The 57,671-nt window shown below is 37.9% G+C and carries 53 protein-coding genes, 1 other RNA gene, 1 pseudogene and 1 other annotated feature (1 of these 56 running past the window's edge); of the genes and pseudogenes, 41 read left to right on the forward strand and 14 right to left on the reverse strand.

The annotated features are described in order from the left end of the window. Window positions 1-281: 281 nt before the first annotated feature. The 3 genes from I2F89_RS10425 to I2F89_RS10435 are packed head-to-tail and all read left to right on the forward strand — an operon-like array spanning window position 282 to window position 5,144. Window positions 282-1,496 carry a metallophosphoesterase family protein gene (locus tag I2F89_RS10425; protein WP_195514305.1) on the forward strand — a complete coding sequence of 405 codons (1,215 nt, stop codon included), beginning with the start codon at window positions 282-284 and terminating at the stop codon, window positions 1,494-1,496. Next, window positions 1,493-4,216: an ATP-binding protein gene (locus tag I2F89_RS10430; protein WP_071867703.1), complete on the forward strand. Its 2,724-nt coding sequence runs from the start codon at window positions 1,493-1,495 to the stop codon at window positions 4,214-4,216. The genes I2F89_RS10425 and I2F89_RS10430 overlap by 4 nt, the downstream gene beginning before the upstream one ends. Beyond that, the gene (locus I2F89_RS10435; protein ID WP_071867704.1) at window positions 4,200-5,144 is read left to right on the forward strand and encodes a 3'-5' exoribonuclease YhaM family protein; all 945 of its coding nucleotides are present in this window, start codon (window positions 4,200-4,202) and stop codon (window positions 5,142-5,144) included. The genes I2F89_RS10430 and I2F89_RS10435 overlap by 17 nt, the downstream gene beginning before the upstream one ends. A gap of 388 nt (window positions 5,145-5,532) precedes the next feature. Here the strand turns inward: I2F89_RS10435 and I2F89_RS10440 are convergent, their stop codons facing one another. The 3 genes from I2F89_RS10440 to I2F89_RS10450 all read right to left on the reverse strand — a co-directional run bounded on the left by I2F89_RS10440 (window position 5,533) and on the right by I2F89_RS10450 (window position 7,517). Further along, entirely contained in the window at window positions 5,533-6,561 is a 1,029-nt protein-coding gene (locus I2F89_RS10440; RefSeq protein WP_195514306.1) for a peptidylprolyl isomerase, read from the reverse strand. Between the two features lie 181 nt (window positions 6,562-6,742). Next, window positions 6,743-7,090: a YtxH domain-containing protein gene (locus tag I2F89_RS10445; RefSeq protein ID WP_010734189.1), complete on the reverse strand. Its 348-nt coding sequence runs from the start codon at window positions 7,088-7,090 to the stop codon at window positions 6,743-6,745. Further along, a complete protein-coding gene (locus tag I2F89_RS10450; RefSeq protein WP_010734190.1) occupies window positions 7,083-7,517 on the reverse strand; it encodes an HIT family protein in 435 nt (144 codons plus the stop codon). The genes I2F89_RS10445 and I2F89_RS10450 overlap by 8 nt, the downstream gene beginning before the upstream one ends. Window positions 7,518-7,652: 135 nt before the next feature. Here I2F89_RS10450 and I2F89_RS10455 point away from each other — a divergent pair, with 135 nt between their 5' ends. The 4 genes from I2F89_RS10455 (at window position 7,653) to trmB (ending at window position 11,502) form a co-directional block, all read left to right on the forward strand. Continuing rightward, window positions 7,653-8,390 (forward strand): ABC transporter ATP-binding protein, encoded by a 738-nt coding sequence (locus I2F89_RS10455; protein ID WP_010734191.1) that lies wholly within the window; start codon window positions 7,653-7,655, stop codon window positions 8,388-8,390. Beyond that, window positions 8,383-9,594, forward strand: a complete 1,212-nt coding sequence (locus I2F89_RS10460) for an ABC transporter permease (RefSeq protein ID WP_071867708.1) — start codon at window positions 8,383-8,385, stop codon at window positions 9,592-9,594. The genes I2F89_RS10455 and I2F89_RS10460 overlap by 8 nt, the downstream gene beginning before the upstream one ends. 363 nt (window positions 9,595-9,957) lie before the next feature. Beyond that, window positions 9,958-10,737 carry a phosphotransferase family protein gene (locus tag I2F89_RS10465; RefSeq protein ID WP_071867709.1) on the forward strand — a complete coding sequence of 260 codons (780 nt, stop codon included), beginning with the start codon at window positions 9,958-9,960 and terminating at the stop codon, window positions 10,735-10,737. A gap of 114 nt (window positions 10,738-10,851) precedes the next feature. Further along, on the forward strand, window positions 10,852-11,502 hold the full coding sequence (gene trmB, locus I2F89_RS10470) for a tRNA (guanosine(46)-N7)-methyltransferase TrmB (RefSeq protein ID WP_071867710.1): 651 nt from the start codon (window positions 10,852-10,854) through the stop codon (window positions 11,500-11,502). Between the two features lie 51 nt (window positions 11,503-11,553). Here trmB and ade read toward each other — a convergent pair whose 3' ends face one another. After that, a complete protein-coding gene (ade, locus tag I2F89_RS10475; protein ID WP_074801245.1) occupies window positions 11,554-13,293 on the reverse strand; it encodes an adenine deaminase in 1,740 nt (579 codons plus the stop codon). Window positions 13,294-13,423: 130 nt separating this feature from the next. Between ade and comGA the strand changes: the two genes are divergently transcribed. The 9 genes from comGA (at window position 13,424) to I2F89_RS10520 (ending at window position 19,493) form a co-directional block, all read left to right on the forward strand. Next, window positions 13,424-14,350: a competence type IV pilus ATPase ComGA gene (gene comGA / locus I2F89_RS10480; RefSeq protein WP_071867712.1), complete on the forward strand. Its 927-nt coding sequence runs from the start codon at window positions 13,424-13,426 to the stop codon at window positions 14,348-14,350. Continuing rightward, a complete protein-coding gene (gene comGB / locus I2F89_RS10485) occupies window positions 14,307-15,356 on the forward strand; it encodes a competence type IV pilus assembly protein ComGB (protein WP_195514307.1) in 1,050 nt (349 codons plus the stop codon). The genes comGA and comGB overlap by 44 nt, the downstream gene beginning before the upstream one ends. Further along, window positions 15,353-15,634 carry a competence type IV pilus major pilin ComGC gene (gene comGC, locus I2F89_RS10490; protein ID WP_010734198.1) on the forward strand — a complete coding sequence of 94 codons (282 nt, stop codon included), beginning with the start codon at window positions 15,353-15,355 and terminating at the stop codon, window positions 15,632-15,634. Before comGB ends, comGC begins: the two co-directional genes overlap by 4 nt. Then, a complete protein-coding gene (gene comGD, locus I2F89_RS10495; RefSeq protein WP_074801253.1) occupies window positions 15,615-16,082 on the forward strand; it encodes a competence type IV pilus minor pilin ComGD in 468 nt (155 codons plus the stop codon). The genes comGC and comGD overlap by 20 nt, the downstream gene beginning before the upstream one ends. A 58-nt stretch (window positions 16,083-16,140) precedes the next feature. Continuing rightward, a complete protein-coding gene (locus I2F89_RS10500; RefSeq protein WP_071867715.1) occupies window positions 16,141-16,374 on the forward strand; it encodes a hypothetical protein in 234 nt (77 codons plus the stop codon). Continuing rightward, window positions 16,358-16,783 (forward strand): competence type IV pilus minor pilin ComGF, encoded by a 426-nt coding sequence (comGF, locus tag I2F89_RS10505; protein ID WP_254905439.1) that lies wholly within the window; start codon window positions 16,358-16,360, stop codon window positions 16,781-16,783. Before I2F89_RS10500 ends, comGF begins: the two co-directional genes overlap by 17 nt. Continuing rightward, on the forward strand, window positions 16,755-17,108 hold the full coding sequence (gene comGG / locus I2F89_RS10510; RefSeq protein WP_019722632.1) for a competence type IV pilus minor pilin ComGG: 354 nt from the start codon (window positions 16,755-16,757) through the stop codon (window positions 17,106-17,108). Before comGF ends, comGG begins: the two co-directional genes overlap by 29 nt. 171 nt (window positions 17,109-17,279) lie before the next feature. Beyond that, a complete protein-coding gene (locus I2F89_RS10515; protein WP_086335199.1) occupies window positions 17,280-18,287 on the forward strand; it encodes a class I SAM-dependent methyltransferase in 1,008 nt (335 codons plus the stop codon). A gap of 24 nt (window positions 18,288-18,311) precedes the next feature. After that, window positions 18,312-19,493, forward strand: a complete 1,182-nt coding sequence (locus tag I2F89_RS10520; protein WP_062806107.1) for an acetate/propionate family kinase — start codon at window positions 18,312-18,314, stop codon at window positions 19,491-19,493. A 237-nt stretch (window positions 19,494-19,730) separates the two neighbouring features. Here I2F89_RS10520 and I2F89_RS10525 read toward each other — a convergent pair whose 3' ends face one another. Together I2F89_RS10525 and I2F89_RS10530 are read right to left on the reverse strand one after the other, a co-directional pair. After that, a complete protein-coding gene (locus I2F89_RS10525; protein WP_071867717.1) occupies window positions 19,731-20,714 on the reverse strand; it encodes a LacI family DNA-binding transcriptional regulator in 984 nt (327 codons plus the stop codon). A 12-nt stretch (window positions 20,715-20,726) separates the two neighbouring features. Then, on the reverse strand, window positions 20,727-22,205 hold the full coding sequence (locus tag I2F89_RS10530) for a sucrose-6-phosphate hydrolase (RefSeq protein ID WP_074801258.1): 1,479 nt from the start codon (window positions 22,203-22,205) through the stop codon (window positions 20,727-20,729). 228 nt (window positions 22,206-22,433) lie between these two features. Here I2F89_RS10530 and I2F89_RS10535 point away from each other — a divergent pair, with 228 nt between their 5' ends. Further along, on the forward strand, window positions 22,434-24,383 hold the full coding sequence (locus tag I2F89_RS10535) for a sucrose-specific PTS transporter subunit IIBC (protein ID WP_071867719.1): 1,950 nt from the start codon (window positions 22,434-22,436) through the stop codon (window positions 24,381-24,383). Window positions 24,384-24,431: 48 nt separating this feature from the next. Here the strand turns inward: I2F89_RS10535 and I2F89_RS10540 are convergent, their stop codons facing one another. The 4 genes from I2F89_RS10540 to I2F89_RS10555 all read right to left on the reverse strand — a co-directional run bounded on the left by I2F89_RS10540 (window position 24,432) and on the right by I2F89_RS10555 (window position 26,908). Continuing rightward, complete coding sequence (locus tag I2F89_RS10540) at window positions 24,432-24,905, reverse strand: universal stress protein (RefSeq protein WP_010734215.1); 474 nt, start codon at window positions 24,903-24,905, stop codon at window positions 24,432-24,434. 71 nt (window positions 24,906-24,976) lie between these two features. Then, window positions 24,977-25,264 (reverse strand): hypothetical protein, encoded by a 288-nt coding sequence (locus tag I2F89_RS10545; protein WP_071867720.1) that lies wholly within the window; start codon window positions 25,262-25,264, stop codon window positions 24,977-24,979. A 91-nt stretch (window positions 25,265-25,355) separates the two neighbouring features. Next, window positions 25,356-25,550, reverse strand: a non-coding RNA gene (gene ssrS, locus I2F89_RS10550) — 6S RNA. A gap of 77 nt (window positions 25,551-25,627) precedes the next feature. Further along, window positions 25,628-26,908: a replication-associated recombination protein A gene (locus I2F89_RS10555; protein ID WP_086335198.1), complete on the reverse strand. Its 1,281-nt coding sequence runs from the start codon at window positions 26,906-26,908 to the stop codon at window positions 25,628-25,630. A gap of 206 nt (window positions 26,909-27,114) precedes the next feature. On the opposite strand from I2F89_RS10555, the gene I2F89_RS10560 reads away from it, so the two are divergent. The 9 genes from I2F89_RS10560 to I2F89_RS15520 all read left to right on the forward strand — a co-directional run bounded on the left by I2F89_RS10560 (window position 27,115) and on the right by I2F89_RS15520 (window position 35,641). Beyond that, on the forward strand, window positions 27,115-27,783 hold the full coding sequence (locus tag I2F89_RS10560) for a DNA-3-methyladenine glycosylase (protein ID WP_071867721.1): 669 nt from the start codon (window positions 27,115-27,117) through the stop codon (window positions 27,781-27,783). Then, entirely contained in the window at window positions 27,752-28,240 is a 489-nt protein-coding gene (locus I2F89_RS10565; RefSeq protein ID WP_195514308.1) for a DUF3013 family protein, read from the forward strand. Before I2F89_RS10560 ends, I2F89_RS10565 begins: the two co-directional genes overlap by 32 nt. Window positions 28,241-28,252: 12 nt before the next feature. Then, a complete protein-coding gene (prmA, locus tag I2F89_RS10570; RefSeq protein ID WP_071867722.1) occupies window positions 28,253-29,200 on the forward strand; it encodes a 50S ribosomal protein L11 methyltransferase in 948 nt (315 codons plus the stop codon). Further along, the gene (locus tag I2F89_RS10575) at window positions 29,201-29,962 is read left to right on the forward strand and encodes a 16S rRNA (uracil(1498)-N(3))-methyltransferase (protein ID WP_071867723.1); all 762 of its coding nucleotides are present in this window, start codon (window positions 29,201-29,203) and stop codon (window positions 29,960-29,962) included. A 231-nt stretch (window positions 29,963-30,193) separates the two neighbouring features. Then, window positions 30,194-32,407 carry a RelA/SpoT family protein gene (locus I2F89_RS10580; RefSeq protein WP_071867724.1) on the forward strand — a complete coding sequence of 738 codons (2,214 nt, stop codon included), beginning with the start codon at window positions 30,194-30,196 and terminating at the stop codon, window positions 32,405-32,407. 11 nt (window positions 32,408-32,418) lie between these two features. Further along, the gene (gene dtd, locus I2F89_RS10585) at window positions 32,419-32,865 is read left to right on the forward strand and encodes a D-aminoacyl-tRNA deacylase (protein WP_071867725.1); all 447 of its coding nucleotides are present in this window, start codon (window positions 32,419-32,421) and stop codon (window positions 32,863-32,865) included. A gap of 154 nt (window positions 32,866-33,019) precedes the next feature. Then, on the forward strand, window positions 33,020-33,850 hold the full coding sequence (locus I2F89_RS10590; RefSeq protein WP_074801273.1) for a prenyltransferase: 831 nt from the start codon (window positions 33,020-33,022) through the stop codon (window positions 33,848-33,850). Between the two features lie 139 nt (window positions 33,851-33,989). Next, complete coding sequence (locus I2F89_RS10595) at window positions 33,990-35,249, forward strand: cytochrome P450 (protein WP_074801278.1); 1,260 nt, start codon at window positions 33,990-33,992, stop codon at window positions 35,247-35,249. 287 nt (window positions 35,250-35,536) lie between these two features. After that, window positions 35,537-35,641, forward strand: coding sequence for a hypothetical protein (locus I2F89_RS15520; protein ID WP_229078108.1), 105 nt, complete (start codon window positions 35,537-35,539; stop codon window positions 35,639-35,641). Window positions 35,642-35,703: 62 nt separating this feature from the next. Here the strand turns inward: I2F89_RS15520 and I2F89_RS10605 are convergent, their stop codons facing one another. Next, complete coding sequence (locus I2F89_RS10605) at window positions 35,704-36,654, reverse strand: aldo/keto reductase (RefSeq protein WP_195514309.1); 951 nt, start codon at window positions 36,652-36,654, stop codon at window positions 35,704-35,706. A gap of 130 nt (window positions 36,655-36,784) precedes the next feature. Then, window positions 36,785-36,996, forward strand: a binding site (T-box leader). 65 nt (window positions 36,997-37,061) lie between these two features. On the opposite strand from I2F89_RS10605, the gene hisS reads away from it, so the two are divergent. From hisS to tnpA, 8 genes and pseudogenes are all read left to right on the forward strand, one after another. Continuing rightward, window positions 37,062-38,369: a histidine--tRNA ligase gene (gene hisS, locus I2F89_RS10610; RefSeq protein WP_034687180.1), complete on the forward strand. Its 1,308-nt coding sequence runs from the start codon at window positions 37,062-37,064 to the stop codon at window positions 38,367-38,369. Further along, window positions 38,369-40,135 carry an aspartate--tRNA ligase gene (aspS, locus tag I2F89_RS10615; protein ID WP_071867730.1) on the forward strand — a complete coding sequence of 589 codons (1,767 nt, stop codon included), beginning with the start codon at window positions 38,369-38,371 and terminating at the stop codon, window positions 40,133-40,135. The genes hisS and aspS overlap by 1 nt, the downstream gene beginning before the upstream one ends. A 206-nt stretch (window positions 40,136-40,341) precedes the next feature. Next, window positions 40,342-41,217: a YitT family protein gene (locus I2F89_RS10620; RefSeq protein ID WP_010734230.1), complete on the forward strand. Its 876-nt coding sequence runs from the start codon at window positions 40,342-40,344 to the stop codon at window positions 41,215-41,217. A gap of 982 nt (window positions 41,218-42,199) precedes the next feature. Then, window positions 42,200-43,039: a LysM peptidoglycan-binding domain-containing protein gene (locus I2F89_RS10625; protein WP_071867731.1), complete on the forward strand. Its 840-nt coding sequence runs from the start codon at window positions 42,200-42,202 to the stop codon at window positions 43,037-43,039. Between the two features lie 28 nt (window positions 43,040-43,067). After that, complete coding sequence (locus I2F89_RS10630; RefSeq protein WP_071867732.1) at window positions 43,068-43,439, forward strand: phage holin family protein; 372 nt, start codon at window positions 43,068-43,070, stop codon at window positions 43,437-43,439. 104 nt (window positions 43,440-43,543) lie between these two features. After that, window positions 43,544-44,206 (forward strand): BacL2 family protein, encoded by a 663-nt coding sequence (gene bacL2, locus I2F89_RS10635; RefSeq protein WP_074801292.1) that lies wholly within the window; start codon window positions 43,544-43,546, stop codon window positions 44,204-44,206. 40 nt (window positions 44,207-44,246) lie between these two features. Next, entirely contained in the window at window positions 44,247-46,430 is a 2,184-nt protein-coding gene (locus tag I2F89_RS10640) for a glycoside hydrolase domain-containing protein (protein ID WP_071867733.1), read from the forward strand. 212 nt (window positions 46,431-46,642) lie between these two features. Continuing rightward, window positions 46,643-47,094 (forward strand): annotated as a pseudogene (gene tnpA, locus I2F89_RS10645) (IS200/IS605 family transposase). Window positions 47,095-47,235: 141 nt separating this feature from the next. Here the strand turns inward: tnpA and I2F89_RS10650 are convergent. Then, entirely contained in the window at window positions 47,236-47,703 is a 468-nt protein-coding gene (locus I2F89_RS10650) for a hypothetical protein (RefSeq protein ID WP_229078109.1), read from the reverse strand. 558 nt (window positions 47,704-48,261) lie between these two features. Here I2F89_RS10650 and I2F89_RS10655 point away from each other — a divergent pair. The 4 genes from I2F89_RS10655 (at window position 48,262) to I2F89_RS10670 (ending at window position 52,481) form a co-directional block, all read left to right on the forward strand. Continuing rightward, the gene (locus tag I2F89_RS10655) at window positions 48,262-48,744 is read left to right on the forward strand and encodes a hypothetical protein (protein WP_071866490.1); all 483 of its coding nucleotides are present in this window, start codon (window positions 48,262-48,264) and stop codon (window positions 48,742-48,744) included. 73 nt (window positions 48,745-48,817) lie between these two features. Then, window positions 48,818-48,997: a hypothetical protein gene (locus tag I2F89_RS10660; protein WP_071866489.1), complete on the forward strand. Its 180-nt coding sequence runs from the start codon at window positions 48,818-48,820 to the stop codon at window positions 48,995-48,997. A 740-nt stretch (window positions 48,998-49,737) separates the two neighbouring features. Next, a complete protein-coding gene (locus I2F89_RS15780; RefSeq protein WP_081355946.1) occupies window positions 49,738-49,908 on the forward strand; it encodes a helix-turn-helix domain-containing protein in 171 nt (56 codons plus the stop codon). Between the two features lie 641 nt (window positions 49,909-50,549). After that, complete coding sequence (locus tag I2F89_RS10670) at window positions 50,550-52,481, forward strand: acyltransferase family protein (RefSeq protein WP_086335187.1); 1,932 nt, start codon at window positions 50,550-50,552, stop codon at window positions 52,479-52,481. A gap of 122 nt (window positions 52,482-52,603) precedes the next feature. Here the strand turns inward: I2F89_RS10670 and I2F89_RS10675 are convergent, their stop codons facing one another. Both I2F89_RS10675 and I2F89_RS10680 read right to left on the reverse strand, forming a co-directional pair. Then, window positions 52,604-52,891 (reverse strand): GIY-YIG nuclease family protein, encoded by a 288-nt coding sequence (locus tag I2F89_RS10675; protein WP_065096641.1) that lies wholly within the window; start codon window positions 52,889-52,891, stop codon window positions 52,604-52,606. Next, window positions 52,881-53,615 (reverse strand): tRNA1(Val) (adenine(37)-N6)-methyltransferase, encoded by a 735-nt coding sequence (locus I2F89_RS10680; RefSeq protein ID WP_071866487.1) that lies wholly within the window; start codon window positions 53,613-53,615, stop codon window positions 52,881-52,883. Before I2F89_RS10680 ends, I2F89_RS10675 begins: the two co-directional genes overlap by 11 nt. A gap of 131 nt (window positions 53,616-53,746) precedes the next feature. On the opposite strand from I2F89_RS10680, the gene I2F89_RS10685 reads away from it, so the two are divergent. From I2F89_RS10685 to I2F89_RS10695, 3 genes are all read left to right on the forward strand, one after another. Continuing rightward, on the forward strand, window positions 53,747-54,382 hold the full coding sequence (locus tag I2F89_RS10685) for a lysophospholipid acyltransferase family protein (RefSeq protein WP_010734236.1): 636 nt from the start codon (window positions 53,747-53,749) through the stop codon (window positions 54,380-54,382). Between the two features lie 163 nt (window positions 54,383-54,545). Next, entirely contained in the window at window positions 54,546-55,664 is a 1,119-nt protein-coding gene (locus tag I2F89_RS10690; RefSeq protein ID WP_074801302.1) for an exonuclease SbcCD subunit D, read from the forward strand. A gap of 6 nt (window positions 55,665-55,670) precedes the next feature. Further along, a protein-coding gene (locus I2F89_RS10695) for an AAA family ATPase (protein ID WP_195514310.1) crosses the window boundary here: on the forward strand, window positions 55,671-57,671 show its 5' portion. Its footprint extends 1,131 nt past the window's final position; only the first 2,001 of its 3,132 coding nucleotides appear in the window; the start codon lies at window positions 55,671-55,673; its stop codon lies off the right edge, out of view.

The raw sequence follows: 57,671 nt of genomic DNA on the forward strand, positions 1-57,671 counted from the left end.
CCGAACACAGAAGTTAAGCTTCTTAGCGCCGATTGTAGTGAGGGGTTGCCCCTTGTGAGAGTAGGACGCCGCCACGCAAATGAAAACAGTTGAACGAAAGTTCAGCTGTTTTTTTTGTCTGGATGCGAACAAATTTTCGGTTTTTGCTGAAAAAAAGCAATGGAAATGTTATGATAAATCATGTATAAACAAAAAATGTCAACAGATATCGATCTGTTTTAGTAAAGCGATACAGACAAACTTATATTTTATTATCTTGTATATAGGGAGGTAGTAGCTTAATGGTCAAATTTATTCATGCGGCAGATTTGCATATGGATCGTTCATTTGAAGGATTAGTGGAAATTGATGGAAAAGTTCAAAAGAAATTATTACGGGCTAATTTGACCGTACTTGAAAATATTGTGGAACAAGCAATCAAACATCAGGTTGATTTTGTTTTACTGGTAGGGGATAGCTTCCACCAGAATCGTCCTTCGCTAAAGATCCAAAAGCATTTTTCGGAACAAATCAAGCGCTTAGGAGAACACAATATCTCAGTTTTTTTAACATTTGGTAATCATGATTTTTATCAAAAAGAGAGATATTGGTTTGAATTCCCCGAGAATCTTTCTTTGTTTACTTCGGACACTGTAGAGACACTGCAAATGACGACGGATGTTGGTGAAACGATCGCACTCAGTGGTTTTAGTTACACAAAACAATGGATCACTGAGGAAAAGGTACCTGAATTTCCCCAACGTTTTGCTGTCGACTATCATATTGGACTCTATCATGGTGAAATTGGGTCAACTCATGGGAATTATGCACCATTTCAAGCAAAGCAAATGGAAGCAAAAGGCTATGACTACTGGGCGTTAGGCCATATCCATGTGCCAACTAAATTAAATGAAAAAGGAACAATTCTTTATCCTGGTGCACCACAAGGACATACAAAAAAAGAAGAGTCAGCGACTTCAATAGTTCTAGTTGAACTTCAAGGAGCGTCTTGTCGAACAACACCTATAAAAGTAGCAGAGGTTTATTGGAAACGCCAGCAAATTTCTCTCAGAGAAGTGAAACAAACGACGGATGTATTGAAGAAAATCCAACAAGAATTAGTGGAACCCAATAAGATGACACTCGTTGAATTTGAGATCATTGATTATGAACACTTAGATCAGGAAGTGTTGGATCGTATTCATTCTGGAGAATTATTAGATTATTTGATGGAAGAAACAAACAGGAAATTTTCGAATTTAGTTATTTGGCGTATATCTACTTTAGAAAGAGATAACAAGGTGAAAATTTCTTTGTCTGCTTCAACATTGATGTTTGAACAACTATTCGAAAATTACCAAACAAAAGAAGATTTTCAGCATATATTACAAGAAGCCTACACAAATCAAGAGGCAATCAAAGTGTTGGATCTGCTACCGGATTTTCAAGAATCTACGATACAAAAGGCCCAAGAAATCATTCGGCAAGACTTTTTGTTTGAGGGGGGTACTGAATGAATATTTTAAAAATCGAAATAGCAGCTTTTGGAAAGTGGCGTCAACAAACCTTTGATTTTACCTCTGGCAATCAGTTAATTTACGGTGAAAATGAAGCGGGAAAGTCAACGATCTATCAATTCATCCAAGCCATCCTTTTTGGTTTTCCTTCTAAAGGAAAGAAAAAGAAAGACTACACACCGCGAGACGGTTCTGCATATGGTGGGAAATTATGGCTGAATCATCCCATACATGGAGAAATTTATGTGGAAAGATATAAACAACAGAATCGAGGCAAGTCGAAGGTCACATTCAATGGTCAAAGTGGAAGTGACGAACTCTTAGAAAAACTACTTTCACCTTTGACGAAAGAGTTATTCCAGCAGGTTTTTACATTTCAACAAGAACAACTGAGTGAACTTGCTCATTTAACAGAAAAAGAATTGCATGATGCGTTGATCTCATTAGGGATCACTGGAAGTTCTCATGTCTTTCAAAAAAGACAAGAATATTATCAATCAGCTGATAAGTTATTTAAAAGAAAAGGTCAAAAATTAGTGATTAATCAGCGACTAAATGAATGGAAACAACTACAAGAAAAGATTCATCAAAAGCAAGAGCAAGAGGCAATCTATAGTGAATGGATCATGGAGGAACAACGACTAGCGGAACAACAACAGCTCTTAGTGCATGATATCGAACAAATCAATCAAAAACTTACGTTGTATCATCAACAAGAATTGAATTTCTCTTTATATGAAGAGTGGCAATCACTGAAAAAAAATATGCTAGCTGAAGTACCGGATGAATCATTAATACAAGATTTAGAAGTATTTACCAAACGTTATCAACAAATGAACGAACGCCTGGAAGAACTTGAGGCTTCGTTAGAGCGACATAGTGGGATGGATCAGCAGTCTGCACGTTATTATTTTTATTTAGAACAAGAACAAGAATTGAAAGCACTACAGCAAAAGCAATTTTCAACTGAACAATTAATGGATGAGTGGCAGAGACTGCAAGTAGAGACAAGGGAAACAGCGTCAGAATTGAAAATATTGGAGCAACGTTGGCGCTGGGATCGATTGCAACGGCCACAGGAATTTATTGATGATCCAGAGTGGCGTTCTTTGTATACGCTGGTGCAACAATTAAATGATGAACACAGTCAGTTAGCGATTCGTTTTGATATTGTGAAGGAACAGCAACAAACACTAGAAGCAGAGATCAATGAATTAGAACTAGCCCACCCAACGCTGATCCAAACAAGGCCGATCCAAGATGTTCCAGAAAAACAATCTTTTTTCAAATTTTACATTGGTGCGTTAGTGTTAGCTGTAATTGGTTTGTTCTTACCTATGCCTGGAAAAATATTGGGACCATTGCTTGCTTTGGGAGTGGTTGGCTATACGTTTACTCGTAGAACATCTAAGAACACTACAGACCAAAATTTGCCAGAAATCAAAGGGAAGTGGCAAGAGAAACTAGGGCAACTGGATATTGTATTGGCACAATTAGAAGAGATTACTCAAACAATCAATGAGAATAAACGAAAGCAACAAAAAATGGAACAATCAGTGGCTGATTTTGCCTATCATCACTCATTAGGAATAATGAACACGATTGAAACGATGAAAAATGAGGGCCAAGAAGTAACAGATTACCAAAAGCTTTATGCTGTTTTTCAAAAGAAACAACAACGGGAACGAGAGATACAGGAACAACTCTTACAGATAGAAGGGGAACTTGACCTAGCAAAAGAATGGTTACCGCTCCAGCATAAATCTCTCTCGGAAAAAATGGCTCTATTAACCACGTTCATCCAAGAAATGGAACAAATGAAATATGCTAGAAGTTATCAACAAAATACTTTGTTGAAGCAAGAAATCAACGCATTGAAAAAGAAACAAAAAATGTGGTTAGAAGAATACAAGGAACAATTTACTGAAGCAAAACTTTCTTACCCATCAGAAGTACCGATTTTTTTACAAAAGGCGGAGCAAACGAAGCAACAACAAGCACGTTTTGAAGAATTGGAGCATATTCTTTCCCCTATTTTTAAAACTGTCATTACTTATAGTCAGTTGCAGACTCAGATTGCTCGTGAATCCGAACGATTGCAAGAACTAAAGAGGGAAGAAAGTAGGAAAAGTGAGCAACGTCAACGCTTACAGTTGCAAATTGAGGGATTACAACAAGATGGGACATTAGATGAATTATATCAACAGGAAAGTCTACAAAAAGCTCAACTACAAACTTTATTTGAAGAGTGGGGCGGCTTAGTGATTGCTGGGACATTTTTAGGTGATCTTTCGACAGAATTAAGTGAACGGCAATTACCACAGTTACTCAAATTAGCTGGAGACTATCTAAGTATCCTAACTGATCGACAGTACCAAGAAATACAATTGAAAAACGATACATTGACATTAACAAATGGTACAGATGAGTTTCCAATTTATGAACTATCGACAGGGACAAAGGATCAGATGATCATGGCGATGCGTTTTGCATATCTTGCTTTGGAAGCGAAACGTTCGATCTGTCCAGTGATCATTGATGATGGCTGGCTACACTACGACCATAAGAGAAAATACCGTTTAGCTAAACTACTAGCTGAATTTAGCAAAACCTATCAAGTAATCTGCTTGTCTTCTGACCAAGAAATGGTAAGCTATTATCATGAGCTAGAACAATCTGTGAGAAAGTTAGAAGGTGCAAATAGTGAAAAAAATACGTGAATTAGTCGTTGATGAACAATTCGAACAATTCGTTTTGATCAAAAATGCAGATGTAAGAATCGCTAAGAACGGTAAGAAATTTATCGCTTTTACATTTCAAGATACATCAGGAACAATTGATGGCAAATATTGGGATGCATCAGAGGACGAGATCAAAAAATTTACACCGGGAACAGTTGTTTTTTTAAATGGTAAACGCGAGGTCTATCAAGGAAATCCTCAAGTTAAAATCTTGCATATGCGTTTAACAAAAGTTGATGAACCGAGTGATCCCAGTTTGTACATGGAAAGAGCACCATTGAGAAAAGAAGAAATGGAAGAAGAAATCAACCAATTGCTATTTGAGATCACAAATGCACATTGGAATCGAATCGTGCGTTATTTACTCAATAAATACCAAAAACAATTTTTTGAATATCCAGCAGCAAAACGAAATCATCACGCATTTGCTAGTGGATTGGCTTATCATACAGTATCGATGTTACACTTAGGTAAAGCGATTGCTGATGAATACCCTGAATTGAATCGCCCACTACTTTATGCAGGGATTATCTTACATGATTTAGGAAAAGTGATCGAGTTGTCCGGCTCAATGGCAACAGAATACACATTAGCGGGTAATTTAGTAGGGCATTTAGTTTTAATTGACGAAGAAATCACAAAAGCTTGTTTAGCGTTGAAAATCAGTGAGGAAGAAGAAGATGTGCTGATCTTACGTCATATGGTTCTATCACATCATGGATTGTTAGAATATGGTTCGCCTGTTCGACCTCGAATCATGGAAGCTGAAGTCTTACACCAGATCGACACGATCGATGCTTCGATGCAAATGATGTCTACTGCAATTCGTCAAACAGAGCCAGGGAAATATACAGATCGAATATTTGGTCTTGATAATCGTAGTTTTTATGTACCAAAACAGAAATGATGGTAATTGTTCGATAGATAATGAAAGATACGTAACAATTTATTGATATCATCTCATTAGTTTTAAAGAGGTCGAGACAGAAGTATTTAGCCTCGATAAATAAGACGACATCCACGAAAGTTGTTTTTCACCTTTTGTGGATGTCGCTTTATTTCCGAAGAGAGGATTTTTGTTCCCGCCGTTTATTCGCTTTTAGGTGGTTCTAAAGGACTTTTTCCCCAAACATTTTTTTATGAACCCAAAGAATTTTTTACTTTCCGTTAGCAGAGATGGATAATGAGAACTGATCGTATTCAAAAAAGTGGTTTAGGAAGACTTCTCTCTTCCTAAACCACTTTTTTTATATTTTCTCTAGCGTGTATTTTTAATGTCTAGAAGCGTATAGTGCTTATTCGTTTGTTGATTCAGTCGTGCTTTGCTCTGTTTCAGATGCTTCAGTAGAATCAGTTGATTTTGTTTCAGAACTCTTTGTTTCTGAGCTTTCTGTTGCTGAGTCTTCAGTTGAAGATGTACTTGTCGTAGCTGAAGTAAATGGTGTCAAGATGTTTTGGAATGCGTCATCTTTGATTTTTACATTCGCTTCTTTTAGTTCTTCACCGATTACTTTTGTTGTAAATTCGCTGTCATTTACTTTTGCTTGAGTCGCAATTTCTTCTAATTGATCTTTGAATTTATCCATGTCGTTTCCTTTATCTTGGTTTTTCACCATTTTAACGACATAGTATTCTGTTGCGTAAGTAGAAGGATTTGTTGCAGTGATCACATCTGAGATCTCACCATCTTTAAGTTTGAAGGCAGCTTCTTTTACTTCAGATGGAACAGTTTGTGTTTCTGAGTCAAACTTGATATTACCACCATCGTCTTTAGTTGTATCTGTTGATTTTTCTTTCGCTAGTTCTTCGAAATCTTTGCCGTCATCAGCTGATTTCTTAACTTCTTTTGCTTCGTCTTCACTAGCAACTTTGATGATTTGTGCTTCTACTTCTGGATGGAATGTTTCCCACGTTTTCTTCAAGTCTTCATCTGTCAATTTCACATGAGATTCGATCCCAGCTTTAAAGACAAGATTATTACGAAGGAATTCTTTATAGCTTTCTTCTGTAAATCCTGCAGATTCTAATTGTGTCTCGAAGCTGTCACCATAAGTTTCTTTTGTTTTATTATATTCAGCATCTACTTCTTTATCTGAAACTTTGTCATTGTATTTGCTATTGAATACATCATAGATCACCATTTGTTGAAGTAATTGTTGGTTAGCGGATTCAGATTTTGCTTTTTCATAAAAATCAGAGACGGTGATTGTGCCGCCTTTCATGGTTACGATATCCTTGTTTGTATCCCCGCCACCAGAACAAGCTGCTAGTGTTAGAATAGCTAACGCACTTGTCGCAGCTAAAATTATTTTTTTCTTTTTCATTTAAGTTTTGCACTCCTGTAATTTATTATTGGTTTTCACAAATATTACTATACCATATCTATTAGCGAATAAAAACGTTCTGACTGATAGTTTCAAACAAAATTCAAATTTTTGTCACATTCCATACATCTAGGTACATGAAAAAGACATATAGTTATCAAAAGTGCTTGATTTTTGATCATTATTGCACGTCTGTCAAGCTTTCAGGTAAATGTGCCGAAAGTTTTTCTACTTGTTCTTGGATTTGTGTAACTCGTGGTTCTGCTTGGAATTTGAAATTTTCAAGGTCTTTTTCGATTGATTCTTGAAAAGGTGGAATAACAGTTTCAGCTGTTTTTTTTGTTTCAGATAACGCGTGTTTAAAATGATTTAAACTGTTATTTAATTCGTTGGTTAATTCAGTTGCTTCATCTAATTCTGCAATCAATTTCTCTCTGGTCTCATTTCCACTACGTGGTGCAAATAATAATCCTGCTGCTGCACCGGTAACAGCACCGAATACTAATCCTTTTAGAAAATTTTTAACCATGAATCGTCACCTGCTCTTTGATTTTTTCTTGGATAGCAGTCATTTCTTCGGTTGTATAATCTGCTTGATGGTTTCCAAAGTGAATGGAGAAGTCATCTTGTTTACTATAACGCGGAATTAAATGGATATGGGAATGAAAAACGGTTTGATAGGCTAGTTCTCGATTATTATTGATAATATTTAAACCTTCCATTTCCGGGAATGCTTTTTCGATGGAACGAGCAATTTTTGGGATACGGGCAAAGACATCACTGGCTAATTCCTCGTTGTAATCAAAGATATCAGTTACGTGTTCTTTAGGAATGATCAATGTGTGTCCTTTAGTTGATTGAGAGATATCTAAGAACGCATAGATTTTCTCGTCTTCATAGATTTTATAGCTAGGGATTTCTTGATTGATGATTTTACAAAAAATACAATTGTCCATATAAAAACACCTTTCTTTTATTCAAGTTTCGTTACCTCAACTTTAACATAAGTTCATGAGAATGCACGTAAAAAATAATTGGACGTGATTTGCTTCGTGGTATAATGAAGACAATATATTAACGGAGGAAGAAATATGAGTTTAAAAATCGAACATGTTACAGGTGGCTATGGTCATTTACCTGTTTTGAAAGATATCAGTTTTAACGTACAACCTGGAGAAATGGTTGGGTTGATTGGTTTGAATGGAGCAGGAAAAAGTACAACGATCAAGCATATTATCGGTTTGCTTGAACCAACGAAAGGTAAAATTGAAATCAATCAGTTATCTCTTAAAAAGGATGTAGAAAATTATCGTAAACAAATTGGTTATATTCCAGAAACTCCTTCATTATATGAAGAACTTACTTTAAAAGAACACATTGAGGTAACGGCGATGGCTTATAACATTCCAATGGATATCGCGATGAAACGGGCAGAAAAATTGTTACACACGTTTCGTTTGTCTAATCGTTTAGAGTGGTTTCCAGCGAATTTTTCAAAAGGGATGAAACAAAAAGTCATGATTTTGTGTGCTTTTTTGATTGAGCCATCTTTGTATATCATCGACGAGCCTTTTTTGGGTCTTGATCCATTAGCCATCAATGCTTTGTTGGAATTAATGGTTGAGATGAAAAATGAGGGGTCTGGTATTTTGATGTCTACGCATATTTTAGCCACTGCTGAAAAATATTGTGACCGTTTTGTTGTTCTTCATGAAGGAGAAATCAGAGCAGATGGCACGTTAGCAGAGTTGCAAACTGCTTTTAGAATGCCGGAAGCATCCCTAGATGAAATCTACATCGCATTGACGAAGGAGCAAGGTTATGAATGATTTTTTTCAAAAAAGACTAGCAAAACATCATAAAAAAATGATGAAATATTTACGCTATGTATTCAACGACCATTTTGTACTAGTCTGTTTATTTTTGATTGGGGGTCTAGGCCTTTATTATTCTAACTGGCTAAAAACACTCGAGGCTCCTTTTTCGATTGGAGGTATCATCGTCTCATTGATTTGGATGATTTGCTTGATCGTTGGAAAAATCGCGACTTTTGCGGAGCCAGCAGATTTAGTTTTTCTTTTACCGAAAGAAAAAGAAATGAAAGGCTATTTGCAACGAGCTTTTCGTTATTCTTGTATTTTTCCTATGGTTTTTCTAGGATTAGTGTGTGGATTTGCGATGCCGTTAGTTGTGGTTTCAACGCAACAACCATTTTCGCTGTTTTTTGTTTATCTACTTATACTATGGAGTTTGAAGTCTAGTCATTTACAAGTGAAGCGAGCAGATTTTTATCGTATGGAAGAAACGCGTAAAAACTTGTTTAAGTATGGTTGGTGGGTCTCGTCATTTGGTATCTTACTCCTCTCTTTTTATGGGAATATTTGGTTGGGCTTGATTCTTTCATCTATTCAAGCTGGGATCTATTATGTGTTCTTATGGAAAAAAATGTCCGCTCATTTAGACTGGGAAAAAATGATCCAATTAGAAAAACAACGTTTGCACCAAATCTATCAGTTCATTAATTTGTTTACAGATGTGCCAGAGATCACCGCAAAAGTCAAAAGGCGCCGTTATCTTGATCCGGTGTTACAAGGAATCAAGAAAGAAACGAAAAACACGTATCTTTATTTATTTGCTCGTCGCTTTGCTAGAGGATCAGACTTTATTGGCTTGTACGTACGTTTAACAGTGATTGGCTCGATCATTATCGCCGGAATCAACGATCTATACTTTACTTTAGGCATTGGATCATTATTTCTATATTTGATTGGCTTTCAATTATTACCTTTATATAGTCAGTTTCGCTATATGATCTTGGTCCAATTGTATCCTATCCAAGAGAGTCAAAAAAGTGGAGCACTCCAACGTCTTTTGACTTGGTTATTGACTTTTGTTGCTGTTTTATTTGGAGTGATCGCTGCTGTTGTTCTGGATGGGAATGAAAGATGGCTACCTATCTTGGTCTATCTTGTTGTCAACGGACTCTTAATCAAATGGTACGTGCCATCTCGGATCAAGAAGATTGCGGAGTAGCATTTGAAAAGTAAGTGGCTTGACTAGAAAAAGGAATCTTCTTGGCTCGGAATTCAGAAGTAACGTTTGAAGTGAGCTGAGAACCCTCACTTTTTTATGAGAAATAAATAGGAATTCTTGTAGGAAAGTTCGAAATCACTTTATGTTTTTTCGAACTTTCCTCTTTTTTTCCATGGACAAAAAAGAGTGTGCTAAACCTTATGAATAAGAAGAAATCACTAGGGACTTTTTTTATTTTGATAAAAGTTGGTTTTTTAGAGGGTAAAACATAGAAAAAGAACGTATATGTGCTTGACGTTCAAGACTTGGGCGACTAGAATAATAGATACTGCAAACATATAGTAGAGGACGGGAGAATGCGCGATGGAGTTTCAGTTAGACCAAGAGTGGCGGTTACGCCCCATCAAAGGTGACACAGGAAAAACATACATAGGCATGCGTGATAAAGACAAAGTTTTTATCAAGAGGAACACAACGCCAATGCTCGCTGCACTCTCTCGTGAAGGCATTACGCCGAAATTAGTGTGGACTAAGCGAACAGGAGATGGCGATACCTTGACCGCACAAGAATGGCTGGAAGGTCGCTTGTTGACGCCTAGTGAGATTGGCCAAAGAAATGATGTCATTGATGTACTGTACCATCTACATCATTCGACGTCTTTAAAAACAATGCTTTCTCGAATTGGTGGGAGGGTATTGACACCCCAGAAAATGCTGCAATATTATGAACAAGATTTGCCTGATAGCCTAAAAAACAATCAATTTTTACAACTCGTTTATCGCTATTTGTGCCAACAAATTCCTTCGGTGGACAAGGAAAAACTAGCGGTCGTGCATGGAGATGTCAATCATCGGAATTGGTTAGTCTGTAAAAATTATTTATATTTAGTTGATTGGGATTCAATCATGTTCGCTGATCCAGCGGTAGATATTGCGACTATTTTAGGGAATTACGTGCCATTGTCTAGTTGGAATAAGTGGTTGATCAGCTACGGTATCCGACCAACAGATGAAATTTTAGAAAAATTACATTGGTATGCGGTGATGAACCTATTACAAGAAATCACACGCTACTGCAAACGTGAAGATTATCGACGAATGAATGAAGAGATTTTACAACTTAAACGAATTTTTAGTGGTTAAGCTCGGCTATTCAGTTGATTTTTTTATTTTTAGGGGTAATACCAATAGCAATTTATAATAAATTCAGTGAAATACAAGGAACAATCTTTTGTAGGAATAGAGAGGAAGAAAAAGATGCGTGTTCGCAACCGACCAAATGCAGCAGAGATGTTAGCTGCTCATCCAGAAATCGTCATCAACGAGCCAACAAAATGGCGCGGAAAATGGAAAGAATTATTTGGTAATGATCAACCAATCCATATTGAGATCGGCATGGGAAAAGGACAGTTTATTACTGGGATGGCCAAAGCTCATCCAGAAATCAATTATATCGGGATTGAAATGCAAGTAAGTGTCGTGTCCATTGCTTTAGACAAAGTATTGGAGGAACCATTACCTAATTTAAGATTATTGCACGTGGACGGTTCCGCTTTGACTGAGTACTTTTCAGAGAATGAGATCGATCAGATTTATTTGAATTTTTCAGATCCATGGCCTAAAAAGAGACATGAGAAACGACGATTGACGTATCGTACATTTTTAGCTGTCGATGAAGAGATCTTAAAACCAAATGGTGAAATTCATTTCAAAACAGATAATCAAGGATTATTTGAATATTCGTTGGCTAGTTTTTCACAATACGGAATGCGGTTAAAAAAAGTCTGGCTTGATCTACATCAAAGTGACTTTGAGGACAATATCATGACAGAATATGAAGAGAAGTTTTCTTCTCGAGGACAACGGATCTATCGTGTAGAAGCGCAGTTTGTGGACAAAACCGAATAGAAAAAAGAAGAGAGTAGGAACTGTAAGTTCTTGTCTCTTCTTTTTTGTTTTTTAGTCTTTTTGGTCACAGACGGGAATCAAGGCAAATTTTGAAAAAGAGAAGAGTCCCATATCGGTGATTTTCAATTCAGGAATAACTGATAATGTTAAAAATGAAAGTGTCAAGAAAGGATCGAATGCTTCACTTGCGCCTAACTGATGCGCTTGGTCAGTCAAGTTCAGTAATTGCTGATTAACTGTTTCATAAGGTTCGAGTGACATCAAACCGCCAATAGGTAATGGTAAACAAGCTAATTCAGTTTGTTGATCTACAACAATCATCCCACCACCTTTTTTGATTAATTGTTCAGCAGCGTAGCACATATCTTCATCATTTGTTCCTACAACGACGATATTATGTGAATCGTGAGCCACAGTAGTAGCTAAGGCTCCCCTTTTTAGTTGGAACCCTTTGACAATTCCTAGACCAATATTTCCTGTAGCATGATGTCGTTCGATGACAGCAATCTTTAGTTGATCATCTGCCACTGAAGGAGTGAAAGAACCATTATCGACTTGAACTTGCTCCAATAAATCGTTTGTCAACAAACTATTTGGAATGATCTCGATGACATGAGCGGTTGTTGAATCTAAAGCCAATGTCAATGAGTTTGGATCAAATGGTGCAACTGCCATTTTGGGTAACGCGTCAATCGCTGGCTGATTTTTTATTTCTGTAAGATCAGGAGCCAACTGTCCATCTGCCACAACCGTTTCTCCTTGATGGAACACGGTATTGATCGGCAACTTGTTCAAGTCATCTGTTAAGAAAAAGTCTGCCTGATAGCCTGGCGCAACTGCCCCTAAATGTTGTAAACCAAAACATTCTGCCGCATTCAATGAAGCCATCTGGATGGCTTGTAGTGGATCCATTCCCGCCAAGATTGCTTGACGAACGATATGATCAATTGAACCCTCTGCTACAAGATCATCGATCAATTTATCATCGGTCACGAATAAACAGCGACGTGAATTGTCAGGTGTGATAGCAGGTAAGAGTGCCTGTAGATCTTTTGCGACGGTTCCTTCTCGAACCATCAAATACATTCCTAGCGCTAAACGCTCCTCCGCTTCTTGGGCGGTCGTTGCTTCGTGGTCTGTACGAATGCCAGCAGTTAAATAAACGTTTAAGTCGTCCCCGTTGATTCCTGCGGCGTGGCCATCGATTTTTTTGTTCTTTTGATGCATCAGCTGTAATTTATCGATAATCGTTTGCTCATTTGAAGCGACTGCCTGATAGTTCATTACTTCAGCTAGACCAAGTACTTCAGGATACTCAAGAAAAGGAGCAAGTGCTTTTGCATCTAAGACAGCGCCACTTGTTTCAAATGGTGTGACAGGCACACAAGAAGGTAGCATGATGAATATATTCATCGGCGTCTCTTTTGCATCTGCCAGCATAAATTCAAGGCCCAAATTTCCGGCGACATTTCCGATTTCGTGAGGATCAGTTACTACTGTCGTCACACCATGTAATAGAGAGATTTTCGCAAACTCTTTAGGTGCTAACAGAGAACTTTCGATATGCACATGACCATCGATCAGACCAGGAACTAAATACTGTCCTTTTGCATCATAGATCGTCGTACCTTCGTATTCCCCAATACCTACGATTCTTCCGTCGCAGACAGCGACATCACCCTCCATGATTGTTTTCGTAAAGACGTTGACAATTTTTGCATGTTTGATAACTAAATCAGCGGGTTGTTTTTTTCCTGCAACTGCAATGTGTTTGTTTAAGTGCGAATCCACTCTGAAACCTCCCCAAATAAATTTTTACTAGTATAACATAAATTCGGATTTAACCCATGATTTTCATTAAATTTTGTAAAAATAAACGATTCATCTTAAAAAGACGTATATTTTCTTGGAGGGCAGAGAAATGAAGATAAAAGATTTAGCTAATGAGATCATTTGTGGAGGAGCTAAAAATAAAGTGCAAGATATCTATATTTTGCCATATGTAGAAGATTTTAAGGTTTATTTTCGTAAAGGTAAAAAACGAACATTCCAAAAATCGCTCTCCCTTGAGATTGGCCAACAATTGATCGCTAGTTTTAAGTACCTAGGACAAATGGATATCGGTGAAAGAAGAAAAGCACAACTAGGCTCACTGACTTATTTAGTGGATCAACGAAAGATAAGGCTAAGACTCTCATCAGTAGGTGATTATTTACAAAGAGAGAGCTTGGTTATCCGGATACTCTATGCGTTGAGGGAGAAAAGTTTTCGCTGTTTTGTCCCCAAAGACTTGCAAGTTATTGAGCGGAGTACGAACAACCGTGGATTATTTTTGTTTAGTGGGCCGGTCGGCTCTGGTAAAACGTCATTGATGTATCACCTTGCTCGTAGGAATGAAGAACAAGTAATCACGATCGAAGACCCAGTAGAAATTGAGGAGCCATTGTTTTTACAGTTACAAGTCAATGAAAAAATTGACCAGACTTATGATCAGCTATTAAAACTAGCCTTACGTCATCGTCCTGATTTATTGATTGTCGGTGAAATCAGAGATAAAAAGACAGCAGATGCAGCAATTCGAGCAGCATTGACGGGCCATCGTGTATTTGCTACGGTCCATGCACGAGATCTCAAGGGAACCTTGGCAAGGATGAAGGAACTAACGAACAACGATGGATTTGACGAATGTTTGTCCGGCATTGTCTATCAAGAGTTGCTGCCTGATTTCAATGAACAACCAACGGCATTGTGGTCTTATTGTTTTTCTGACAATGAAATCGAAAGAAAAGAATGGAGAGCTAGTTATGAAGAGGCACAAAAAAATGTTTGGCAATCCTATCCATTTTAAACCTATGGATCATACGCAACAAGCTCGTTTTATCCAAACGATCGGTGAATTACTCTTGAATGGCTTTAGTTTACAGCAAGCGATTGATTTATTGGAATTGCTTCGACTGATACCACAAGTTTATGTCCATTTCGCCAAAAGAAATCTTCAAGCTGGCGAATCTTTTCATTTTGTTCTTCAGCAATTGGGGTTTAAGCAAGAGCAACTCGTACAGGTGGAACTGGCAGAAGTCCATGGAAATTTAGTCGAAACTTTAAAGGGCATCGCTGAACAATTTCGATTGATTGAACAATTTCGGAAAGAATTAAAAAAGGTCATCAGCTATCCACTGGTATTGCTGGTCTTTTTAGTCGGCATTTTAGTTAGTCTACGTGAGTTCGTCTTGCCTCAATTGATTCAGTCCGATATGGTCACCACGACACATTGGGGGATTCGACTGCTTCAATCAAGTCATTGGCTATTCTTAGGTGCCTTTGGTAGTAGTATTTTTTGTGGTTCAGTGATTTTTTTCCGCTTGAAAAAGTGGGAAGTTGTCAAAAGAAGTGAGTGGATCAGTAAGCAATGGATGATTGGAAAGATCTATCGTTCCTATCAATCAGCTTATCTAACGTTAGAAATAGGCAAACTATTTTATGAAGGCCTCGACTTGAAACAAATTATTCGCTGTTTGAAAGAAACTAAAGAAGGAAGTTTGGTCCAGTCTTTAGCGTATCAATTAATGGAAGGGCTCGAACTAGGTATTCCTTTAGCGCAACAATTTGAGCAATACCGTTTTTTGACGACCGAGTTTAGTCAAATCGTACTACAAGGAGAAGCTAAAGGGAATTTAGGCAAAGAATTGTTGTTTTACAGTGATCTGACACGTAAAGAATTTTTTCAAAAGATCCATCGTTGGTTGCACTGGGTCCAACCAGTCCTTTTCTTAGGGATTGCTGTATTGATTTTACTGATTTATGCGGCTATCTTGTTGCCAGTATATGGAAATATTGAGGAGGTCCTAATATGAAGAATAGAAAAAGAATGGCTCGTCTAAAAGGTTTTACACTGATTGAAATGTTGATTGTCTTACTCGTCATTAGTGCGTTGGTTTTACTATTTATCCCAAATATTTCTCGTTATCGTGATCATGTCAATAAGGAAGGTCGTGAAGCAGTCATGCAACTGATTGATGCTCAAAGTGAACTTTACGCATTACAAAACGACGGGAAAATTCCAAGTATTGATGAGCTGTTACGAGAAGGATATATCAAACAGGAACATGCCGATGCGTATCGCAAGAACTAACAAATACCTCACCGAAGCTTACACTTTAGCAGAAACAATCATGGTCTTGATTGTCTCCCTTGCTTTTTTTATCTTTCCTGTTCTCTCATTCCATTCTTTAGAAAAAGAACAATCGATCCATCGTTTTTTTGATCAGTTGGAAAAAAGGATCGATCTCGTACAACAAAGTGCGATTATCCATCAACAAGCTACTCGTTTTTATTATGAACCAAAGCGCCATAGTCTTTTATTTGAGGTGCCTCCTTACTCATCAATGGAGTGGCAAGAGTTGCCGATCCCTGAAGCTTTGACCATCCAACGTCATGCACCGATTACTTATGCAGCGAAGACAGGGAACGAAAGCTCGTTGAAGGCATATGAATTTTATTGGCCAGAAAAGAAACAAAGAATCATTTACCAATTCCAACTAGGAGGTGGTCGTTATATCAAAAGAATCCAATATAGCTAGCTTTGTATTGCTTGAATCGCTAACCGCGCTAATGATCACAGCCATGAGTATTTATATTATGAGTTCTGGTAATTTATTCTTGGTCCAACAAGAACAAACCAAAGACCGAGAAATTCTTCTGTTGAGGACATTGTACGAAGATGTGAGAAACTATCGTAGGTATGGAGAGTTGCCGACAAGACCAGCGGAGTGGGAGCAGGGAACTACAGTAATCGATACGCAAAGTCAGCAAATAAAGAAAGTTTCAATCAGTGATGGAAATGAAGTGATCGTCATTGAACGGAAAAAATAAAGTATCTGCTTTTACAATGATTGAATGTTTGATTGCGTTACTTATTCTAAATACGATTCTTTTATCATTTGGTCTCTTCATTCGACAAAGCGAAAAGATGAATACATTTTTTCAAAAAGACGAACAAACAGAATGGTTGATTTTCTTAGCTCAATTCGAAAACGAACTTGCTTCAAGTCAACGTATTTCGATCATTGAGAATCGCTTATATTATCAAAACGAGAAAACGTTCGTCATAGAAGGCTATCAGCAAATGATCAGAAAACGTGGAACTACTGGTGGTCATCAGCCTATGCTGACAGGTGTTACGCGTGTCCAATTCAAAGAAGAAGATCAAGTGATTTTACTGCATGTCGAATTTATGAATGGAGATAACAAGTATGGTATTTGGACAAAGCAAAAAACATAAGCGTTTAAAAGGGAATGTGTTGTTTTCGACCTTGGCACTTTTTCTATTGTGTATATTCTTCATGCAAGGCTTACTTGAAAGTTATCGTCTGAAAATAGACAGTTATTTACGCATCAAAAAATATTACCAAGCAAAGATCATCAAGCAAATGTTTATGATGGAATCCAATCAGTTGGAAGAGCAAGGCAAAGGGGAGTATGATTACAATGTAGGCACGGTCCAGTATACAGTCAAACAGGACCTAGTGGAGTTAGTAATAACTGTTTCACCTTTCCGATTTGAATTTACAGAGCGAGTCATTGATACAGATAATACTACAGATTAAGAGGTTCCAAAGCAATAACCGTTCTTTTCTGTAATACAGCTGTTTTGAAGGTGTTGAATGTTCGCTATTTCACAAAGAAAAAGGATGAAAACGATTGAAATTTTAGCGATTGTTCGTTAGAATTAAACAGGTAAAATAATTGTTATAATATATCTAGAAATGAGGCGCACGATGTTACCAGAAAAAATGGAACAAGGGTTTGAGCAAAACCTGGAAGCTATTCAGCTTTTACAAAACGCATTGGGAACTTCTTTTTTAGAAGCTTATGTTGAAAATGCCGAAAATTTAAGAGACAACTATCAAGTACGTGTAGTAGATGGTGTACCAAATGAAAAGACAACCCAACAGATCTCAGAGCTTTATCAAAAACTGAGTGAATTATCATTTGAACCGGAAGAGTGGCGTCGTTTATCGCAGTTACTTTTGTTAAAGGGAAGTCAAACCGAGCACTTACAAGCAAACCATCAATTGACACCAGATAGTATTGGTTTCTTGTTTGTTTTCTTGATTGAACAACTATTTCCTGATCATAAAGAAAAAATCGGTGTCTTGGATATTTCAGCAGGAATGGGCAATTTGTTATTAACAGTTCTTTTAAACCTAAACATTGCTGGATACCATACAGAAGGTTTTGGTGTGGATATCGATGATACACTACTGTCTGTTGCGGCTTCTACAAGTGAGTTGACGCAAGCGAGTGTTCAATACTTTCACCAAGATGGATTACAAGACTTATTGATCGAACCAGTTGATGTCGCGATCAGTGACTTGCCAATCGGATTTTATCCGAATGATCAAAAAGCGCAAGACTTTTTGACAAGCGCGACAGAAGGTCACAGTTATGCTCATCATCTTTTATTGGAACAGGCAATGAAATACGTCAAGCCAGATGGTTTCGGTTTGTTCTTGATGCCAAGCAATTTCTTGGAGACAGAGCAAAGCGAGTACATTAAAAAATGGTTTAAAGAAGAAGGCTATCTTCAAGGTATGATCCAATTGCCGGATGAGTTGTTCCGAAATAAGCAATCACAAAAAAGTATTTTGATTTTACAGAAAAAAGGCGAACAAGCAAAACAAACCAAAGAAGTACTGCTTGTTAAACTTGATTCACTAAAAGAACCAGAGAAGGTGACGAAGTTTTTTAACGAATTTAAAAACTGGAAATCAGCTTCCTTATAACTATTTACCAAAAAGGAGAGTAACATGTCAAAAACAATTGCAATCAATGCTGGAAGTTCAAGTTTAAAATGGCAGTTATACCAAATGCCAGAAGAAACTGTAGTTGCTAAAGGAATCGTTGAAAGAATTGGATTAAATGATTCAATTTTTACAATCAAGTATGGTGAAGGCCAAAAATTTGAACAAATCTTAGATATTGATGATCATGAAGTTGCTGTAAAAATGTTATTGGATCAATTGATCGAATTAAATATTTTAGGCGCATATGATGAAATCACAGGTGTCGGACATCGTGTCGTTCACGGTGGAGAAACTTATGGTGACTCTGTAGTCATCGATGAAGAAGTAATGGCACGCATCCAAGAATTAGCAGAATTTGCACCATTGCATAATCCTGCCAACTTAATGGGAATCAAAGCATTTAAGAAAATTTTGCCAGATATCCAAAGTGTAGCTGTCTTTGATACGTCTTTCCATGCGACTATGCCGAAACACAATTACTTGTACAGCTTACCAATCGCTTACTACGAAGATTTTAAAGTGAGAAAATATGGGTTCCACGGAACAAGTCACCGTTATGTTTCTGAACGTGCGGCAGACATGTTAGGTAAGCCGATCGAAGACTTAAAAATCATTACTTGTCATTTAGGAAATGGTGCTTCGATTACTGCTGTTGACGGTGGTAAATCTGTTGATACATCAATGGGCTTCACGCCATTAGCTGGTGTAACGATGGGTACTCGTTCTGGTGATATCGATCCAGCGATCTTACCTTATCTAATGGAAAAATTATCGATCGATATCAATGAAATGGTTGATATCTTAAACAAAAAATCTGGTCTTTTAGGGTTAACAAATCTATCTAGTGATATGCGTGACCTTGAAAACAATTACGATAAAGAAGAGATCCGTTTGGCTTATGATGTATTTGTTGACCGTATCCGTAAATATATCGGTGGCTATGTAACAACAATGAACGGCGTTGACGCAATCGTATTTACTGCGGGTATCGGAGAAAACGATGGTCATGTGCGTAACGAAGTGATCAAAGGTATGACATGGTTTGGTTGTGAGATCGATCCAGAATTGAACAAATTACGTGGTGAAGAGTTAGACATCTCAACAAAAGACTCAAAAGTCAAAGTATTAGTCATCCCAACAGATGAAGAATTAATGATTGCACGTGATGTAGAACGCTTGCGTTAAGTTGCTTCAAATAAAGAAGTAATGGATGTTTGTCCGCGTGATTTGGATGACGCTAAGAAATTAGCCGGATTAATATAAAGTTTCTATAAAAAGAGAGTTGGACATTGTCCAGCTCTTTTTGGTTTTTTGCCTGACTTAAATCAGCTGAACGAAGCTAGAAGCAACGCCTTCAAGAAAAGTATATCTTCTAGTAATAGGAAAATAGAAGATATACTTTCATTCAAATCGCTGATTGTTTCATGTCGTGCTTCCTTGAATCAATTTCACTGGTAACACATAGTTGGATTCAAGTGGTTTCTCTGGATCCTGGATCCGTTGGAGCATTAGGTCGACTAAGATGTCAGCAATATCTGTAATTGGTTGTGCGATGGTCGAGAGCTGTGGGAAATAATTTTGAATCATTTTTGTTCCATCATACCCGATGATTTTTATTTCTTCAGGAATTTTAATATGCAACTCTTGACAGAGATTATAGGCTAAAATAGCAGTTAAATCGTCTGTACAAAATAAAGCATCAATTGTTTCCATTTCTAAAATCCGTTTGATCTCTAAATTTTTTAAAGCAGTTGAGCGGGCAGTAGAATGAAAATGAAACACGTGCGGCTCTAACTGGAATTCTTCCATAAATGCCAAATATCCATTCAATCGTTGATTGGTCGGTGAATTTGATTCTTGGGAGCCAGTTAAGATGGCAATGTTTCTGGCACCTTTTAAATAAAGGTTTTCGGTAGCTAAGTATCCACCACGTAAATTGTCACTACTGATAATTGGAATGCCTTCGGCTAAATAGCGGTCGAAGGAGACAATGGGTAGTTCAATATTTTCGTATTCTTGGATACCCAGATTATGTGCTCCAGCAAGGATACCATCTACTTTGTTTGCAGCTAGCATGTTGAGGTAGTTTCGTTCTTTTTCTTTATTGTTTGCACTATCGCATAATATTGAACGGTATCCTAAATCAAATAGTTTACTTTCTAATTGTTCGACTAATTCACCAAAGAAAGGGTTGGCAACTGTAGGAAAAATCAAGCCAATCAATTGGGTGTTTTTTCCTTGAAGAGAACGAGCCAATGAATTGGGTTGATAATTTAATTCTTTCATTGCTTGATTTACTTTATCGATTGTTTTTTGGCTCAATGAGCCGTAGTTATTGATGACACGTGATACAGTGGTTGGTGAGACTCCAGCCTTTTTGGCTACATCGGTTAATTTAACAACCATTTAACTTACCCTCTATTCATTCATTTTACGTAACTTCCAAAGCGTTCCTGAGAAGGCATGGTCACATTCGATCAAGAGTGTGGTCTGTTCGCTTGAAGGGAAAATTCGGGCAGTAGCCGTTTGTTTACCGTCATTGATAAAGATTTCGACTACAGAAATATCAACAAAGATTTGTAAAGACAAAGGTTCTTGTGAAATTGTAAATTCTCTTGTGACACCATAATCTTCTGCAAATACTTCTCCTGATAAGCTACGATCTATTTTCATTTTACCATGCCTGCGATCGAAAGAGAGGATCAATCCGTTATTTCCCATGGGATCACTACATAAATGAATTTTTCCACTTTGATTTTCTTTAAACTCTAAGTTGATTTCGTAGCGATTTTGCTCGGTATTTATCTGTGAGACTGATTGATTCAAAGAACATGGCGGATCAATCCGTAATTGACTCATTTCTTTTACAGGACGTTGATGGAGTGTCCCATTTTCGATCGTCAACTCTTTGACGATACTTAGACAATGAGCCCAGCCAAATGGATCAGTCGGATAACTGATTTCAGGCAACCCGATCCAACTAACTGCTAAGGCACGACCATCAGGAGCGTTGAATGCTTGAGTAGCATAAAGATCAAAGCCTTCGTCAAGATTTCTAAGGGTTGAAGGTTGGGTAAGTTGATTCGTTTCGATGTTATAGGCTTCTCCGATGATGTAAGCATTCGGGTATATATTTTGATACTCCAGATTAGACTGTTCTAAGCCTTGTGGACAAAAAAGCAATAGCGCTTTTCCGTCGATGAATACTAAGTTAGGACACTCGATCATAAATCCCATCGATTGTTGCGTAAATTGTAAAGGACCTGCGTAAGACCAAGTGTCTAGATCGGAACTACGGTAAACTAAAATTTCTCCTTGTTTATTTTGATTTTGTGCACCCAACAATAACAAATATTCGTCTTTATAAAAAATCACTTGAGGATCTCGAAATTCTTGTGTATAGCCGTAAGGTGGCTTAGAAATCAGTGGGGTGGTTAATTTTGATAGTTCGCCATTAGGTTGCATCCATGCACCCAACTGATACGAAGTGCGTGTCCAATTTTCATCACGGACATTGCCTGTATAGGCCAAAAATAATTTGTCATTAACCGGAAGTGCTGAACCGGAATAGACGCCATGACTATCATATGATGTGCTGGGCAGAAGTTTCAATCCTTCCTCTTGCCAATCGACTAAATTCTTAGAAGTCAAGTGGTACCAAGATTTTAACCCATGAACAGTGCCCATCGGATAAGCTTGGTAAAATAAGTGCCATTTGCCGTTGAAAAAAGAAAAACCATTTGGGTCGTTCAACAAACCAGAAGGTGGTTGAATGTGGTAATCCAAACGCCAAGGAGAATGAGCTACTTGTTCCTTTAACAGTGTTTGATACTCTTGAGGCCACGCCTGATAAGCTTGATAACGTAGTTGACGTGTCCATTTAAAATTATTATTCATAAGTACGACTCCTTGTAAACGTATTCTATTATAGAATAGCTCGAACCAACATTAATGTCAAACGTATATCATTATTGTTATTTGTATTATTTTATTACTGGTTATTTAATTTAAAAGATAAGCTTTATTTTTGATAAACGTTTGACAATTGTGAAGTGTCGTGGCATACTCAAGCTAGGATAACGGTTACAAAAAATTGATGTTTAGATTATATAGGGGGGACAAAAAGTGGATTATAAAAAAGTGGCAAAAGAAATCAATGACGCACTAGGGGAAAATAATATCCAAGCTGCCGCACATTGTGCAACTCGTTTGCGTTTAGTATTAAAAGATCAAGCGAAAGTGAATCAAAAGGCACTAGATGCCATTGATGAAGTAAAAGGAACCTTTGAAGCAAACCATCAATTCCAAATCATTATAGGCGCAGGTGATGTGAATAACGTTTACGACGAACTTATACAGCTGACCGGTACAAAAGAAGCATCGACTGACGATTTGAAAGCGGTAGCACAATCAGGGAAGAAACAGAATCCTTTTATGTCCTTGATCAAAGTACTGTCTGATATATTCGTACCAATTGTTCCTGCTTTAGTCGCAGGTGGGTTATTGATGGCAATCAATAATGTTTTGACCGCACAAGATCTATTCGGACCACAATCAGTGATTGAGATGTATCCTAATTTAAAAGATGTGACTAGCATTATTAATTTACTGGCTTCTGCTCCATTTGCATTTCTCCCGATCCTAGTAGGTTTTTCAGCAACGCGAAGATTTGGTGGCAATCCTTATCTAGGAGCAGCAATGGCAATGGCGATGGTGATGCCGGAGCTGGTCAATGGGTACAGCGTAGCAAATGCTGTGGCAGAAGGAACAATGCCTTATTGGAATATTTTTGGGTTAAACATTGCTCAAGCAGGTTACCAAGGATCGGTCTTACCAGTTTTAGCTGTTTCATGGATTTTGGCGAATTTAGAGAAATTCTTCCATAAACGTTTACTTAATGCATTTGATTATACATTTACACCGATGTTAGCCATTATCATTACAGGTTTTTTGACATTCGTTGTGGTTGGTCCAGTGATGCAAGCAGTCGGAGACAGCTTAACAGCAGGGTTGAGTTGGTTGTATCAAACAACTGGAGCAATCGGATTAGGGATTTTTGGTTTGTTCTATTCACCAATCGTGATCACTGGTCTTCATCAAAGTTTTCCAGCAATTGAAACATCTTTATTGGCTGATGTGGCTCGAACGGGAGGAACATTTATTTTCCCAGTTGCTTCAATGGCAAACGTTGGACAGGGTGCAGCAACACTTGCCATCATGTTATTGACTAAAAATACAAAGCAAAAAAGTTTAGCAACTTCTGCTAGCATCTCTGCTTTACTAGGAATTACAGAGCCAGCAATTTTTGGTGTCAATCTAAAATTAAAGTTTCCATTTATTTGTGGAATGATTGCTGCCGGGATCTCCTCCATGTTCATCGGTTTTTTCCATGTACTTGCTATTGCTTTAGGTCCCGCCAGCGTCATCGGCTTTATTTCAATTACGCCTAATCAGATTCCTTTTTTCATGATAGGTATCCTGATCAGTTTACTCGTTGGTTTCACTACAACATATCTTTATGGAAAAAAACACGCATACCTACTTGCTAGTGAAGAACCGGAAACAGCAGATGTACCGAGTGTTGCAAAAGAGGAGGAACGTGTGATAGAAGAAGTGATCGTCGCTCCTGTTTCTGGTAAACTGATATCACTGCAGACAGTGGAAGATCCTGTATTTTCTAAAGAGATGATGGGGAAAGGAATAGCAATCAGACCAACGGAAGGACTTTTATTTGCTCCAGCCGATGGTGAACTGACTGTTGTTTATGAATCGAAACATGCCTATGGGTTGAAAACAGATGCTGGTGGAGAAATTTTGATCCATATAGGTATTGATACAGTTGAATTAAATGGTCAAGGGTTTTCGACAGAATTTCAGGTAGGAGATAAGGTAAAGAAAGGCCAGCTGTTGGGAAGATTTGATCAGCAAAAGCTCAAGCAGGCCGGTTATGATGATACGGTAATGGTGATTATTACCAATTCTTTGTCGTATGAATCAATTACTCCTGTTACAGAAGGCACAGTAGATAGCAAAGAAAGATTGCTCATGCTACGTTCAAAGACAGAATCTAACTAATAAAAAGCATTGAGAAATAAAAATTTCTCAATGCTTTTTATGAAATAATCACTTATCTTCTTTTTTTGGTAATTGATTTTCTAAGTTTGTACGTACGACTAGAACATCACATGCTGCATTGCGAATAACGTATTCTGAAACAGAACCGATAAATAGACGTTCGACTGCGTTGAGTCCAGTTGCACCTAAAAGGATCAAGTCCACTTCATGGTCTTCAGGGATTTCTTTAGCAATGATATGCTTTGGAGAACCGTATTCTACCACAGTTGTCACTTGATGTAATCCAGCTTTTTTAGCTTTCATCTCATAATCGGCTAGTGTTTGCTTGGCCATTTCTGTTGCTTGTTCTGCCAACATGCCATCAAAGGATGAAACAGTTTGGAAAGATCGTGTGTCAATGACATGAGCTAATAAAAGCTCGCTGTTATTTCTTAAAGCAACGTTTACTGCTTTTTTAAACGCTAATTCGGCTTCTTCAGAACCGTCGACCGCAACCATGATTTTTCTATATTGTTGTAACATCAGCATTCACTCCTTCAAAAAAGATACTTGGTTTACAATTCTATTGTAAAGCAAATTCAAAGAAATGAGAATTATTTACTGTCAGGTTTCGTCATTTTTTTGGCAAAACCGATGCTGAAGACAGAGGCAACAACGATTACGATGACTAAATAAAGTAATGCAAAAAACCGATGATTGATTGCTACGACAACGAGTCCTAGAAGTCCTAAAAACGCGTAGATCGAACCGAAAATACTTAGAAAATCTTGATTCTTTTTATTCTGTTCGATAAGAACGAAAAAAATCGTTTGTTTTTTAAATAAGTAATAACTGACAAATAATAGCAATAAGGCGGCAATCGCCATCAATAAACGAATCATTGTATCCACTCCTACTTTTTCTAAAACCAATCATACCATAAAAGAGGCAGCACCGATAAATCGGTACTGCCTCTTAATAGGTAAAAAAATGGTAATCTCCGTTAATGCCGTTGTTTGTCCTGTAGTATTGATCCCGCGAATTCAAGCAGGTGGGTCCCATGGTCGTCGCATCGAACTACCAAATGATAAGGCATGTTACCAGCTGTGACACAAGACAGGTCCCAAGATATCAATAAAAATGTTCGGTCAACACACAAAGAGGACAATTCGAACATCACAGATTTCCCACTTATATAGTAGCACATGGATTTAAAAAGAGCAATGTGGGCGCTCAATAATTTTGAACGCTTTCAATGACGGTAGTTATTGTGTTTTTTTCTGCCATTCTTTAATGCGCTGATATTGCTGTCCTAAGGCTTGTTCGTACTTCCCAGTATTTTTAGGTTGATAATACTGTGTATGTTTCAGTTTATCAGGTAGATATTGTTGATCGACCCAAGCATTTTCGTAGCTATGAGGATATTGATAGTCTACACCTCGATTCAATGACTTGGCACCTTGATAATGGCTATCTTTTAAGTGATCAGGAACTTCGCCCGCTTTTCCTGCTCTTATGTCTGCAATGGCTGTATCTAATGCGGTATAGGCAGAATTTGATTTGGGTGAAAGGCAAAGATCGACGACTGCATCAGCTAAAGGGATACGTCCTTCTGGTAAACCTAAACGTTCGGCAGCTAGCACAGCGTTGACTGTTCGAGCCGCAGCAGCAGGGTTGCCTAACCCAATATCTTCGTAACCGATCACCATCAAGCGACGACAAATACTTGCTAAATCCCCAGCTTCGACTAAACGTGCCAAGTAGTGTAATGCAGCATCCACGTCGCTCCCACGAATGGATTTTTGAAAGGCGGAGATCACATCATAGTGAGCATCCCCATTTTTATCATGCGTCAATGCTTTTCGCTGGATACACTCTTCAACAATAGCAAGGGTGAGATGAATTGTGCCGTCTTCTTGCTTTTTAGTGGAACGTACAGCAAGTTCCAAGCCATTAAGTGCGCTTCTCAAATCGCCGTTAGTGGCGCGAGATAAATGAAGCAAGGCATTTTCATCTATTTTGATGGATGATTCTCCTAAGCCATTTTCTTTATCGGACAATGCACGATGAATGGCTAATTGGATATCTTCTTCGTCTAAAGGTTTTACCTCAAAAATCTGTGTCCGACTACGGATTGCTGGATTAATAGTGATATAAGGATTTTCAGTGGTTGCCCCAATCAAGATGATACGACCGTTTTCTAAATGCGGAAGTAAAAAATCTTGCTTTGTTTTATCTAATCGATGGACTTCATCAAGTAAAAGAATCACAGTACCGCTCATTCTAGCTTCTTCGGCGACAACTTGTAGATCTTTTTTAGAATCAGTCGCGGCATTCAACATCCGAAAGGCAAAATTAGTTGAGCCAGCAATGGCACTAGCGATACTTGTCTTTCCTGTGCCGGGTGGTCCATATAAAATCATGGAAGATAACATTTCTGCATCAACCATACGGCGAATGATCTTACCTTCACCAACTAAATGGCGTTGGCCAACGACTTCATCGATATTTTTCGGACGCATCCGATAGGCTAATGGTTGTTGCATCAGTCTGCCTCCTTTGGATTATTCGTTCGTTTATTATAACATATCTCATAGGATAAAGGGGCGCAAAAGGCGGAGGAATCGTCAGAATAGGGCGAGAAGCTAGAAATAGCTTTCTCTAGCTCAGCAATGGCAATCGCCAACTTTCTGACCCGCTTTTTTCATAGCTTCTTTGCCTAATATTGTGTATGATAAAGGTGGTGAAGCAAATGACAAATCAAAAACAATTAGATGAACTTTTATTAAATAAAACAACGGCAGAAGTGGCAAAAGATTTACTAGGAATGTATCTGGAATATGAAACACCAAATGGGCGCTTAGGTGGCTATATCGTAGATGCAGAAGCTTACTTAGGTCCGGAAGATCTGGCTGCTCACAGTTATGGTATGCGGCGTACGCCTCGAGTGCGTGCAATGTATGAAGAACCAGGAACAATCTATCTCTACACAATGCACACCCACTTGATCTTAAATATCATCACACAACCCGAAGGAGTACCACAAGGGGTGATGATCCGGGCCATTGAGCCGGTTGAAGGGATTGAGAAAATGAGCCTGAATCGCAAAGGGAAGGCGGGTCCTGATATTAGTAATGGTCCGGGGAAATTAGTGGCAGCCTTAGGTCTATCACCAGATTTATATGGACAGTCGATTCGTGATAGCTCGTTGCGTTTGGTTTTTGAGAAAAAACGGCTACCAAAAAAAATATTGGCGTTGCCTAGAATCGGTATACCGAATAAAGGAGAATGGACGGAAAAACCATTGCGTTTTGTCGTTGCTGGAAATCCGTATCTTTCATTACAAAAAAAGAACCAAGTCGATGAAGACTGGGGTTGGAGGAAACAAAATGAAGAAAACAACAATATTGGATTACCTTGATACAGCCATTGAAAAGAAGATCACAGATTATGATGTGGCGTTAGATTGGGACACAAAAAACCATACGATTGAGATTGTGGTACGTTTATTTGCAGAAAATCAAGCGCATTTTGAATTAGATGATGCCCAAGGGGTTGTCTCGGAAGAAGAAATCATTGAATTTGAAGATGGTGTTTTACTATTCAACCCAGAAAAATCTACATTTGATGAGCAAGATTACCTGGCAGTGATCCCTTATGAAGGAAAGAAAGGGTTAGCGAGTTCTGTAGCCGAGGCACTGATTGACTACTTGAATGATGTATTAGCACAAGGTCAAAGTGATCTTTTAGATTTTTTAGATGCAGAAGACGAAACAGCTGTCTTTGAATTGAAATGGGACAACCATGTGTTCACACGTTTAGTCGAAGAAAAACAACAAAATGAAAAAGATGGATATCTACCCTATCCCAGCTATTAAGGAGCAACGTATATGAAATGGAATGAAGTCAAAATCGAAACGGCGAGTGAAGCGGTTGAAGCAGTCGCAAATATTTTAATGGAAGCAGGAGCGAGTGGTGTCGCGATCGAAGATTCATTGGACGTCGAAAATTTTAAATCTGATCCTTATGGAGAAATCCTGACAAAAGAAGATTTTACAACGATTGAAGAGGGTGCCATCGTGATGGCTTATTTCCCTGAAACGATCTTTTTACCGGAAATTTTACCTTTTATCAAAGAACGTGTGACAAAATTACCCGAATTTGGATTAGCGATCGGTAAGAACATTGTGACGGTGAGTGAAGTCGAAGAAAGCAATTGGGCAACGGCTTGGAAAAAATATTATCATCCGGTTCGGATCACACGTTTACTAACTGTCGTACCAAGTTGGGAAAGTTACCAAACGTCTGATCCATTAGAAAAAATCATTACATTAGATCCAGGGATGGCGTTTGGAACAGGTACGCATCCAACGACTTCTTTGACATTACAAGCACTGGAGTCGACCTTGCGAGGTGGAGAAACGGTTTTAGATGTCGGTACTGGTTCTGGAGTGTTGAGTATTGCGGCGAAGCATTTAGGGGCAAAAGAAGTCTATGCGTATGATCTCGATGAAGTGGCAGTACGTTCAGCAAAAGAAAATATGGATCTAAATGAAGTAGCCAAAGATGTGCATGTGTCGGCCAATGACCTATTAAAAGGTATTGAGATCGAGAGTGATGTGATCGTAGCTAATATTTTGGCTGATATCATTTTGTTGATGATCCCTGATGCGTGGCGTTTACTAAAACAAACTGGGACGTTGATCGTTTCTGGAATCATTGAAGAGAAGAAAGAAATGGTTCTCGCAGCGATGGAAGAACAAGGTTTTGTTGTCGATCAAGTGTTCCAACAAAAAGATTGGTATGCCATTATGCTAAAAAAACCTGAGGTGGATTAAATGCAACGATATTTTCTAGATGAACCTTATCGACCACAAGAACGTTTTGTAATAGAAGGTGAAGCCTATCACCATATGGTAAGAGTCATGCGAATGGCAGTGAAAGATCAGGTCTATTTAGCATTTAACGACCAAATCGCGATCATTGCAGAAATCAATGAAATGAACGAGAATGAAGTTTTCTTAGTCGAAGTGGCGAAAGAAAGTGTTCAAAAAGAATTACCCTGCAAGATCACGATTGCTAGCGGATATCCTAAAGGGGATAAGTTGGATTGGATCGTACAAAAAGGGACAGAGCTAGGCGCTCACGGGTTTGTGGGATTTCCTGCTGCGGCTTCTGTCGTCAAATGGGATGCCAAAAAACGCAAAAAGCGACAAGAACGATTGGTCAAGATTGCACAGGAAGCGGCGGAACAGTCGCATCGCCAAGTCGTCCCGCAAGTATCTTTAATGGAGACAGAAAAGGAATTTTATGAGACGCTCAGTTCGTATGATGTCCTTCTGATTGCATATGAAGAATCAGCAAAACAAGGGGAAGCCGCTAATTTAGCCAAAATACTTCAATCTGTTTTACCAGGTACTCGGATCCTTGCAGTGTTTGGCCCAGAAGGCGGATTATCTCCACAAGAAGTCGCTCATTTTGAATCACAAGGTGGCATTCTTTGTGGTCTTGGTCCAAGAATCCTACGAACAGAAACTGCACCATTGTATTTGCTAAGTGCCGCCAGTTTTCAGCTTGAATTACAAGCACCTAGCAAGTAATAGGTGAGTGAATCGTTAGGGATAACGATTCTCTCCAAAACAAATGAATGACTTTTTCTGTTTTCTTGATCCCTCAAAGTGAAGGGGGCATTTTTCCTTTTGTACGGAATTGAAAATCATTGACACAATCGGTATAATAAGAACAATTATTTAATCCTAAGCTATAAAAAAATGCTTTCTCACGATAAAAAATATCTGTTTTGATTATGAATAGAAAGGGGGATGTTTCCCATGCCAAAAGAAGAAATATTAACAGGGCCTGACGTCATTAAGATGGTTAGCCAATACATGGGACCTGAACATGTCGCTTTTGTGCAAAAAGCATGTGACTACGCGACCACTGCCCACGAAGGACAGTTTCGTAAATCAGGAGAACCTTATATCATCCATCCGATCCAAGTTGCAGGGATTCTTGCAGATCTCCGAATGGACCCCCACACGGTTGCCACTGGTTTTTTACATGATGTGGTAGAAGATACAGAAGTAACCTTAGAAGATTTAAGAGAAGCCTTCGGGAACGACGTGGCAATGTTGGTGGACGGAGTGACGAAGTTAGGAAAAATCAAATATAAATCCCACGAAGAACAACTAGCGGAAAATCACCGCAAAATGTTATTAGCTATGGCTCAAGATTTACGTGTAATCATGGTGAAGTTAGCCGATCGTTTACATAACATGCGTACGTTAAAGCATTTGCGGGAAGATAAACAACGACGCATTGCGCAAGAAACATTGGAAATATACGCACCGCTTGCTCATCGTTTAGGGATCAGTCGAATCAAATGGGAATTAGAGGATACGGCGCTGCGTTATCTCAATCCAAAGCAATATTATCGAATCGTCCACTTGATGCAAACAAAACGAGAAGAACGTGAAAATTATGTCAGTGGTACAGTGGAGGATATCCGTTTAGCAACGGAAGAATTGGGGATTTTTGCAGAGATCTATGGCCGTCCGAAGCACATCTATTCGATTTACCGTAAGATGAAAGATCAAAAGAAGCAGTTCAATGAAATCTATGATCTACTAGCGATTCGAGTGATCGTAGATTCGATCAAGGATTGTTATGCAGTACTAGGCGCGATCCATACGAAATGGAAACCCATGCCAGGTAGATTCAAAGATTATATCGCGATGCCTAAAGCGAATATGTATCAATCGTTGCATACAACTGTTATCGGACCAGCAGGCAACCCTGTCGAGATCCAGATCCGAACCCAAGAAATGCACGAAATCGCTGAGTTTGGGGTAGCTGCTCACTGGGCGTATAAAGAAGGAAAAGGCGACAAAGTTGAACCTGATGGGATGACAAAACAGTTAAGTTGGTTCCATGAGATCATCGAACTGCAAGATGAAAGTTACGATGCTTCTGAATTCATGGAGGGAGTGAAGGGCGATATCTTTAGTGATAAAGTCTATGTGTTCACTCCAAAAGGCGATGTGACTGAGCTTCCTAAAGGATCAGGACCGTTAGACTTTGCTTATAGCATCCATACAGATATCGGGAACAAAACGACTGGTGCTAAAATCAATGGGAAAATGGTCCAATTAGATTACAAATTGAAGAATGGTGATATTATCGAGATTCTGACTTCGCCAAATTCATTTGGACCAAGTCGTGATTGGCTGAAATTAGTAGCTACTAGTAAAGCGAGAAATAAAATCAAGCGTTTCTTCAAAGGACAAGATCGAGACGAGAATGTGACGAAGGGTCATGAAGCTTTAGTGAAGTGTATTACAGATCTTGGCTTTGTACCAAAGGAGATCCTTTCAAAAAATAAATTACATGACGCATTAGAACGTTTGAATTTCCAAACAGAAGAAGACATGTATGCCGCGATTGGTTATGGCGAAGTAAGTCCATTGACGATGGCTAATCGCTTGACTGAAAAAGAGCGGAAAGAACAAAAAATCGAGCAACAAAAACAAGAAGCAGAAGAGTTGATGAATCAACCTAAAAAAGAGCCTGAAAAAATGAAGGTTCGTCATGAAGGTGGCGTCGTCATCCAAGGTGTTGAAAACTTGTTGATCCGGATCAGCCGTTGTTGTAATCCTGTACCAGGGGATGACATCGTGGGCTATATCACCAAAGGACGTGGTATCTCGATCCATCGCAAAGACTGTCCGAATGTCCAACCGGATAAACCAAATGTGGAAGAACGGTTGATCGACGTTGAATGGGAAGACACTTCAAATACGAACAAAGAGTATGATGCTGATTTAGAGATCTATGGCTATAATCGTTCTGGCATGTTAAATGACGTCTTGCAGACAGTGAATGCGATGACTAAAAATCTGAACAGTGTCGAAGCACGAACGAATAAAGACAAAATGGCGACGATCCATTTGACAGTAGGGATACGCAACTTGTCACACTTGAAAAGTATTGTCGATAAAATCAAGACCGTACCGGATGTATATAGCGTACGCCGGATGAATGGCTAGGAGGTAGTACCTTGCGCGCAGTGATCCAACGAGTGAGTCAAGCAGCTGTGTCGATCAACGAACGAGAAGTGGGTCGTATCGATCATGGCTTGTTGATTTTGCTAGGTGTTCATGAGACAGATACGCAAACAGACGTCGATTATTTGATCAAAAAAATTGCCCAGATGCGTATCTTTGAAGATGAACAAGGAAAAATGAATTTAAGTATTGAAGATGTCAAAGGAGCGCTGTTGAGTATTTCTCAGTTCACTCTTTTTGCAGACACAAAAAAAGGCAATCGACCAAGTTTTATCGCAGCAGCACGTCCGGAAACAGCGATTCCTTTATACGAAGCCTTTAACGAAGGGCTAAGACAACGAGGAATCACCGTTGAAACAGGAGAATTTGGTGCAGATATGGCGGTTTCTCTTGTGAATGATGGCCCAGTGACGATCATTATTGATTCTCAAAATAAATGATAAATGAATAAAAAAGATCAGTCTGATTTTGATGGAGTTTCTCAAAATCAGACTTTTTTTGTTTACTTTATTCCTAATTTTAGAATGCGCTTTCGGTTTTTGTTCGTCATAAGTACTGAGATGCGATAAAATTGAACATAGGAGGTGCTTGCCAATGGCTAATGGAAATCAAGCAACTATAGATGAAATACTTTCCCATCGCTATGATAATGGCTTTGATTACTGGGCAACGTCAGATAAAAAATTGATCAAAGGAGCCCCATTCAGTACTTTAGAATGCCCATTGTATCTTTTAGATGCAGGTGTGTTAGCTAAAGAAGCTTACCTACAAGAAACGGCCAATTTGATACTTGAAGCATGGCGGGAAGACGGACGATTCAAAGTTTCGCCAAAAGGTGCGATCTACCCATGCCATACGGCTGCTGCACTTCGAACATTGTGTTATTTAGATTATGCAACAGACAAGAGACTCAAAAAAACATTTGATTATTTTCTCGCTACCCAAGAAGAAGATGGCGGATGGAAGTGCAATAAGTATAGTTTTGGCAAAGGCCCTGAAACCGAATTTTCTACACCGATGACGACCTTAACAGTTTTGGATGCCTTTCGTTTCTCCGAATGGATCAACAACGATGAGCGGTTGGATCGAGCGGTGGAATTTTTATTGTCCCATTGGACGATCAAACAACCGATTGGACCTTGCCATCACGGGATCGGAACATTATTCATGCAAGTAGAATATCCCTTTAGAAGCTATAATTTATTTTATTATGTCTATGTTTTGTCTTTTTACAAATACGCTAGAAAAGACGTGCGCTTCAAAGAGGCATTTCATGCGCTGACTTCAAAGCTAGACGAAGGAATGATTCGAGTGGAAAGAGTGGTACCTAAGTTAAGAAAATTATCTTTTTGTGAAAAAGGACGAGTGAGTGAAAGAGCCACAGAACGTTATAATGAAATCTTATTTAATTTAAATGATTTATAAAGAAGTTGTTTATTCGGGTATAAGCAGCACAAGAAAAATAATTGATATAGCTTGGTCTCAAACACTTCCTTTGTCAGTTTTATTGTACAAGGAGTATCCTAATAATATCTAAAGTTATTTATTAGGAGGAGCAAAAAATATGCAAGAAATTCCAGTGGTCGATATCAAAATGACCGAAATCAAAAAATACTATAATGAGGGCTACAAAATGCTTGGAAAGCTAAGAGAAGAAGCCCAATCACCTGTTGTGAAAGCAAAGATATTCAATAAGGAAGCTGTGATTATCTATGGAGAAGAGGCAGCGAAACGTTTTTATGATCCGAGAAATTTCAAACGAGAAGGCGCGATGCCTAAAATGGTCCAAAAAACATTATTTGGAAAGGACGGTGTGCAGTCTTTAGATGGCGCGGAACATCATCACCGTAAAGCAATTTTTATGGATTTGATGACACCAGAGCGAATGGAAGACTATCATCAAATATTGGATCGAGTATTGGCACATGAATTGGAACAACAGCATGGTACCTTTGAGTTATTTGACCTGAGTAAAAAAGTACTTTTTACTGCTATTTGTGAATGGTCTGGAATCAACTTAGCGGATTATTCAGAAGAAGAGATCAACCAACTGGCAGATTATCAAATCTCCATGATCAGTGGAACAGTGACCTCACCGATCGATCATTTTAAAGGTGTAGACAATCGGAAAAAATCAGAAAAATGGGCACAAGAGTTGTTGGAAGAAGCACGAGAAAATCCAGTAGCCGGAAAAGAAAATGTAGCGCTCTATGCTTTTGCGAATGCTACTGACCTTAAAGGTAATCTTTTGCCTTTGGATATTGCGGCGGTAGAATTATTGAATATCATTCGGCCGACCGTGGCATTGACCGTATGGGCGGCATTGATGGGGCATGCTCTTTTCAGCCGACCAGATATCTATCAACAATTAAAAAACGATTTTAAGGAACTACAAGATCCTTTTATTCAGGAGATGCGTCGGTATTACCCATTTTTCCCAATGTTACCGGCATTTGCTTTACAAGATGTTGAAGTAGATGGCTATCGCATCCCTAAAGACAGTTGGGTGATTTTAGATTTGTATGGAACAAACCATGATGAACGGACAGTGGATTCACCAGAGGCATTTTTGATCAAACGATATATTGATAAAGCGAAAAAAATCTCTTATGAAGAAGAATATGAGATGATTGCACAAGGTGGCGGTGATTTCCGAAGAATGCACCGATGCGCAGGTGAATGGATCACGTTGCATAGTTTACGAGTTTTTTCCGATCAATTAGTGAATCGTTTTGCCTTTGCTGTGCCAGAACAAGATTGGACGATTCCATTCAATCAATTTCCGACCTACCCGAATAGCCGAGGATTGTTATACAAAGAGTAACGTGGCTTTTGAGCTTGGGTTGCTCAGTGAGGGAGAGACAAAAGTAACATTCGCTTTTATCTCTTACGTTAGAATTGATTAGGTAGTGGGCAGAGAAGTAGTCTCTTAGGTAATTAGAGTCCTTCTCTCCCGACATCCTTCTATAAAAATATACAGGAGGTATGAAGGAATGAGCGAAATTATAATTCGTGTATCAGAGGAAGAAAAATCATTTATTTTGGCAATGGCTGATTTAAGGACTGACAATATCGGAATTAGCTAGAACGATGATATTAGGTACGTTGGAAATGCAAATTGACTTGGCTATCTATAATGAAGCGATGAAGGATCATCAGAAACTTGATGAAAGTCTCTCGCATGACGAAATGAAAAAAAAGCTAAGGTTATGCTGAAACATCTTGTACATAATAAAAAAACAACCACCGCATTTTCTCGCGATGGTTGTTTTTGAGTACTATTTAAACTCTCGGAATAACTGATCGATTGTTTGGGCATCTTCTAAAGACAAATGAATATCCAAAGCTTTGGCATTGTCTGCGACTTGTTCTGGTTTCTTTGCGCCAGGAATGACAAATGAAATCCGCGGGTGTGCGATATACCAAGCTAAGACTAATTGAGCAGTGGTTGCTTGGTACTTTTCAGCAAGCGGTTTGAGTTGATCGACCGCTGTGATGATTCGTTCATAACGTTCACCTTGAAAGTTTGGTTTGTTCTTTCTAGGATCGTCTTCAGAAAAATGTTTCGGACTTTCTAGATCATACTTGCCAGTCAATAAACCTGAAGCAAGTGGGAAATAAGGCACAAAACCAATCTCGTTAGCTTCGAGGTAAGGGAATAATTCTTTTTCCGCTGTGCGATGGATCAAACTAAATTGATCCTGTACGATATCCACATAGCCGTCTTGGTTGGCTTCTTTCAATTGCTCTAAAGTGAAATTAGACACACCAATGGCACGGATTTTCCCAGTTTCTTTCAGTTCGTGTAAAGCGGCAACTGCTTCATTTTTAGGTGTTGCTTCATCTGGAAAATGGATATAAAAAATATCGATATAATCTGTTTGCAGACGTTCTAACGCTTCATCGACTGATTTCTTCAAAAATTCAGGAGAGTTATCAAATTTTTTCGGTTGATCTGGAAGATGTGCTGCTTTGGTGGCAATAATAATACATGAACGATCATAAGCCGGTTCTTGCAAGACTTCTCCAATCAATTGTTCCGAACGACCTTCTCCATAAATATAAGCAGTATCAATAAGGTTCAAGCCATTATCTAAGGCTGCTCTGACGACTTCTTTTCCAGTTTCATCAGCTAATCCTGAAAAAAGATTGTGCCCGCCGACGGCATTTGCACCTAAGCCGATTGCTTCGGCATATACTTGAGAATGACCAATTTTTACTTCTGACATTTTTTTACCTCCTTTTTTATTTAGTCTAAATCAAAAAGAAAAAAAGCTAAATCAAAATGACTTTGAAAAAGAAATCAATAAGAATCTACTTGACTTTGCGCTGTGTTTTTAGTAGGTTATAATTAATATCTAAATATCGATGAAAGAGCGAGTAAGTAACTAAATGCTTTATAAGAGAGGATCGTCGTGGCTGAGAGCGATCTAAAACAAGTAGTTTCTGAAAGACACTCTGGAGATGGACGCGTGCAAAGCCGTCCCGTAAACGAGCGTTAATCGTGAGAGGAAAGAGCAATCTTTCAAATATAGGTGGTACCGTGTATGAATTAATCATTCACCCTTGTTCATGGCGAACAAGGGTGTTTTTTGTTTGCATTGATTACATAGCGTGAAGAAAAGGAGAGAAAAATATGAGCTTCCAAAGACCAAAAGGAACAAATGATATTTTACCTGGAGAATCTGAAAAATGGCAATTTGTTGAAGAAACTGCCCGTTTATTATTTAAAGATTACCAATATAATGAGATCCGCACACCGATTTTTGAGCATTATGAAGTGATTGCTCGTAGTGTAGGGGATACGACTGATATCGTTTCAAAAGAAATGTATGATTTTTATGATAAAGGCGAGCGTCATGTTACGCTTCGTCCAGAAGGAACTGCACCAATCGTTCGTTCATTTGTTGAGAATAAATTATTTGGACCAGAATATACAAAACCTTACAAAACATTTTATATGGGACCAATGTTTCGTTATGAGCGTCCTCAAAAAGGTCGTTTACGTCAATTCCATCAAATCGGTGTCGAAGCATTTGGCTCAGACAATCCCGCGACGGATGTTGAAAGTATGGTGATGGCATTAGACTTCTTCAAGCAATTAGGAATCAGTCAAATCCGTTTAGTGATCAACTCTTTAGGCGATCAAGAAACGCGACAAGCGTATCGTCAAGCGTTGATCGATTACCTTGTACCGTTTGAAGCAGAATTAAGCGAAGATTCACAACGTCGTTTACATGAAAATCCATTACGTGTATTGGATAGTAAAGACAAACGTGATCAAAAATTCGTAGCAGAAGCACCTTCAATCTTAGATTATTTAAGTGAAACAGCAAAAGCACATTTTGAAACAGTGATTGCCATGTTGGATGCGTTAGATGTGCCTTATGAAATCGACAGTAATATGGTTCGTGGGTTAGATTATTATACGCATACGATTTTTGAAGTGATGAGTGACGCGCCTAAAATGGGCGCACAAGCAACGATTTGTGCGGGTGGCCGTTATGACAACTTGGTCGAAGAACTAGGTGGGCCAGCAACACCAGGATTTGGTTTTGCGATGGGGATCGAACGTATTTTATTAACGATGGAAGCAGAAGAAGTAGCTGTCCCTGTAATGAATACATTAGATGCCTATGTAGTAGCACTAGGCGAAGAAACAAATATCGAAGCGTTAAAAATCGTTCAAGCGATCCGTGATTTTGGTTTTTCCGCCGATCGTGATTTTATGGGCCGTAAAGCGAAAGCACAATTTAAGACAGCAGACAAAGCCGATGCGAAGTTGGTCTTAGTGATTGGTGCGGATGAATTAGCCAATCAAACGATCAACGTCAAATCAATGGCTAATCGTACAGAGAAAAGCTTTGCATTAGAAGATATTTATGACCACTTTGATAAAGTCTATGATGAAATGACATTATCTACTGAACAGGAGGAAAAGTGATGGCACAACGAACAGTATACTGTGGACTGGTTTCAGAAAAGCAGTTAGGACAAACAGTTACATTAAAAGGTTGGGTACAAAAAAGACGTGACTTAGGTGGCGTGATCTTTATTGATTTACGTGATCGTGAAGGAATCGTCCAACTTGTTTTTAATCCAGAAATCAATAAAGAAGCGTGGGAAATCGCTGATAAATGCCGTAGTGAATATGTCATTGAAGTGACAGGTACAGTAAAAAATCGGGATGAATTGGCAATCAATCCTAAAATGGCAACGGGTGAATTTGAGATCATCGCGGATGAAATCATTATCTTGAATCAAGCCAAAACACCACCTTTCTTGATTGAGGATGAACAAACGATCAGTGATGAGATTCGTTTGAAGTATCGTTATCTTGATTTACGTCGTCCAAAAATGACAAAAAATATCAAATTGCGCAACGATACAACGAAAGCGATCCGTCATTACTTGGATGACCATGATTTCTTGGATATAGAAACACCTTATTTAGGAAAATCAACACCAGAAGGCGCGCGAGATTACTTAGTACCTTCTCGTATCCATGCAGGGCATTTCTATGCTTTACCACAATCACCACAGTTGTTCAAACAATTGTTGATGAATGCTGGCTTTGATCGTTACTATCAAATCGTTCGTTGTTTCCGCGATGAGGATCTACGTGGCGACCGTCAACCAGAATTTACACAGGTCGATATCGAAACGACGTTCTTGACCGCTGAAGAAATCCAAACCTATACAGAAGGATTGATTGCTAAAGTGATGAAAGAGGTACGTGGTATCGAAGTCACTTTGCCATTCCCACGTATGACGTATGATGAAGCAATGAGTCGTTATGGAAGTGACAAGCCAGATACACGTTTTGACATGGAATTGATCGATTTGAGCACAGTTGTGAAAGACGTTGAATTTAAAGTCTTCCAAATGGCGCTTGAAAATGGTGGGGTAGTCAAAGCGCTGAATGCGAAAAATGCAGCAAGCAAGTATTCACGTAAAGATTTAGATAATCTTGGACAATATGCCACTCAGTTTGGCGCAAAAGGACTAGCTTGGTTAAAAGTAGAAGAAGATGGCTTGAAAGGGCCTATTGCGAAATTTATGGGCGAGGCATCTGAAGCATTGATCCAAGCAACAAACGCTGAAGTTGGGGATATTTTATTGTTTGGTGCAGACAAAGAAGAAATCGTTGCAGCCACTCTTGGAGCGATTCGTTCTCGCTTAGGAAAAGAATTAGACTTGATCGACGAATCAAAATTCAATTTCTTATGGGTGACAGAATGGCCACAATTTGAATATTCAGCAGAAGAAGGCCGCTATGTTTCCGCGCACCATCCGTTTACGATGCCTAAAGCATCCGATGTCGAGTTATTGGCAACTGATCCCGCAAAAGTCTATGCAGAAGCGTATGACATCGTCTTGAACGGCTATGAATTAGGTGGGGGATCGTTACGTATCCATACAAGAGAATTACAAGAAAAAGTATTAAAAACACTAGGCTTTTCTGAAGAAGAAATGGAAGAGCAATTTGGTTTCTTATTAAGTGCATTAGACTATGGCTTCCCACCACATGGAGGAATTGCCTTGGGACTTGATCGCTTTGTGATGTTGCTTGCAGGTGAAGAAAATATTCGTGAAGTGATTGCTTTCCCTAAAAATGGTAAAGCAGCTGATGTCATGAGTGATGCGCCAAGCACTGTTTCTGATCTTCAATTATTTGAATTGAACATCGACGTTACAGATGTTGAATAACAAATAAGAAAGAGAAGTTATTTTCATAGGAATACCGAGGTTGTGAAAGAGTCACTGATAAGTCGCGATTGATTCGTGCCAGTGACACTGGAGCAACCTTTTTTCTCTTATATTGGAATTTCCAATCTTTTTTTCAAAGAAGTCTCTTGATTATATTCTAAAAGATCATATAATAAGGGCATACCAGATAAAGCGAGGCTTTTTTCATGAAAAAAACTTTCGAAAATTGGGCGTATCATGATTATACGACCAAACTTTCGGTGTCGATCGTCTATGCACTGATTGCTTCAGTTGCATTGAACTTTTTTTATCAACCAGGAAACATCTATTCAAGTGGGATAACCGGTCTTGCACAAATCTTAACGACGCTTTCTAAATCAGTGATTGGTTTTGAGATTCCAGTCTCAACCACGTTGTATTTGCTGAATATCCCATTATTCTTTTTAGCATGGTTTAAACTTGGAAAGAAATTTACGATTTTTACATTTATCACTGTGACATTAACCTCGCTTAGTATCCATCTTTTGCCACAAACGATTCTTTCGACCGATCCGATCATTTGTGCGATATTCGGTGGTGCCGTCAATGGGGTTGGTATTGGGTTAGCATTAAAAAATGGCTTGTCTTCTGGCGGATTAGATATCGTGAGTATTACGATCCGTAAAAAAACAGGTCGATCCATCGGTTCAATTTCCATTTATTTCAATGCACTGATTGTTTTCGTAGCGGGCTTGCTCTTCGGCTGGCAGTATATGTTTTATAGTGCTTTGTCGATTTTTGTGAGTGGTAAAGTGACGGATGTCGTCTATACGAAACAAAAAAAGATGCAAGTCATGATTGTGACTAAACATCCTGAAGCAGTGATTGAAGCCATCCAAAAATGTATGCGTCGTGGGATCACGATCATCAATGAAGCAGAAGGTGCGTACAAGCACGATAAACAAACAGTCTTAATGACGATCGTTACTCGCTACGAGCTTCCTTTGTTACGTGAAGCAATGAAATCTTCTGATCCGCAAGCATTTGTCAGTATTGCGGAAAATGTCCAAATTCTCGGACGTTTTTATGAAGATGGAATATAGAGTTTAGTAAAATAGTTAGATAAAACACAGTGGATAACTGATCGGTTATCGCTGTGTTTTTTTGTTATTTTGTTAAATCTAAAGAACTTAAAAGTTATTAGTTTTTACATAATCCTATAGTCCAGATTCTAAATTTTTAGCGGTTTTGCGTTTAAAACGACACTTTATTATAGAGTTGTGATTATTTAAAAATAACGTGATATATTGAAATGAGAAGTAAGAAAGATAAATTTATGGATCTTGTATAAAAGAAAGGTGACAGTATCTTGAAATTAAAACGATTCGTTCTATCAGAATAGTCAAAGTAATATAGTTCTTCCTTAGTTGCTCAGCTGTCTACTTACTAATAAGAGGACCTAAGTATGCAGTTTTGATACCATTATTATTTGGTTTTCTCTTTGAACTAACCCTTCCAAAAGAATATGGTGGAGGACTAGTTAAAAATAAAAAGAATGTATTTATTAATTCAGAAAAAATTTGGATTGAACCACTTATTGGGATTTTACTTTTGTTTTTATTTATTATTTTTTCAACTATTATTTAATTGATCTAGGAAGAATAAGATGGGAAACGGGATGTAGAAAACTTGTGTTTATTTTTTTCAACATTTAAAGAATTTCAAGCATGGCAGAGTATTTGTATATCAAAATTTTCGTTATCAATATAGCTATATAAACAACATTGTTGGGCCAACAGGGTATACTCTGTTGGATATTTGTGTATTTGTAATAAGCTTGAATTTATGGAATCACAACTAAGTTGAGCAATAGAAAACACATCAATAGTTAGTATTAAAATGTCGTTCATTATACTAGTAGTGTGGCAGAAAGGATCAACTTAAACTAAAAATATAGCTATTTAAACGAATGATGGGGCTAATTTCCTCAGGTCATTCATTTTTTTGTCACAAAATTTGCTTTTTCACGACATATCTTAACGTATACGAAAAGTCGCGACAATACAACAGAAGGAAGGAAAAGAGATGAACTACAGCGTAAAGACAGGCGATACGTTAAGTGGAATCGCTCAACAGTTTGGGATCACAGTACCTCAACTCCAACAGTGGAATCAGTTAGCTGATCCTGATTATATTCAAGTTGGACAAGTACTATTGATCCAAGAAACCCAAGAAAAGGGGGAGAATTACGTGGTACAAGTAGGAGACACATTGAGTGAGATTGCATTGCGCTTTGGTGTAACGGTCCAGCAACTTCAAACATGGAATAACCTTCCGAATCCTGATTTAATTCAAGTCGGTCAATGGTTGTTTATAGAAAAAAGGAACGGAAATTCCCAAAGTCGAGCCGTATCATTAGGACAATTACAAGCAATCGGCTGGTATTCGATCTCGGCAGAAGATGTCACAGAATTGAATCGTTGCCTGCAGACTTATAAAATTGTCTCTTTGAACAGTTTGCGTCACTTCATTAGTCAATGCAGCCACGAATCAGGTTGTGGAGTTTGGCGGGAAGAGTTGGCTTCTGGAGAGTCATATGAAGGGCGGAGTGATTTAGGTAATTATTATCCGGAAGACGGGAAAAAATACAAAGGAGCGGGTTATATCCAGCTAACTGGACGCAGTAATTATACCCGATTTGCCGCTTCAGTATTGGATCCAGAAATTTTAAATCAAGGAGCAAAGTATGTAGCTGCTACTTATCCATGGACCAGTGCAGGTTTCTGGTGGTTTTCAAACGGGATGAATGAATACTGTGGAGGAAATCCAACCGTTGAACAAGTGACCTTACGTGTAAATGGTGGATACAATGGCTTGACATCTAGAAAACAATACTATCAGAAATGTTGTGAGATTTTCTGCTAAATACTCAGTTTACAAAGGAGGTGTTATGATGACTGCTTTGACAAAGATCTTTGCTACCGATCAGGCATTGATTCATATCTTTTTCCTTGTGGTTCTTTTAGATCTAATGACGGGGTGGCTCAAAGCAAAAGTCAATCACACCTGGTATTCTACATTAAGTTGGCAAGGCCTTTGGAAAAAACTTAGCCATTTTGTGTTACTTATTTTGACAGGAATCGTTGACTTTGTTTTGCTACAAAATGAGGTTCATTTAGAGTTCACATTGGTCAAAGTTTTTACGACCTGTCTGATTTTTAATGAAATTGGAAGTATTATTGAAAATACGGCAAAAACAGAAGTGACGACTTACTTTCGGGAAATCTTAAAATCCATTGAAAAGAAAATGAGAAAAACACTGTAGTGGATTAAATGACAAAAAGAAATAAAAAAAATTGTTATTATCCTGTCACAAGTTACACTTATTTTACGACATACCCATCCAAAAGGACGATTGGAGTGGGAAACATGGATTTTTGGACAGAACGAATCATAGAAGTAGAGGATTATGTAAAAGAACAAGATGAAAGACGTTTAGAAATAATTTTGTTGAATTTTGTTCCGTATTTAAAAAAAAGTGCAAAATATTCACATTTTTCAGCAAGTAATGTAGGCGTATACATTTCGTTTGAAGATTTTTATAGTGCCTACCTCTTCGCAACTTGGGAAGCAATCGAAGTTTTTCGAGAAGAACAAAAAAATGATTTTAACTTTAAAAATGTATTTCTCCATCGATTATTTATTGCAGAAAAAAATGTTTGGCGTTTATATAAGAAAAAATCAGGGAAATCCACCGATAAACATGGCATTACTTATGCAAGTGGGCACTGGCAAATGATTGATGAGTCCAGTGCCTGCTTTCCACCCTGTTTTTTAGACGAGAGTACATTGATGATCAAAGAGATTTTAATGAAGTATCAAGTAATTGCTCCTGATGATGCCCAGTTCTTTTCTTTGTTAGTGGAAGGCTATTCGTGTGCTGAAGCGGTGAGATATATGTTTTTTGAAGAATATAACGCACGTATGCGGAAAAAGATTGAGCGAATGAAGCGGAGATTCAAGAAATACTTGGAAAAAGAAAATTTTTTTCTATTTCCAGTCACAAATGACGAAAATCTTCGACATATCTAAGTGATTCGAATCAAAAAATAAATTTTTAGGAGTGAAAAAAATGAACGTAAATGATAAACAATTAAGAGAAGATCCATGGGTATTAGAAGTACAACAATGGTTGAATAAAACTTATGGAGATGTACCTAGTTTTGGTTCAGTTCCGGAAGATGGCCGTACTGGATGGGATACGGTATATGGTTTGATTCGTGCAGTGCAACATGAGTTAGGTATTACAGAATTGGTCAATAATTTTGGTGAGACCACTTCAGCACTATGGGATCAGCAAGTGACGCCCAACTTAATTAATAAGTATGAAAGCCCAATTGTAAAATTGGTCGATGGTGCTTTTCGCTGCAAAGGGATGGGAAATGGGAAATTTGACACAGTTTATACGCTCAATAATGATGATGCAATCAAAGGATTGAAAATGGCTGCTGGATTTGAGAATCCAACTAGTACGTTAGATTCAATATGGGCCAAAGCTTTGTTTGATATGAGTGCATTTGTATTAGTTCAAGGAGGCGATGCACGAACACGTGAAATGCAACAAACTTTAAATAGAAAGTATTCGGAATGGACAGGAATCTTACCTTGTGACGGGATCTATCAACGTGCCACAAATACTGCCTTGATTTATGGGGTCCAAGTAGAAGAAGGTCTAGGCGATATTGCAAATGGTGTATTCGGTCCAACTACACAAGAAGTTTATAGACAGTTAGCAGATAGTGGCCAAGTAGCAAGTAATAGCGGATTAGTGTTACTTCTCCAATATGCACTTTATCAAAATCTGATCAATGTACGTCCAAGTGGTGTCCCATTCAGCGGAGCATTAGATACCGAGACAACAGACTCATTATCATTATTCCAATTATTCTTGAATTTATCCGAAGTAACAGACGGTTATCCTGACTTAACTACTGCGATGTCCTTGATGCTTTCTTCTGGCGATCCTAACCGTAGTTTCAATGCGGTAGATACTTCAGAACAGCTAACTCCTGCGCAAATCACAACCTTGCAAGAAGCTGGAATACAATACGTAGGTCGTTACTTAACGGGAACCGTCGGCAATAACTTTATTCCAAAATATTTAACGGTAACTGAAGCAAATAATATTATTAATGCTGGAATGGCTATCATTCCGATTTATCAGGACAATAATCCAGTGGTAAGCTACTATACGTACAACCAAGGTGTATCAGATGCAAATACAGCATTTGCGGCTGCGGACTCTCTAGGATTTGACAAAGGAACAATCATTTATTTTGCAGTGGATGTGGATGCGCTAGACTCAGATATTACGACAAACATCCTGCCTTATTTCAGTGGACTACATGATGTTGCGACGAGAAATGGGATTCGTTTTAATGTAGGGATTTATGGTACTCGCAATGTGTGTATGCGTGTTTCTGAAGCAGGCTATACCGTGGCCAGTTATGTATCGAATATGTCTACTGGTTGGTCTGGTAATCTTGGTTTTTCTCAACCAACAGATTGGGCTTTTGACCAATTTAGTGAACCAAGCGATGGAATTGGCTCAGGAGATGGTTTAGTGATGATTGATAAACTGAATGTCTCTGGAATCGATCCAGGTGTAACGACTGTTAGTGCGGTTGATCCAGCTATTGGCGTCCTAAAAAATCTGGGACTTAAATTGATTGATGAAGCAATTGATAATGCACAATTTGAATTAGGAGTAGAAATGCCCATTTTCTCTATTGGACCTGTCACACTCACACAAACATTAGCCGGAACAGTTCAATCCGCAGATGCCAATGATAATCTTATTACATTTAGTATCATAAATGGAAAAATTGATCCAGCATTTGTTAGTGAAGTCTCTGATATGTTAGGTAGTGGTATTGCTGGGAAATTGGAAGCTAACATGGAAGGTTTAACTGCAGCTATCGAAAATGGTGATGTAGAATTAAGTGGTGGCTATGAAGATGGGAAAATTAGTGTATCGCTTGCCATTAATATGCAAAAATTTACAGTAGAAGGATCAGAAATTACTGCTTCTGTTAAATATGAAATTGAAATTGATTTAAATAAAATCGGAGGATTTTTTAAAGAGGTTTTTGAAAGAACGCTCTATACAATTGCAACAGGTGTAGGTATTTTCTTATTAATCTTAGTAATACCACCTATTGTTGCGTGGCTTGGTGCAGGGGCGACAACAGTAACAGCAGCGGGAGTAATTGCTTTAGTTATTAGCTCCATTTTAGATTTCATCAAAGAAAGCTAACTAAAAGATTTGAACCGCAAAAACATGGGAACTGTTTTTGCGGTTCTTATTATTGTCTTTAGACCAAGTTGAGCTCGCAAAGTGAGCGAAACAGAAAAACACCCGCAATTCGGGTGGGGTGAAGTGGGAACAAATGATTCTATCAAAAAGCCCTACACATCGTTAAAATATGATGTTCAGGTTATATTGATAACGCAAGGAAGGGAAAAGAAATGGGTAATAAAACAAATAGTTTATCTCATACAAAGTGGCTGTGCAAATACCACATTGTATTCACACTAAAGTATAGAAGAAAAATCAGCTATAATCAATATCGAGCAAGTACACAAGAGATTATCAAACGATTATGTAAGTATAAAGGAGTGGTGATTTTAGAGGGCATATGATGCCAGATCACGTCCACCTATTATTGAGTATCCCACCAAAAATGAGCGTGTCTAGTTTTATGGGTTATCTAAAAGGAAATAGTGCATTAATTATTTTTGATAAGCATGCAACTTTAAAATATAGGTTTGGCAATCGACACTTTTTGGCAGAAGGGTATGTAAGCACTGTGGGATTGAATGAAGCGACCATAAGGAAATACATTCAAGAACAAGAGAAACATGATATAGCGCTAGATAAATTAAGTGTTCGAGAATATGAGGACCCTTTTAAGGATTAGAGAGTAGAACAAACACCTTTTTAAAGGTAGGCAAAAGTGGCAAGGCCAGCTTCTTTAGGCGCTGACCGGTGTTAAGGGCTTATAGCCTTGGAGCAAACCACCCTTTTGAAGGGGAGTTATGATTTTAATGTATAACCCCATCTAAGAAAAAAGAGGATACAATATCATTAATATACCTAGTGTAAGATGGACTATAAATCTTTTATTTGTATTTTGCATAAAACTTGCCTGAAGTTTTTCTGAAACCCAAACAAATTGTAATTCATTTTTAGGATGATCTATTAAATACTGTTTAAATATTTCGCGTTCATTTTTTTTGGATTTAATTAAGTAAAAGCCTGTAACAGCACTGATGGTAAGGGCTACTCCCAAATAGGGAATTATATGATTCAAATTTTTAGGGACGTCTTCAATAGGGAAAAAGTAGCGAATGACACGTGCCAAAATAAAAAAGACAATAACGTAAACGATAAATGAAAATTTTCTTTTTAGAGCAAAAGAAGGGTCCTTTTTTTCATAATATTGTGAGATTGCTTTTTTTCGTCTCTTTTGTTCTTGTTCAGTCAGGTTTGGAAAAGCACGCTCTCCTTCTTGTTTATATACAGCCATGATATCTGAATACTCCTGTTGGATCTGCCTGACTTTGTAGACTGTATAAATAAAACTAGCGTAATATATTAAAGTACACATAAATTTAATTAAAAGCATTATTTAGTTCTCCTTAAAGACTTTTTTTAATTATAGCAGACAAAACTTGAAGTAGCTTTAAAAATTTAATAAAAAAATGTTATTTATTGTGAACAGAAATAGTAGTTTTTTCTATTATTTATTGAAATGTGGATAGAAGTTAATCAAAGAAAACAGATTAACTTCTTTTTACTCTGTTCTAGTTTAAATTAGTTATTTGTTGCTGTCTTCATCTATATAAAGTTATTCAACGTAAATATACCATTAAATAACATTGAATATTAAATGACGCACGATATTAACATTAGTTGTCTATTTGTTTTTAGTATTATATAATTAAGAAGGGAATTGTCATCCTTTCTAAAGAAAGCGTTTTTATAACAAAGGGGTGATTTAAATTATAAAATGGAAAGGAGAATATTTGAGAATAAGAGGAGAAACAAATTTTTATTATGATGAAATACTTAGGAGGTATAAAAAATGAAAAAGTATATTTTGTTAGGCATAAGTTTTTTTGTTTTTTCAATATTTGGAATCATGAATACTGAGGTGCAAGCTGAACAGGTGACCTTAACTTCCTCAGAAGAAACTGTTATTTATAATAAGTTTGGACAAGAAGTCAAACCTGAAATACTGTTTGTACAACCAAAAGGCACAACACCCCCGACTACTTTAAAGTGGCTGAGTTTTGGATCTAACTATCACTCTAACCCATTTTCAGGAGCAGGCACACGATATAGTGGCTATATTTTCGGACTTAATAGTACAAATAGAGCTAGGTTGACTTTTTCATTAGGAGGATTTGCTTGCTTTGTGACTGATCGCCCTGATCCAGCTTCTGTAGTAAATGTTTACAATATGCCTTTAAGCGGCTCTCCTTATACCTTAGAAACAGCTGGCTATTTTTATTTTGCTGTAGATAATCCTGTTAATGGACAAACTTATAGCATAATTCCATTATAGAAAAGAAAAAAACATTATTTATATCTTTTTTGAACATGATATGTGATATAACGTTCAAAAATTAGGAGTTTATATGAAAAGAAAACCTCTATTTGTAATTTTATTGATTCTTCTAATATCAATGATTTTTATTTGGATATTTACTTCAAAAATAAAACATGATAAGAATGAAGTAAATCGTACAATAATTATGGATAAAAATGGAAATAAAATAGATCCTATCCAAAAAGTGACTGGAAATTTAGGAAAATGAGATAACATACTATGCTTGTTTTTAAACAAATAATTAACTAAGTTCTTCTCTAAAAGTATGAATGAACCAATGAGGTATTTATAGAATAAGTATAAAATATGACTCATTGTCAAATAGTTTTATTTCAATTAAATCACCTTTAGTAAAATTTTCGGCGTGTTCTCTTTAAATATTATTAAACAATCTTAAAGAGAGTGGCTTTACTGGAACATCCGTACAGAAAATAGTGGTAGTAGACCGAACGATAATTTGATTATCAGATTACCACTCGGTCTACTACCACTATTTTTTACATAAATGTTTCAGCGAGACCTAATCTACCAAGGAAAGTATGTCAAATAAAACTGGAAAAATTTATCATTTAAAAAGGAGAATAACAATAAACTGCCAGTGTCTATTTAGGGTACACTCTAATTTTCCTTTCTGGTAATAAAAGGTAAAAAACTTGATAAATTAGCCTCTTCCAGTATATAGTAATTACGATTTAAGAATAAGGATAAATAAGAGGGGGTTATGCGGAACATTCAAATGAGATTTATTAATAATCAGATTATTAAAAGATGTTCTGGATTTAAAGGATTATTTTGGATCCTCTTTAAACTTTTTGGTAAAACGTACAGGTTATAGATTTGAAGAAGTAGATCGAATTATTTATCGAAAAAAGAAAGCGAAATTACTTGGAAATGAGGTTCTTTTTAAAGTAATCAATGATATATTTTATGGTAATTTGAGAAAAGTAGATGAAGCAGCTTTTTTATAATTATTCTAAAAGTACATTTCGTATAATATTATCGAAGATTGAACCTGTACTTATTGAATATAATTTAACTTTAGAATTAAATCCTATCAATATTAGTGGAGATGAGGGGGCAATAAGGAAATTTTTTATGGATTTCTACTATATTAGGTGAGCAGACTAGTTATCATTTAAAACTTCCAAAAGATTTATATGAAATTGTATTAAATGAGATTTCAACTCCATTAAAAAACTCCGAACTGGGATCTGGCACCACTAGCTCTTCAGCATACTATATGATTTATATTACATATGACACAAAAGAGAACGATCATCTGTCTGCTAAAGGACAGGTGATTTTTTTTCGTAATAAGTATGAATGAGTTATTGAAGTGATCCTAGGAAAGGAGTGACAGAGTGCTTACAATTAGGGAACATAGATGTTTGGATTATTTACAATGTTCCGATAAAAATCAAGTAAAGCAGAATAGCTTTTATTGATTCCTTTTTTTTGGGGAGTCCAAATTTTTAAATGGCTATTCCAGATGTCTATCCATGATAAGAGTAGAAATCATTCAAGTATTTCTCGTTCATCAACGAAAATAAATAAAAAAATAATGAAACCCTATTCAAGTAACGATTAGTCAACTTGTTATATTTGAAATTTTGTTAAAGTTACTTAAAAATGTGTCCTTTTTTGATGAACTATGGGATTATAGTATAAAGTGGCAACTTTTATGAAGTTTTTGCTTGCTATTTTTTGGTAATGCACGTATATTACGAATGAAAAAAGTTTATGAAAAGTTGGAATATTGAATGGAAAAACAAAAAAGATTAAAAAATAGCCGGTATATCACGGGCTTCGATGGGATCCGTTCATTAGCGGTCATCGGGGTTATTTTATACCACTTGTTGCCAACAAGTATGAAGGGTGGTTACCTCGGAGTTCCGATATTTTTTGTCGTTTCAGGTTATCTTATTACCGATCTCTTACGACAAGAGTGGGAACAAAATGGAAAAATCAATATTTGGCAATTTTACGTTCGGCGAATGAAACGACTATATCCTGGGCTCGTTTTCTTGCTTATTACTGCATCAGCATATATTACGCTATTCCAGCGAGGATTATTAAATAATCTTCGGGGCGTTGTACTCAGCAGTTTATTCTATGTCAATAACTGGTGGCAGATCAATAATGGATTATCCTATTTTGATCGTTTTGCAAATGAGTCGCCATTTACCCATATTTGGTCCTTAGCAGTAGAGGCGCAGAACTATCTGATCTGGCCGATCATCTTTGTATTACTCATGGTATTTGTCCGTAAGAAAAAAAATATTTTTTATGTCATTATGGGCACAGCCATTGCTTCAGCGATTTTGATGATGGTGTTGTATTCGCCAAATGGCGATCCTACCCGTGTGTATTATGGGACAGATACTCGCTTGTTCTCGATTTGGATGGGGAGTGCATTGGCTTTTGTTTGGCCAACTACGCGATTGAAGAAAAATATCCCTAAACAAGCAAAGAAAGTATTGAATTTAGCGGGTTTTACTTCGTTGATCATTTTGATCCTCTTTTTCTTTTTCTTAGATGACCATTTGAGCTTTATCTATTATGGCGGGTTCTTTTTAGTCAGTCTTTTATGTATGGTTCTTGTGGCAGTCACCGCGCATCCCGGTGCGAGCTTGAATCGCTGGTTGACGAATCCGGTCTTTAGTTGGATCGGTAAACGAAGTTATGGGATCTATTTGTACCAATTTCCGGTAATGATTTTTTACGAAGCGAAAGTATCAGGTATCGCTGATCATGTGTTATTACACACGGTCATTGAGATCACGTTGATTTTATTGATCAGTGAACTGTCATATCGCTTTATCGAACGTCCGTTGGCACGCTTTGATTATAGCCAAACGGTTCGCGTCGTCAAAGGCTGGTTCACCAAACCTATTTTCAGTTGGAAAAAGCCATGGGTGGTCCCTGGAACCTTAGTCGTAGCGATTGCCTTAGTCGGGTTCGTCACTGCACCTAAAAATGCTGTGACCGCGGACCAAGAGCAATTACAAAAGAATATTGCTGAAAGTAAAAAACTAGCTGAAAAAAGTCAGAATAATCAAGGCAATAATGTAGCACCTATCGACCAAGCGATTTTGGATAAATATGATTTGACCAAAGCGCAAGGGGAAAAAGCCCAACAACTAGAGCTGACTGCATTTGGTGATTCGGTCATGTTAGATGCTGCGGCAGATTTAAAAGAACTATATCCGCAAGTAGTTGTAGATGGTGATGTCGGTCGTCAACTCTACACAAGCCTTCCTTATATCGAAGAATTGAAAAATAGGGATCTATTGAAAGATACGGTATTAATTGGGTTAGGAACAAATGGCTCTTTTTCTGAGGCGCAATTTGATAGCTTGATGAACGCGATCGGGGATCGTAAAGTTTACTGGGTCAATGTTCGCGTACCAACGAAGCGCTGGCAAAATGAAGTCAATGCCATGCTCACAGAAATGGAAAAGAAATATGACAACATGACAGTGATCGATTGGTACGGTTATAGTAATGGTCACAGTGAATGGTTCTATGACGATCAAGTCCATCCAAATCCAGATGGTATGCTGAATTATATCCATCTAGTCAGTGAAGCACTATTAGGTGGAACAAAAGAATCAGAGACAAGCAAAACGAGTGAGACTTCTTCGACTAGTACGAGCGACACTCTATCTGATAGTACTCAAGTGAGTGAATAAAAACTGAGGTTGTGACAGCAATGTTTTGACCTGAGCAGTAGGATAACTCTTACAAAAAAATGCCTCAACGAAAATCGTTCTCCGATCTTTCGTTGAGGCATTCTTTTTCTCTAAAATTCTTTTTACTCCGTTTGATCAGGTAAAGAAAGAGAAGGATGTGTCTTCAAATAGGTTTCTTTTTGCCGGCGTGTTTGTTTTTTGAACGCGGCTTCGGCTTTTGTGGCTTCACTTCTTGTAGCGTATCCTTCTGCATGGATCATTTTTACAGGACGTCTCTTTTGCAAACGTGTGTATTTAGCGCCTGTACCATTATTATGTTCTTGTAAACGACGAGCCAAATCGGTGGTATATCCTCCATAGAACGTATTATCTCGGCAGTGCAACACATAAAAGTAATGGTTATTCTCCATAAAGCATCTCACGAAGTTCGGGGGTATACTCACCTTGCGTATCATAGGTGAATAAAGGTGGAGAAACTTTGAAACCATCGGCTTTTCCCTGCTTGATTCCTTCAATCAATAAAATATTTGCTTCCTTGCCTACTTTAGGATAAACAAACTGAACACGTTTCGGTGCAATCTGATAGGTTTGCATAAGAGTCAAAATCTCTAAGAAGCGTTCTGGACGATGTACCAGAGCCAAGCGACCATTTGTTTTTAATAACTTGCCGGAGATTTGGATCACTTCTTCCAACGTTGTATGGATTTCATGTCGGGCAATTGCTAGATGCTCATTTGGATTTTTTTTATTTGTAGGTAAGCCTTTGAAGTAAGGGGGGTTACAGACGACTAAGTCACAAGAGTTGTGTCTGACAACCGTTAAACTTTCTTTTAAGTCAATCGTATGCACGGTCATTTGTTGTTCTAAATGATTCAATGAAATGCTCCGACGGGCCATATCAGCTAAGCGTGGCTGTAGTTCGATCGCATCGATCTTTGCCTGTGTTTGTTTACTTAAAAATAGTCCGACAGCACCATTCCCCGAACAAAGGTCAACGATTTGGCCGGTTTTTGGCGCACGAGCAAAATGAGCGAGCAATACGGCGTCTAAAGAAAAGGAAAAAACTTGGGAACTTTGGATAATCTTAATATCTTTTGCATATAATTGGTCAATACGTTCATGTTCGTGAAGCATCTAATTCCCTCCAAATGAAAAAACTAATCGTATGTAGTATACTATTTTTGTTCAAAAGAACCAAGAGAACTTGTCAAATCGGTCTTTTTTAGGCATACTATAGGAACGAGAAGCAAAGAAAGGAAGAGGATATGTTCTATCGATTTATGCGCGGGCTCGTTAAAGTGATTTTAGCTGTTATCAATGGCAATGCCCGTTATGAAAATAAAGAAGTCTTACCAAAAGACGAGAATTACATACTTGTTGCACCACACCGCACTTGGTGGGACCCGTTGTATCTCGCTGTTGCTGCATCACCTAAATCGTTTAGTTTTATGGCGAAAGAAGAATTGTTCAAAAACCCTGTTTTACGATTCATCTTAACACGTTCGAATGCTTTCCCAGTCAAAAGAGACAATCCGGGACCAAGTGTGATCAAGACACCTGTCAAGATTCTAAAATCAACCGATCTAGGATTGATCATGTTTCCAAGTGGGACAAGACATGCGACCGAGTTGAAAGGTGGAATGGCGTTAATAGCCAAAATGGCCAAAGTAAAAATCGTTCCAGCTGTGTATCAAGGTCCTCTCACGCTAGGTGATCTATTCAAACGCAAACGAGTGATTGTTCGCTTTGGTGAACCGATCGACTTGTCAGATATCAAAAAAACTGACAAGGAAGGAATGGCAGAAATCGAGCGACGCACACAAGCTGCATTTGATAAACTAGACAAGGAAGTAAATCCTGATTTTAAATATGAGATCATAAAAAAGAATGAAACAGAATAATTGTTCTTTATTCGATGAGCGATAAAAGAAACGGATTGTCTAAGACACCGCTTCTTTATCGCTTTTTTTGTTATAAAACCGCCTTTTTGCAAGTGATTCTAGCTGTCATGTCCTTGATGGAAGTGTTATAATAGTAAGAAGGATATTTTTTTGAGGTGATGAGATGCGTTTTTTACATACAGCAGATTGGCATATAGGAAAAAAATTGCAGGGCTATGATTTACTTAAAGAGCAAGAACATGTACTATCTGAGATTCTAACGATTGCGAAAAAGGAAAAAGTGGATGCAATCGTTATTGCAGGTGATCTCTATGATCGAAGTATCCCAGCCGTAGAAGCCGTAGAGATGTTCAATCGGTTGATGATCGACTGGAACCTGAACGAAAAATTCCCGATTTTCGCTATCTCAGGAAACCATGATAGTAGTGTTCGATTATCTGCTGGCACGGAATGGTTCAGCCAAACAAAATTCTTTTTACACACACGATTTGCTGAATCTTTCCAACCTATCGACTATCAAAATACTCAATTTTTCTTATTGCCTTATTTTGAACCAATCTCCGCTAGAAGTTATTTTGAAGATGATACGATCCGTACGGTCCAACAAGCAATGGAAAAAGTGGTTGACCAGATGCAACTCGCTTTTGATCCTGCAAAAAAACAGGTGCTAGTCAGTCACTTTTTTGTGACAGGTAGTAAGAAATCAGATTCAGAAACAAAAATCGAAGTGGGTGGACTAGATGCGATTCCAGGCGGTCTATTGGAGCCATTTGATTATGTCGCTTTAGGACATCTTCATAATCAAGCAGCCTTGCAGCAAGAAAATGCTAGATACAGTGGTTCGCCACTTAAATTCTCACTTTCAGAGATCAATCAGAAAAAAGGTGTCTGGATCGTTGATCTAACTGACACCTTGGTGTTGGATTTTCAAGAAATCACACCTTTGTATGATATTGCTGAAGTAACTGCTAGTTTTAAAGAATTATTAGACCCAAGTTTTTACCATACGATCAACCGAGAAAATTATTTGCAGATTTATTTAAAAGATCGCGCAGTTATTCCTAACATGATGAACCAATTACGAGCAATCTATCCTCGAATACTTGGTGTCGAACGTGTCAATGGACGGCATCGTTCCACAAGCAAACGACAGACACTTGAAATCAAGCAACCAAAAAAACTCGCGGAAACGTTCTTTACTGAAATGGTGGATGAGCCAATGACAGAACAACAAATGAGCTGGTTAGAAGAAACGTTGCAAGAACTCACAGAAACGGAATGATCAAGTATGAAACCACAGACATTACGATTGAAAAATTTTGGCCCATTTATCGATGAAACGATTGATTTCTCAAAATTGACCCAAGCCGCCTTGTTTCTGATTACAGGAAAAACAGGGGCTGGCAAAACAACGATTTTTGATGGGATGACCTATGCGCTTTTTGGAGAAACATCTGGAAGGTTGCGGTCTGGCAAAGAGATGCGGTCATTATTTGCGACACCTGAAGACGAAACGAGTGTCCTTTTTTCGTTTGAACATCAACAGTTGCGGTATGAAGTCGAACGTAAGCCTGAACAATTGTTAGCTAAACGCAAGGGTGAGGGCATGAGAAAACAGGCGGCAAAAGTAAGTTTAACGATCTTTGATGAAAAAGGAAAAGAAATTCGACAATTAACAAAACGGAGTGAAGTCGATCAAGAAATCAAAGAACTATTGAATTTAGATGCGAAGCAATTTTCACAGATCGTCTTACTGCCGCAAGGAGAATTTCGGAATTTCTTGATTTCCTCTAGTAGTGAAAAAGAAACAGTTTTACGTAACTTATTCGGCACACAATTCTTTCAACGATTCACCGAACAATTGAAAGAAAAAGCCAAGAACAAGCAAAAAGAACTGGATCATTTGGAGCAAGAATTAGTCTTGTTGCAAAGACAATTTAGTTCCTATGAGGAGAAGCAACCGGCTGGTCTACAATCTTTTGAGACAGTGATCAATGAGTGGCAAGAGTATCAAAATCAAATTTCAACAAGGCTCGTATCAGAGCAAGAAGTATTAGAGCAACTGAAAGAAGAACAAAAAATCAGCGAGACAGATTACTATCAAGGGAAAAATCAAAAATCTGCTTATGAAGAAAAGCAACAATTATTGGCAGAACAACAAGCGCTCAATGAGCAACAGCAAGTGATCGAGGAGCACCAAAGATGGGTTTCTCATTATGAAGTCGCTCAGCAATTGCGCACCCCACTTGAACGTAGCCAAGAATACCAAGAATCACTTACCACACAGGAAAGTGAAAAACAGCAACTAATTATTGCGTTCAATAAGGTGGCAAGTGATTTACAGAAATGGCAAGAACAGGCGGACGTACGAGAAGATCTCGAACAAAAAATAGCAAAAATGAGTCAAACGCTCCAAGAAAAGCAACGATTGATCCCAGTGGCCGATACTTTTAGAGAAAAACAATCGGAACTTTCCGTAATGGAAAAAAAAGTCAGTGAATTACAGCAAGAAATCCAACAACTGGCAGATCAGCAATTGATCCTTCAAGAAAGACAACAAACGAGTCAAACCGTTTTAGCAACACAAGGGGAACTACAAGAAAAACAGTTGGTTTATGAACGGTTACGTTTAGAAGGGGAACGTTACTGTGAACAACAGCAACACCTTGCTCACCTTTACAAAGAACTAGTGAAAAATCATCAGTACTTTGAACAAACAACAGAGCAATTGGTAGAAAAACAACAATTACTTGAACAACAAACACACGATTTCAATCAATGGAAAAGCGACTGGGCAAAGCAACAAATTACTTATTTACAAACCCTATTGATACCTGGTGAACCTTGTCCAGTGTGTGGTGCAACGGAGCATCCATTGACACCGGATAATCGTGAATCAGTGCAGGAAAACTTAGCTGTACTTGAAGAAAAAATGGTCCAAGCAGAACAATCGATCGAAAAAACGCATCAGGAGATTGGTCGAAAAAAAGCAGAAATCGAAGAAATCAACCAACAGCTTGCTCGTTTAGGTCAACAACAAGTGGAAACGAGTCAACAGTTGGATCAACAAGCGATTTATTTGAACACAGAGTTAAAAGCCATCTTCCAAATAGACGCGCAAGAAGATATTGTTCGTGGGCTTGCGGAAATAGAGAAGACCCTCAATGCTCATTTAAAGGAAATCCAAAAAGCTGAAGAAGCCCAAGTAAGGATCATGGAAGAACTAGCAAGCAACCAAGAACAAAGTGAACAGTTAAAAGCTCAACAAACGCTCCATAATGAAAAAATC

The sequence above is a fragment of the Enterococcus sp. 1001283B150225_161107_E12 genome (assembly GCF_015556925.1).
Lineage (GTDB): Bacteria > Bacillota > Bacilli > Lactobacillales > Enterococcaceae > Enterococcus_B > Enterococcus_B mundtii.

Bases quoted from the DNA above. Each gene is read 5' to 3' on its own strand.
- I2F89_RS10625 (WP_071867731.1), top strand. From the start codon at position 42,200: ATGAACTACAGCGTAAAGACAGGCGATACGTTAAGTGGAATCGCTCAA.
- I2F89_RS15520 (WP_229078108.1), top strand. From the start codon at position 35,537: ATGCAAATTGACTTGGCTATCTATAATGAAGCGATGAAGGATCATCAG.
- I2F89_RS10520 (WP_062806107.1), top strand. From the start codon at position 18,312: ATGTCAAAAACAATTGCAATCAATGCTGGAAGTTCAAGTTTAAAATGG.
- prmA (WP_071867722.1), top strand. From the start codon at position 28,253: ATGAAATGGAATGAAGTCAAAATCGAAACGGCGAGTGAAGCGGTTGAA.
- I2F89_RS10525 (WP_071867717.1), bottom strand. From the start codon at position 20,714: ATGGTTGTTAAATTAACCGATGTAGCCAAAAAGGCTGGAGTCTCACCA.
- I2F89_RS10630 (WP_071867732.1), top strand. From the start codon at position 43,068: ATGACTGCTTTGACAAAGATCTTTGCTACCGATCAGGCATTGATTCAT.
- I2F89_RS10445 (WP_010734189.1), bottom strand. From the start codon at position 7,090: ATGGTTAAAAATTTTCTAAAAGGATTAGTATTCGGTGCTGTTACCGGT.
- I2F89_RS10605 (WP_195514309.1), bottom strand. From the start codon at position 36,654: ATGTCAGAAGTAAAAATTGGTCATTCTCAAGTATATGCCGAAGCAATC.
- I2F89_RS10455 (WP_010734191.1), top strand. From the start codon at position 7,653: ATGAGTTTAAAAATCGAACATGTTACAGGTGGCTATGGTCATTTACCT.
- I2F89_RS10680 (WP_071866487.1), bottom strand. From the start codon at position 53,615: ATGCTTCACGAACATGAACGTATTGACCAATTATATGCAAAAGATATT.
- trmB (WP_071867710.1), top strand. From the start codon at position 10,852: ATGCGTGTTCGCAACCGACCAAATGCAGCAGAGATGTTAGCTGCTCAT.
- I2F89_RS10565 (WP_195514308.1), top strand. From the start codon at position 27,752: ATGAAGAAAACAACAATATTGGATTACCTTGATACAGCCATTGAAAAG.
- I2F89_RS10640 (WP_071867733.1), top strand. From the start codon at position 44,247: ATGAACGTAAATGATAAACAATTAAGAGAAGATCCATGGGTATTAGAA.
- I2F89_RS10685 (WP_010734236.1), top strand. From the start codon at position 53,747: ATGTTCTATCGATTTATGCGCGGGCTCGTTAAAGTGATTTTAGCTGTT.
- I2F89_RS10555 (WP_086335198.1), bottom strand. From the start codon at position 26,908: ATGCAACAACCATTAGCCTATCGGATGCGTCCGAAAAATATCGATGAA.
- I2F89_RS10530 (WP_074801258.1), bottom strand. From the start codon at position 22,205: ATGAATAATAATTTTAAATGGACACGTCAACTACGTTATCAAGCTTAT.
- I2F89_RS10540 (WP_010734215.1), bottom strand. From the start codon at position 24,905: ATGTTACAACAATATAGAAAAATCATGGTTGCGGTCGACGGTTCTGAA.
- I2F89_RS10425 (WP_195514305.1), top strand. From the start codon at position 282: ATGGTCAAATTTATTCATGCGGCAGATTTGCATATGGATCGTTCATTT.
- I2F89_RS10465 (WP_071867709.1), top strand. From the start codon at position 9,958: ATGGAGTTTCAGTTAGACCAAGAGTGGCGGTTACGCCCCATCAAAGGT.
- I2F89_RS10430 (WP_071867703.1), top strand. From the start codon at position 1,493: ATGAATATTTTAAAAATCGAAATAGCAGCTTTTGGAAAGTGGCGTCAA.
- I2F89_RS10580 (WP_071867724.1), top strand. From the start codon at position 30,194: ATGCCAAAAGAAGAAATATTAACAGGGCCTGACGTCATTAAGATGGTT.
- I2F89_RS10595 (WP_074801278.1), top strand. From the start codon at position 33,990: ATGCAAGAAATTCCAGTGGTCGATATCAAAATGACCGAAATCAAAAAA.
- I2F89_RS10660 (WP_071866489.1), top strand. From the start codon at position 48,818: ATGAAAAGAAAACCTCTATTTGTAATTTTATTGATTCTTCTAATATCA.
- aspS (WP_071867730.1), top strand. From the start codon at position 38,369: ATGGCACAACGAACAGTATACTGTGGACTGGTTTCAGAAAAGCAGTTA.
- I2F89_RS10560 (WP_071867721.1), top strand. From the start codon at position 27,115: ATGACAAATCAAAAACAATTAGATGAACTTTTATTAAATAAAACAACG.
- comGA (WP_071867712.1), top strand. From the start codon at position 13,424: ATGAAGATAAAAGATTTAGCTAATGAGATCATTTGTGGAGGAGCTAAA.
- I2F89_RS10460 (WP_071867708.1), top strand. From the start codon at position 8,383: ATGAATGATTTTTTTCAAAAAAGACTAGCAAAACATCATAAAAAAATG.
- I2F89_RS10575 (WP_071867723.1), top strand. From the start codon at position 29,201: ATGCAACGATATTTTCTAGATGAACCTTATCGACCACAAGAACGTTTT.
- comGD (WP_074801253.1), top strand. From the start codon at position 15,615: ATGCGTATCGCAAGAACTAACAAATACCTCACCGAAGCTTACACTTTA.
- I2F89_RS10655 (WP_071866490.1), top strand. From the start codon at position 48,262: ATGAAAAAGTATATTTTGTTAGGCATAAGTTTTTTTGTTTTTTCAATA.
- I2F89_RS10620 (WP_010734230.1), top strand. From the start codon at position 40,342: ATGAAAAAAACTTTCGAAAATTGGGCGTATCATGATTATACGACCAAA.
- I2F89_RS10515 (WP_086335199.1), top strand. From the start codon at position 17,280: ATGTTACCAGAAAAAATGGAACAAGGGTTTGAGCAAAACCTGGAAGCT.
- I2F89_RS10450 (WP_010734190.1), bottom strand. From the start codon at position 7,517: ATGGACAATTGTATTTTTTGTAAAATCATCAATCAAGAAATCCCTAGC.
- I2F89_RS15780 (WP_081355946.1), top strand. From the start codon at position 49,738: ATGAAGCAGCTTTTTTATAATTATTCTAAAAGTACATTTCGTATAATA.
- I2F89_RS10545 (WP_071867720.1), bottom strand. From the start codon at position 25,264: ATGATTCGTTTATTGATGGCGATTGCCGCCTTATTGCTATTATTTGTC.
- comGB (WP_195514307.1), top strand. From the start codon at position 14,307: ATGAAGAGGCACAAAAAAATGTTTGGCAATCCTATCCATTTTAAACCT.
- I2F89_RS10675 (WP_065096641.1), bottom strand. From the start codon at position 52,891: ATGGAGAATAACCATTACTTTTATGTGTTGCACTGCCGAGATAATACG.
- hisS (WP_034687180.1), top strand. From the start codon at position 37,062: ATGAGCTTCCAAAGACCAAAAGGAACAAATGATATTTTACCTGGAGAA.
- I2F89_RS10670 (WP_086335187.1), top strand. From the start codon at position 50,550: ATGGAAAAACAAAAAAGATTAAAAAATAGCCGGTATATCACGGGCTTC.
- I2F89_RS10650 (WP_229078109.1), bottom strand. From the start codon at position 47,703: ATGGCTGTATATAAACAAGAAGGAGAGCGTGCTTTTCCAAACCTGACT.
- I2F89_RS10440 (WP_195514306.1), bottom strand. From the start codon at position 6,561: ATGAAAAAGAAAAAAATAATTTTAGCTGCGACAAGTGCGTTAGCTATT.
- bacL2 (WP_074801292.1), top strand. From the start codon at position 43,544: ATGGATTTTTGGACAGAACGAATCATAGAAGTAGAGGATTATGTAAAA.
- comGC (WP_010734198.1), top strand. From the start codon at position 15,353: ATGAAGAATAGAAAAAGAATGGCTCGTCTAAAAGGTTTTACACTGATT.
- I2F89_RS10590 (WP_074801273.1), top strand. From the start codon at position 33,020: ATGGCTAATGGAAATCAAGCAACTATAGATGAAATACTTTCCCATCGC.
- comGG (WP_019722632.1), top strand. From the start codon at position 16,755: ATGGTATTTGGACAAAGCAAAAAACATAAGCGTTTAAAAGGGAATGTG.
- I2F89_RS10500 (WP_071867715.1), top strand. From the start codon at position 16,141: ATGAGTTCTGGTAATTTATTCTTGGTCCAACAAGAACAAACCAAAGAC.
- I2F89_RS10690 (WP_074801302.1), top strand. From the start codon at position 54,546: ATGCGTTTTTTACATACAGCAGATTGGCATATAGGAAAAAAATTGCAG.